Source organism: Enterococcus sp. DIV2402 (assembly GCF_017426705.2).
GTDB lineage: Bacteria > Bacillota > Bacilli > Lactobacillales > Enterococcaceae > Enterococcus_F > Enterococcus_F lowellii.
The window spans coordinates 57,672-115,342 of record NZ_CP147251.1 but is presented as its reverse complement, the minus strand read 5'-3'; the positions used below and the strand labels follow the sequence as shown (position 1 = coordinate 115,342).

Annotated in this window: 55 protein-coding genes, 1 pseudogene, 1 riboswitch and 2 other annotated features (2 of these 59 cut by a window edge); of the genes and pseudogenes, 34 read left to right on the top strand and 22 right to left on the bottom strand. The window is 35.8% G+C overall.

Annotated elements, in window-relative coordinates:
- Both DOK78_RS00565 and DOK78_RS00560 read left to right on the top strand, forming a co-directional pair.
- Nucleotides 1-2,616: the 3' portion of a YhgE/Pip domain-containing protein gene (locus tag DOK78_RS00565; RefSeq protein WP_339076308.1), read on the top strand. The gene continues 114 nt to the left of window position 1, outside the view; only the last 2,616 of its 2,730 coding nucleotides appear in the window; its start codon lies beyond the left edge, outside the window; its stop codon occupies nucleotides 2,614-2,616.
- Between the two features lie 255 nt (nucleotides 2,617-2,871).
- Complete coding sequence (locus tag DOK78_RS00560; protein WP_207871714.1) at nucleotides 2,872-4,695, top strand: amino acid permease; 1,824 nt, start codon at nucleotides 2,872-2,874, stop codon at nucleotides 4,693-4,695.
- A 62-nt stretch (nucleotides 4,696-4,757) separates the two neighbouring features.
- Here the strand turns inward: DOK78_RS00560 and DOK78_RS00555 are convergent, their stop codons facing one another.
- The 5 genes from DOK78_RS00555 to DOK78_RS00535 form a co-directional block, all read right to left on the bottom strand.
- Entirely contained in the window at nucleotides 4,758-4,958 is a 201-nt protein-coding gene (locus DOK78_RS00555; protein ID WP_207871713.1) for a hypothetical protein, read from the bottom strand.
- A gap of 188 nt (nucleotides 4,959-5,146) precedes the next feature.
- Complete coding sequence (locus tag DOK78_RS00550; protein WP_207871712.1) at nucleotides 5,147-5,815, bottom strand: ABC transporter permease; 669 nt, start codon at nucleotides 5,813-5,815, stop codon at nucleotides 5,147-5,149.
- Complete coding sequence (locus DOK78_RS00545) at nucleotides 5,812-6,735, bottom strand: osmoprotectant ABC transporter substrate-binding protein (protein WP_207871711.1); 924 nt, start codon at nucleotides 6,733-6,735, stop codon at nucleotides 5,812-5,814. Before DOK78_RS00545 ends, DOK78_RS00550 begins: the two co-directional genes overlap by 4 nt.
- Nucleotides 6,735-7,373, bottom strand: a complete 639-nt coding sequence (locus tag DOK78_RS00540) for an ABC transporter permease (RefSeq protein WP_207871710.1) — start codon at nucleotides 7,371-7,373, stop codon at nucleotides 6,735-6,737. The genes DOK78_RS00545 and DOK78_RS00540 overlap by 1 nt, the downstream gene beginning before the upstream one ends.
- 4 nt (nucleotides 7,374-7,377) lie before the next feature.
- Complete coding sequence (locus DOK78_RS00535) at nucleotides 7,378-8,553, bottom strand: betaine/proline/choline family ABC transporter ATP-binding protein (protein ID WP_207871709.1); 1,176 nt, start codon at nucleotides 8,551-8,553, stop codon at nucleotides 7,378-7,380.
- A 284-nt stretch (nucleotides 8,554-8,837) separates the two neighbouring features.
- Here DOK78_RS00535 and queA point away from each other — a divergent pair, with 284 nt between their 5' ends.
- On the top strand, nucleotides 8,838-9,869 hold the full coding sequence (gene queA / locus DOK78_RS00530) for a tRNA preQ1(34) S-adenosylmethionine ribosyltransferase-isomerase QueA (protein WP_207871708.1): 1,032 nt from the start codon (nucleotides 8,838-8,840) through the stop codon (nucleotides 9,867-9,869).
- A 539-nt stretch (nucleotides 9,870-10,408) separates the two neighbouring features.
- Complete coding sequence (locus DOK78_RS00525) at nucleotides 10,409-13,039, top strand: cation-translocating P-type ATPase (RefSeq protein ID WP_207871707.1); 2,631 nt, start codon at nucleotides 10,409-10,411, stop codon at nucleotides 13,037-13,039.
- 53 nt (nucleotides 13,040-13,092) lie between these two features.
- On the opposite strand, the gene DOK78_RS00520 is transcribed toward DOK78_RS00525, so the two are convergent.
- The gene (locus tag DOK78_RS00520) at nucleotides 13,093-13,791 is read right to left on the bottom strand and encodes a DUF975 family protein (protein ID WP_207871706.1); all 699 of its coding nucleotides are present in this window, start codon (nucleotides 13,789-13,791) and stop codon (nucleotides 13,093-13,095) included.
- A 172-nt stretch (nucleotides 13,792-13,963) separates the two neighbouring features.
- On the opposite strand from DOK78_RS00520, the gene tgt reads away from it, so the two are divergent.
- Both tgt and yajC read left to right on the top strand, forming a co-directional pair.
- Nucleotides 13,964-15,109: a tRNA guanosine(34) transglycosylase Tgt gene (gene tgt, locus DOK78_RS00515; protein WP_207871705.1), complete on the top strand. Its 1,146-nt coding sequence runs from the start codon at nucleotides 13,964-13,966 to the stop codon at nucleotides 15,107-15,109.
- A gap of 69 nt (nucleotides 15,110-15,178) precedes the next feature.
- Nucleotides 15,179-15,475, top strand: a complete 297-nt coding sequence (gene yajC, locus DOK78_RS00510) for a preprotein translocase subunit YajC (protein ID WP_207871704.1) — start codon at nucleotides 15,179-15,181, stop codon at nucleotides 15,473-15,475.
- A 41-nt stretch (nucleotides 15,476-15,516) separates the two neighbouring features.
- On the opposite strand, the gene DOK78_RS00505 is transcribed toward yajC, so the two are convergent.
- The gene (locus tag DOK78_RS00505) at nucleotides 15,517-15,708 is read right to left on the bottom strand and encodes a hypothetical protein (RefSeq protein WP_207871703.1); all 192 of its coding nucleotides are present in this window, start codon (nucleotides 15,706-15,708) and stop codon (nucleotides 15,517-15,519) included.
- Between the two features lie 231 nt (nucleotides 15,709-15,939).
- On the opposite strand from DOK78_RS00505, the gene adhE reads away from it, so the two are divergent.
- Nucleotides 15,940-18,534: a bifunctional acetaldehyde-CoA/alcohol dehydrogenase gene (gene adhE, locus DOK78_RS00500; RefSeq protein ID WP_207871702.1), complete on the top strand. Its 2,595-nt coding sequence runs from the start codon at nucleotides 15,940-15,942 to the stop codon at nucleotides 18,532-18,534.
- Nucleotides 18,535-18,850: 316 nt separating this feature from the next.
- Here the strand turns inward: adhE and DOK78_RS00495 are convergent, their stop codons facing one another.
- Entirely contained in the window at nucleotides 18,851-19,216 is a 366-nt protein-coding gene (locus DOK78_RS00495; RefSeq protein WP_207871701.1) for a helix-turn-helix domain-containing protein, read from the bottom strand.
- A gap of 432 nt (nucleotides 19,217-19,648) precedes the next feature.
- Between DOK78_RS00495 and DOK78_RS00490 the strand changes: the two genes are divergently transcribed.
- Nucleotides 19,649-21,043 (top strand): helix-turn-helix domain-containing protein, encoded by a 1,395-nt coding sequence (locus tag DOK78_RS00490; RefSeq protein WP_207871700.1) that lies wholly within the window; start codon nucleotides 19,649-19,651, stop codon nucleotides 21,041-21,043.
- Nucleotides 21,044-21,143: 100 nt separating this feature from the next.
- On the top strand, nucleotides 21,144-21,626 hold the full coding sequence (locus DOK78_RS00485) for a hypothetical protein (protein WP_207871699.1): 483 nt from the start codon (nucleotides 21,144-21,146) through the stop codon (nucleotides 21,624-21,626).
- A gap of 39 nt (nucleotides 21,627-21,665) precedes the next feature.
- On the opposite strand, the gene fni is transcribed toward DOK78_RS00485, so the two are convergent.
- Genes fni through mvk form a run of 4 tightly spaced genes read right to left on the bottom strand, consistent with a single transcriptional unit; the run spans nucleotide 21,666 to nucleotide 25,711 of the window.
- The gene (fni, locus tag DOK78_RS00480) at nucleotides 21,666-22,706 is read right to left on the bottom strand and encodes a type 2 isopentenyl-diphosphate Delta-isomerase (RefSeq protein WP_207871698.1); all 1,041 of its coding nucleotides are present in this window, start codon (nucleotides 22,704-22,706) and stop codon (nucleotides 21,666-21,668) included.
- The gene (locus DOK78_RS00475; protein ID WP_207871697.1) at nucleotides 22,703-23,794 is read right to left on the bottom strand and encodes a phosphomevalonate kinase; all 1,092 of its coding nucleotides are present in this window, start codon (nucleotides 23,792-23,794) and stop codon (nucleotides 22,703-22,705) included. Before DOK78_RS00475 ends, fni begins: the two co-directional genes overlap by 4 nt.
- Entirely contained in the window at nucleotides 23,791-24,783 is a 993-nt protein-coding gene (mvaD, locus tag DOK78_RS00470; RefSeq protein ID WP_207871696.1) for a diphosphomevalonate decarboxylase, read from the bottom strand. Before mvaD ends, DOK78_RS00475 begins: the two co-directional genes overlap by 4 nt.
- Nucleotides 24,776-25,711 carry a mevalonate kinase gene (gene mvk / locus DOK78_RS00465; RefSeq protein ID WP_207871695.1) on the bottom strand — a complete coding sequence of 312 codons (936 nt, stop codon included), beginning with the start codon at nucleotides 25,709-25,711 and terminating at the stop codon, nucleotides 24,776-24,778. Before mvk ends, mvaD begins: the two co-directional genes overlap by 8 nt.
- A gap of 235 nt (nucleotides 25,712-25,946) precedes the next feature.
- Between mvk and DOK78_RS00460 the strand changes: the two genes are divergently transcribed.
- Nucleotides 25,947-26,597: a deoxynucleoside kinase gene (locus DOK78_RS00460; RefSeq protein WP_243430369.1), complete on the top strand. Its 651-nt coding sequence runs from the start codon at nucleotides 25,947-25,949 to the stop codon at nucleotides 26,595-26,597.
- 380 nt (nucleotides 26,598-26,977) lie between these two features.
- On the opposite strand, the gene DOK78_RS00450 is transcribed toward DOK78_RS00460, so the two are convergent.
- Nucleotides 26,978-27,349, bottom strand: coding sequence for a hypothetical protein (locus DOK78_RS00450; protein ID WP_207871693.1), 372 nt, complete (start codon nucleotides 27,347-27,349; stop codon nucleotides 26,978-26,980).
- 497 nt (nucleotides 27,350-27,846) lie between these two features.
- Between DOK78_RS00450 and DOK78_RS00445 the strand changes: the two genes are divergently transcribed.
- Together DOK78_RS00445 and DOK78_RS00440 are read left to right on the top strand one after the other, a co-directional pair.
- Nucleotides 27,847-28,476, top strand: coding sequence for a helix-turn-helix domain-containing protein (locus DOK78_RS00445; protein WP_207871692.1), 630 nt, complete (start codon nucleotides 27,847-27,849; stop codon nucleotides 28,474-28,476).
- A 243-nt stretch (nucleotides 28,477-28,719) separates the two neighbouring features.
- Nucleotides 28,720-29,469: a helix-turn-helix domain-containing protein gene (locus tag DOK78_RS00440; protein WP_207871691.1), complete on the top strand. Its 750-nt coding sequence runs from the start codon at nucleotides 28,720-28,722 to the stop codon at nucleotides 29,467-29,469.
- A 47-nt stretch (nucleotides 29,470-29,516) separates the two neighbouring features.
- Here DOK78_RS00440 and DOK78_RS00435 read toward each other — a convergent pair whose 3' ends face one another.
- The gene (locus DOK78_RS00435; RefSeq protein WP_207871690.1) at nucleotides 29,517-30,008 is read right to left on the bottom strand and encodes a hypothetical protein; all 492 of its coding nucleotides are present in this window, start codon (nucleotides 30,006-30,008) and stop codon (nucleotides 29,517-29,519) included.
- A 240-nt stretch (nucleotides 30,009-30,248) separates the two neighbouring features.
- Here DOK78_RS00435 and DOK78_RS00430 point away from each other — a divergent pair, with 240 nt between their 5' ends.
- Both DOK78_RS00430 and DOK78_RS00425 read left to right on the top strand, forming a co-directional pair.
- Entirely contained in the window at nucleotides 30,249-30,728 is a 480-nt protein-coding gene (locus tag DOK78_RS00430; RefSeq protein WP_207871689.1) for a DNA-binding protein, read from the top strand.
- 165 nt (nucleotides 30,729-30,893) lie between these two features.
- Nucleotides 30,894-31,180 (top strand): annotated as a pseudogene (locus tag DOK78_RS00425) (transposase); the annotation flags it as partial.
- A gap of 117 nt (nucleotides 31,181-31,297) precedes the next feature.
- Here the strand turns inward: DOK78_RS00425 and DOK78_RS00420 are convergent.
- Together DOK78_RS00420 and DOK78_RS00415 are read right to left on the bottom strand one after the other, a co-directional pair.
- Complete coding sequence (locus DOK78_RS00420) at nucleotides 31,298-33,364, bottom strand: heavy metal translocating P-type ATPase (protein ID WP_243430368.1); 2,067 nt, start codon at nucleotides 33,362-33,364, stop codon at nucleotides 31,298-31,300.
- Between the two features lie 159 nt (nucleotides 33,365-33,523).
- Nucleotides 33,524-33,889: a helix-turn-helix domain-containing protein gene (locus DOK78_RS00415; RefSeq protein ID WP_207871688.1), complete on the bottom strand. Its 366-nt coding sequence runs from the start codon at nucleotides 33,887-33,889 to the stop codon at nucleotides 33,524-33,526.
- Between the two features lie 148 nt (nucleotides 33,890-34,037).
- Here DOK78_RS00415 and DOK78_RS00410 point away from each other — a divergent pair, with 148 nt between their 5' ends.
- From DOK78_RS00410 to DOK78_RS00400, 3 genes are all read left to right on the top strand, one after another.
- Complete coding sequence (locus tag DOK78_RS00410) at nucleotides 34,038-34,295, top strand: XRE family transcriptional regulator (RefSeq protein WP_207871687.1); 258 nt, start codon at nucleotides 34,038-34,040, stop codon at nucleotides 34,293-34,295.
- 222 nt (nucleotides 34,296-34,517) lie between these two features.
- A complete protein-coding gene (locus DOK78_RS00405; protein ID WP_339076306.1) occupies nucleotides 34,518-35,087 on the top strand; it encodes a PAS domain-containing protein in 570 nt (189 codons plus the stop codon).
- Nucleotides 35,088-35,101: 14 nt separating this feature from the next.
- On the top strand, nucleotides 35,102-35,425 hold the full coding sequence (locus DOK78_RS00400; protein WP_339076305.1) for a methyl-accepting chemotaxis protein: 324 nt from the start codon (nucleotides 35,102-35,104) through the stop codon (nucleotides 35,423-35,425).
- A gap of 382 nt (nucleotides 35,426-35,807) precedes the next feature.
- Here DOK78_RS00400 and brnQ read toward each other — a convergent pair whose 3' ends face one another.
- The 4 genes from brnQ to DOK78_RS00380 form a co-directional block, all read right to left on the bottom strand.
- Nucleotides 35,808-37,148, bottom strand: coding sequence for a branched-chain amino acid transport system II carrier protein (gene brnQ, locus DOK78_RS00395; protein WP_207871685.1), 1,341 nt, complete (start codon nucleotides 37,146-37,148; stop codon nucleotides 35,808-35,810).
- 211 nt (nucleotides 37,149-37,359) lie between these two features.
- Nucleotides 37,360-38,097, bottom strand: coding sequence for an amino acid ABC transporter ATP-binding protein (locus DOK78_RS00390; RefSeq protein ID WP_207871684.1), 738 nt, complete (start codon nucleotides 38,095-38,097; stop codon nucleotides 37,360-37,362).
- Nucleotides 38,098-38,109: 12 nt separating this feature from the next.
- A complete protein-coding gene (locus tag DOK78_RS00385) occupies nucleotides 38,110-39,687 on the bottom strand; it encodes an ABC transporter permease subunit (protein WP_207871683.1) in 1,578 nt (525 codons plus the stop codon).
- Between the two features lie 107 nt (nucleotides 39,688-39,794).
- Nucleotides 39,795-39,965: riboswitch (Lysine riboswitch) on the bottom strand.
- A 71-nt stretch (nucleotides 39,966-40,036) separates the two neighbouring features.
- Nucleotides 40,037-40,333 carry a hypothetical protein gene (locus DOK78_RS00380; protein ID WP_207871682.1) on the bottom strand — a complete coding sequence of 99 codons (297 nt, stop codon included), beginning with the start codon at nucleotides 40,331-40,333 and terminating at the stop codon, nucleotides 40,037-40,039.
- 232 nt (nucleotides 40,334-40,565) lie between these two features.
- On the opposite strand from DOK78_RS00380, the gene DOK78_RS00375 reads away from it, so the two are divergent.
- The 15 genes from DOK78_RS00375 to DOK78_RS00305 all read left to right on the top strand — a co-directional run bounded on the left by DOK78_RS00375 (nucleotide 40,566) and on the right by DOK78_RS00305 (nucleotide 53,849).
- Nucleotides 40,566-41,267 (top strand): NAD-dependent protein deacylase, encoded by a 702-nt coding sequence (locus DOK78_RS00375; protein WP_207871681.1) that lies wholly within the window; start codon nucleotides 40,566-40,568, stop codon nucleotides 41,265-41,267.
- Between the two features lie 17 nt (nucleotides 41,268-41,284).
- Nucleotides 41,285-42,127, top strand: a complete 843-nt coding sequence (locus DOK78_RS00370) for a chorismate mutase (protein ID WP_207871680.1) — start codon at nucleotides 41,285-41,287, stop codon at nucleotides 42,125-42,127.
- A 2-nt stretch (nucleotides 42,128-42,129) separates the two neighbouring features.
- Nucleotides 42,130-42,642: a transcription repressor NadR gene (locus DOK78_RS00365; RefSeq protein WP_207871679.1), complete on the top strand. Its 513-nt coding sequence runs from the start codon at nucleotides 42,130-42,132 to the stop codon at nucleotides 42,640-42,642.
- Between the two features lie 71 nt (nucleotides 42,643-42,713).
- Nucleotides 42,714-42,948: a binding site (T-box leader), on the top strand.
- Between the two features lie 34 nt (nucleotides 42,949-42,982).
- Nucleotides 42,983-43,228: a binding site (T-box leader), on the top strand.
- 89 nt (nucleotides 43,229-43,317) lie between these two features.
- Nucleotides 43,318-44,385, top strand: a complete 1,068-nt coding sequence (locus DOK78_RS00360; RefSeq protein ID WP_207871678.1) for a methionine ABC transporter ATP-binding protein — start codon at nucleotides 43,318-43,320, stop codon at nucleotides 44,383-44,385.
- Nucleotide 44,386: 1 nt separating this feature from the next.
- Entirely contained in the window at nucleotides 44,387-45,067 is a 681-nt protein-coding gene (locus tag DOK78_RS00355) for a methionine ABC transporter permease (RefSeq protein WP_207871677.1), read from the top strand.
- 22 nt (nucleotides 45,068-45,089) lie between these two features.
- A complete protein-coding gene (locus tag DOK78_RS00350; RefSeq protein WP_207871676.1) occupies nucleotides 45,090-45,950 on the top strand; it encodes a MetQ/NlpA family ABC transporter substrate-binding protein in 861 nt (286 codons plus the stop codon).
- A 33-nt stretch (nucleotides 45,951-45,983) separates the two neighbouring features.
- The gene (locus tag DOK78_RS00345) at nucleotides 45,984-47,192 is read left to right on the top strand and encodes a M20 family metallopeptidase (RefSeq protein ID WP_207871675.1); all 1,209 of its coding nucleotides are present in this window, start codon (nucleotides 45,984-45,986) and stop codon (nucleotides 47,190-47,192) included.
- Nucleotides 47,193-47,349: 157 nt separating this feature from the next.
- The gene (locus tag DOK78_RS00340; RefSeq protein WP_207871674.1) at nucleotides 47,350-48,150 is read left to right on the top strand and encodes an SDR family oxidoreductase; all 801 of its coding nucleotides are present in this window, start codon (nucleotides 47,350-47,352) and stop codon (nucleotides 48,148-48,150) included.
- A 15-nt stretch (nucleotides 48,151-48,165) separates the two neighbouring features.
- Nucleotides 48,166-50,028, top strand: coding sequence for a BglG family transcription antiterminator (locus DOK78_RS00335; RefSeq protein ID WP_207871673.1), 1,863 nt, complete (start codon nucleotides 48,166-48,168; stop codon nucleotides 50,026-50,028).
- On the top strand, nucleotides 50,025-50,510 hold the full coding sequence (locus DOK78_RS00330) for a transcriptional regulator GutM (RefSeq protein ID WP_207871672.1): 486 nt from the start codon (nucleotides 50,025-50,027) through the stop codon (nucleotides 50,508-50,510). The genes DOK78_RS00335 and DOK78_RS00330 overlap by 4 nt, the downstream gene beginning before the upstream one ends.
- Complete coding sequence (gene srlA / locus DOK78_RS00325) at nucleotides 50,510-51,064, top strand: PTS glucitol/sorbitol transporter subunit IIC (protein WP_207871671.1); 555 nt, start codon at nucleotides 50,510-50,512, stop codon at nucleotides 51,062-51,064. The genes DOK78_RS00330 and srlA overlap by 1 nt, the downstream gene beginning before the upstream one ends.
- A gap of 15 nt (nucleotides 51,065-51,079) precedes the next feature.
- Nucleotides 51,080-52,078: a PTS glucitol/sorbitol transporter subunit IIB gene (srlE, locus tag DOK78_RS00320; RefSeq protein WP_207871670.1), complete on the top strand. Its 999-nt coding sequence runs from the start codon at nucleotides 51,080-51,082 to the stop codon at nucleotides 52,076-52,078.
- 24 nt (nucleotides 52,079-52,102) lie between these two features.
- On the top strand, nucleotides 52,103-52,459 hold the full coding sequence (locus tag DOK78_RS00315) for a PTS glucitol/sorbitol transporter subunit IIA (protein ID WP_207871669.1): 357 nt from the start codon (nucleotides 52,103-52,105) through the stop codon (nucleotides 52,457-52,459).
- A gap of 53 nt (nucleotides 52,460-52,512) precedes the next feature.
- A complete protein-coding gene (locus DOK78_RS00310; RefSeq protein WP_207871668.1) occupies nucleotides 52,513-53,193 on the top strand; it encodes a fructose-6-phosphate aldolase in 681 nt (226 codons plus the stop codon).
- Nucleotides 53,190-53,849: an HAD family hydrolase gene (locus DOK78_RS00305; RefSeq protein ID WP_207871667.1), complete on the top strand. Its 660-nt coding sequence runs from the start codon at nucleotides 53,190-53,192 to the stop codon at nucleotides 53,847-53,849. Before DOK78_RS00310 ends, DOK78_RS00305 begins: the two co-directional genes overlap by 4 nt.
- A gap of 102 nt (nucleotides 53,850-53,951) precedes the next feature.
- Here the strand turns inward: DOK78_RS00305 and DOK78_RS00300 are convergent, their stop codons facing one another.
- Together DOK78_RS00300 and DOK78_RS00295 are read right to left on the bottom strand one after the other, a co-directional pair.
- The gene (locus DOK78_RS00300) at nucleotides 53,952-54,707 is read right to left on the bottom strand and encodes a response regulator transcription factor (RefSeq protein WP_207871666.1); all 756 of its coding nucleotides are present in this window, start codon (nucleotides 54,705-54,707) and stop codon (nucleotides 53,952-53,954) included.
- Nucleotides 54,700-56,349 carry a sensor histidine kinase gene (locus DOK78_RS00295; protein ID WP_207871665.1) on the bottom strand — a complete coding sequence of 550 codons (1,650 nt, stop codon included), beginning with the start codon at nucleotides 56,347-56,349 and terminating at the stop codon, nucleotides 54,700-54,702. Before DOK78_RS00295 ends, DOK78_RS00300 begins: the two co-directional genes overlap by 8 nt.
- Before the next feature lie 175 nt (nucleotides 56,350-56,524).
- Here DOK78_RS00295 and DOK78_RS00290 point away from each other — a divergent pair, with 175 nt between their 5' ends.
- Together DOK78_RS00290 and DOK78_RS00285 are read left to right on the top strand one after the other, a co-directional pair.
- On the top strand, nucleotides 56,525-57,556 hold the full coding sequence (locus DOK78_RS00290) for an ABC transporter substrate-binding protein (RefSeq protein ID WP_207871664.1): 1,032 nt from the start codon (nucleotides 56,525-56,527) through the stop codon (nucleotides 57,554-57,556).
- Nucleotides 57,557-57,569: 13 nt separating this feature from the next.
- Nucleotides 57,570-57,671, top strand: the beginning of a protein-coding gene (locus DOK78_RS00285; RefSeq protein ID WP_207871663.1) for an ABC transporter ATP-binding protein. 981 nt of this gene lie beyond the right edge of the window; the window shows 102 of its 1,083 coding nt (coding positions 1-102); it begins with the start codon at nucleotides 57,570-57,572; its stop codon lies off the right edge, out of view.

Below are 57,671 nucleotides of genomic sequence, written 5' to 3'. Positions count from 1 at the left end.
ATGGCGTTGCCGTCTTTGTATGCGTGGTTTAACATTAAAGCATTGTGGGATCCTTACGGTAATACCAATGAACTACCGATTGCTATTTATAGCGACGATGAAGGATCAAAATTGAAAGACAAAGAAATCGCGATAGGCAATCAAGTCATTGAGACATTGCATGACAACGATCAATTAGGCTGGCGGTTCGTTGACTCAAAAAAAGAAGTGACAGAAGGCGTGAAATCTGGGAAATATTATGCTGGGATTTATATTCCTAAAAATTTCTCTAGTGATTTATTAAGCTTTACAACGGGCGAAATTAAAAAGCCGGAAATTGATTATTATTTTAATGAAAAAATCAATGCGATTGCCCCAAAAATTACAGCTAAAGGTGCTAGCAGTCTGCAAGAACAAATTACGCAAAATTTCATTCACACTGCAAGCGAAACATTATTAAAAGCGTTAAATGAACTTGGTTATAATGTAGAATCAAATTTAGTTTCAATTAATAAAATTAAAAATTTGATTTTGGAAGTAGATGCGAATGCCGATAAAATTGATGGTTACACGAAGGATGTACTTGCATTCCAAGCAAAATTCCCTGAACTAAAAGAAAAATTAGGAAAAGCCGATGAATTTGTTGCACACATTCCTGAAATTGATGCCATGGGCGAAAAATTAGTGGCTATGAATAATAAAATGCCTCAAATCGAAGAACAAGCTAAAATTATTTTGACTTTACAAGAAAAAATTCCAGAAATTCAAAATGCAGGTCGCCAAATTTCAATGATTGATGAAGACTTTGACAATATTTCAGCAACATTAACTGAAGGAATTGGCGAAGCAAAGCAAGGATTACAAATTATTCAAGATGTTCAAGCCCTATTACCTAAAATTCATCAATTAAGTGATGATGCGCGCTTTTTTGCGGATAAAACGATTGAAGCAGCGTATAAATTAGATGATAATTTAGATGCGATTACTCAAGCTGTCCAAACGAATTTTGAAATGATTACCGGCTTAGCAACGACCGTCAATAATTGGGCAAATACCTTGAATACGATTGTGACTAATGCGGAAGAATTAACACCTGAAGAACGTGAGGCACTCAAACAAACGTTAAATGACATCGCGACAAGTTTAGAAAAGCAACAACAAATCGTAACAGATTTAATAGATTGGTTAAGTCAATTACAATCACAATTAGATGGTGACTTTAGTGGACCTATTGCCCGCTTAACTCAAGTTCGCGATTTAATGTCTTCAGCACAAAAGACAGCAACGAACTTAGCTGCGGGTGTTGGAACGATTAGCAAAGAAGAAATCCAACAATTTTTACAACAATTAGAAAGCTTATCTGGGAACTTAGCTGCTTTAAGTAATGATGTTAATGTGGATGAGATTAGCCAAAATGTGCGAGCATTATTAGAAAATAAATTGATTCCAGGCTTAACTAACGCCCAAGATTTATTAGCAGATGCCAATAAAATTGATTTAGATGGACTATTGAGTTCTACTGCTCAAACAGTTACAAATGCGATTGACATGTTAGAAAAATACGAAAAAGAAATGCCGGCTTTAGGACAAGAAATTCATGATGCAAACGTCATGTTAAACGGTCATATGGATGAAATTGTTGATGGTATTAATAAAGGGGTAGACTTATACCAAAATGAACTTCCTGAATTAACAGTCAAACTCAATAAAGCTGCAGATTTTGTTGTCAATGATTGGCCAACATTGAAAAATGAAGTGACTTCTACATTAGATACTGTTCATGAAAAATTACCGACAGTTGAATCGGCATTGGATATGGCAGCAGGTCTGATTGAAGATGAATGGCCTTCTCTGAAAAATGGAGTGCATAAAGCTGCAACGGCTATCCATAAAGGAGAAGAAATTGCGGATTTAGGAGATATCATTAAACTGCTAAAAAATGATGCACAAGCTGAAAGTGACTTCTTTACAACACCCGTTGAGTTAAAAACAACCACAATGTATCCAATTGAAAATAATGGTTCTGCAAGTACACCATTCTATACGGCTTTATGTTTATGGGTAGGTGCTTTGTTGTTATCAAGTGTAGCAGGAACAGCCTTCCACTTAGAAGGTGAAGATAAAAAACGATTTAGTAAACGTGAAATGTTCGTAGCACGTATGATGACTTTCTTAACTTTTGCAATTGGGCAAGCCTTGATTGTTACTTTAGGAAATTACTTTGCTTTAGGAGTAGATGTTCGTGAGCCAGTTTATAGTATCTTATTTGGTTTACTTGTGGCACTAGCCTTTATGATGATGATTTATGTTTTTGTGGGTCTTTTTGGGAATGTTGGTAAAGGGATTGGGATTATTTTATTAGTTCTCTCAATTTCTGGTGGTGGTGGGAACTATCCAATTCAAGTTTCCGGACCATTCTTCCAATTTATTCATCCATTATTACCCTTCACCTATGCAGTTAATCTATTGCGTGAGTCCGCAGGAGGGATTTATTGGCCTAATGCCACTCTCGACTTATGGGTTTTAGGTGGAATTTTTGTGGTATTTGGGATTATTGGGACAGTGCTTTGTCCGTTTATGGTGAAACCAATGGCACGTGTCGAAGAATTAGCGCATAAGAGTCATTTTTTCCATTAAAAGTGAAAGGAAACTGTTTGAATTGATGGAGTTATTCCGTTAATTTAAACAGTTTCTTTGTGTTTTTGTTAACCTTAGAAAATGTAATGAAAAAATGAAAATACCTAAAAAAATATGATGAAAAACAACACAGAAGCTCGTTGACTTTTACCATAGCGAGGAGTAATATACAGTCTTGTTCCAGAGAAAATCGGCAAAAGATAAAAAATGTAAAATAACAAAATAAAAAATATTTTTTCAAGGAGAGCGAAAGAAGTGAATGCGTTAAAACGTTTGTTGGTAGGCAAACCGTTAAAATCTGCAGAGAACGATGATCAGAAATTAACTCGTTTTGCGGCCTTAGCTTTATTATCATCTGATGCCTTATCATCAATTGCATACGGTACAGAGCAGATTGTGGTCGTTTTAATCACTTTATCTGCGGCAGCGATTTGGTATTCCTTACCAATTGCAGCATTTGTCATTATTTTATTAGTATCATTAACCTTATCGTATCGACAAATTATTCATGCGTATCCTCATGGTGGTGGGGCGTATGTAGTAAGTAGTGAAAACTTAGGGGAAAAAGCCGGTTTGATTGCGGGTGGTTCATTGCTTATTGATTATATGCTGACCGTTGCTGTGTCTGTTTCAGCAGGTGCTGAAGCCATTACTTCGGCTGTTCCAGCTCTTTATGGTCATCAAGTGGCTATTTCTGTCATTATTGTGTTGCTCATCATGATGATGAACTTACGTGGTTTGCGAGAATCAGCAACATTTTTAATGGTACCAGTTTACACCTTTATTGCGGTTATTAGTTTATTAATTGTCATAGGTTTATTTAAAATTGTTACAGGAGCAGCACCTTTACATGCAACAGCTTTACCAGGAACGATGGTACCGGGAATTTCTATTGCCTTATTATTACGTGCCTTTTCTTCTGGTTCTTCTTCATTAACTGGGGTTGAAGCGATTAGTAATGCGGTTCCTTTCTTTAAAAAACCACGTGCTAAAAATGCAGCGGCAACTTTAACCTTAATGGCAGCTATTTTAGGATTCTTCTTCGTAGGGATTACCTTTATCAACTATTGGTATGGGATTGTACCTGAAAAAGAAGTAACAGTCCTTTCTCAAGTGGGACAAGCTGTTTTTGGTCATGGCGTCTTGTTTTATGTCTTACAATTTGCGACAGCATTAATTTTAGCGGTAGCCGCAAATACTGGATTTTCAGCATTTCCTGTACTGGCGTATAATTTAGCTAAAGATAAATTTATGCCGCATTTATATCAAGATCGTGGCGATCGTCTGGGGTATTCCAATGGGATTATCACATTAGCAGCCGGTTCGATTGTTTTACTCTTTATTTTCCAAGGGTCCACTGAACGTTTAATCCCACTCTATTCGATTGGTGTATTTATTCCTTTTGCGTTATCCCAAACAGGAATGGTCATTAAATGGCGCAAAGAAGGCAAAGGCTGGTTAAAAAAATCGATTGCGAATATTATTGGTGCGTTCATTTCTTACGCGATTATTGCGATTTTATTTGCCTATCGTTTAGATGATATTTGGCCGTTCTTTATTATCATGCCAATTTTATTGTTTATTTTCTATAAAATACATGATCATTATAAAAAAGTAGCAGAACAATTACGTTTAGAAGAAGATGTGAAGTTGCATACGTATGATGGCAATACAGTCATTGTTTTAGTTGGGAATGTCACTCGTGTAAACATTGGTGCGTTGAATTATGCGCGTTCGATAGGCGATTATGTGGTAGCCATGCACGTATCGTTAGATGAAGATGTTCAAAAGGAAAAAGAAATTGAAGCAGAATTTAAAGCAAAATTCCCTGATGTTCGTTTTTCGATTGTTCATTCCTTGTATCGTTCGATTGAAAATCCAGTTATTCGGTACGTGGATATTGTCAGCAAAAAAGCGCGACAAAATAATTACACCACGACGGTCATTATCCCGCAGTTTGTACCAAAACGTCGTTGGCAAAATATCTTGCATAACCAAACAAGCTTGCGTTTACGCTTCCGTCTGTCATGGCGTGAACATATTATTGTTAGCACCTATAGTTATCATTTGAAGAAATAAGAAAGACGTCTTAAAAATTTCGTTTCATTCGACGGAATTTTTAAGACTTTTTGTGAGGGAGCTTATTTAATTGAGACGGATTGTTCCAGCAATGTATCTTCGCTAGTTACGATATTGATAGCATTTTGCGGATTTTCTTTGATTTGTTTTAAGCGGTTTGCATTATCCGTTATGACTAAGATCCCAATTTTGTTCTCACGTATTTTTTCATACGGGATAAACTGTATCTGTTTTTTGTCATCAGAGTGTTTTAAGCGTAGCATTAATTCAGGTGCTTTTTTGTTATATAAAATTAATTTAAAGTAATATGAATCATCTATCGTTGATTTCCTAACTAGGTACAAATAAAACATGATAAATTAGTAAGTTTAAACCTTACTAGATTTATCATGTTTTTATTTTTATAAAAAGTTTAATGTATTCTACTAATAAGCAAGAAAATCATTCATCTTTATTTACTAGTACGGCTTGCTGGATCTAGGCGTCTTTCAATTAAACCTAAGAACCAATCGGTAAAAATTGACATGACAGCGGTTGGTAACGCACCTGCTAGGATAATCGCGGCACCATCTGTCGCGTTTGTACCACGGACAATAATATCCCCGAGACCACCTGCACCTACGAAGGTACCGATAGCGGTGATTCCGATTGCGACTACTAGCGCGTTACGAATTCCTGCCATAATGACTGAAACGGATAAAGGTAACTCAATCATATACAGACGTTGCCAAGCAGTCATCCCCATGCCTTTACCAACATCTAAGGCATTACGGTCTACTTGAATCATGCCGGTATAAGTATTTTTGATAATTGGTAAGAGTGAGTATAAGAAGACGGTCACAATAACCACATTTACACCCAAACCAAAACCAAACATCAAGATCGAAACCATCGCCAAAGCGGGAATAGTTTGAATGATATTCGCGATTCGAATAACCCAATCCGCTAATTTCCTACGTCTAGAAATAGCAATCCCAATCGGAATTCCTACAATTGCGGCAAAAAGGACACCATAAATCGAAATCAAGAAGTGGCGCAAAAATTGAGCAAAAACGTAACTGCCGTTTTCTTGAAAATAATAGAAAAATTGTTGCAGTAAATTCATTTCATTCATGTTCATTGCGCATCCTCCTCAAAGTAATGATGGTCTTCTAAAAAGCGTTCTGCGACAATTGATGGTTCCACCAAATTATTATCAGATTCATAGTTTAGTTGTTGCATCGTTTCTGTATCAATTTTTCCTGCTAAACGAAGTAAGGCATTTTCTAATTCAGGGACTTCATCCAGTAATTCTTGATTGACAACGGGCGAAGCATCATAAGGTGGGAAGAATTGCTTATCATCTTCAAGCATGACTAGATCATAACTAGCAATTCGTCCATCTGTAGAGTAACCTAACACGACGTCCATTCGGTGGGCGTCCACTGCATCATATACTAATCCAATTTGCATCGGTAAAATTGATCCAAATTTAAACCCATATGTTTCAGTAAAGCCATCATACCCGTCTCCTTCACGTGTCATCCACGCACGATCGGCACCAACTACTAATTCATCCGCAACGGCTCCTAAATCGCTGACAGTTTTTAAATTATATTTTTCAGCAGTGTCTTTTCTTACAAGAAAGACATAGGTGTTATCAAAGCCATACGATGGAAACCATACTTGATCGTAGCGTTCTTTAAATTCTTTTTGCACGACTTCTAAAGCTTTGTCAGGATCCATCACAGGCTCAAGCAAGAGAGTTGAAGCAATATCAGTCCCTGTATAACGAGTCGACGAGATACCGGCATCGCCATTGAGCATGGCTTGGTGATTGATGTTGGTTGTCCCTAAGTTATTGATAATGGTTGTTTGTTTATCTGTATAATGTTCGACCATACCAGCAACGATACTTCCCAAAATTTGTGATTCAGTTGTAATACCACCTGTAATCGCGATAGTATCTTCATCTGTATTGGTCGCTAGTCCTGGAAATGAACAACCTGCAAAAAGAAATAGTCCTCCAAAAAGTACGAGTAATCGTTTCAATTTATTCATTATTCATTCTCCTCCTTTAAAGCGGATGGAGTCAATTTATCTTCTAGTTTTCCTAAAAGATAGTCCGAAATCAGAGCTAATAAAATAACCGGAATTGTTCCCGCGAAGATAAGTGGCGGTTGATAGTTATCTAAACCACTGAAAATCAAGACCCCTAGACCGCCCGCACCAATATAAGAGGCAAGTGTTGCCCAAGCGATAACATAGACTGCTGCTAAACGAACGCCAGCCATAATTGTTGGTAATGCAATAGGCACTTCTACGCTGATAATTGATTGAAGATTGGTCATACCCATACCTTTGGATACATCCAGATAGTTAGGATCAACATTTTTCATACCAATATACGTATTACGTAAAATCGGCAACAGTGAATAGATAAACAATGCGACAATTGCTGGAGCAACACCGACACCAAGAAAAGGAATCATTAGTGTTAATAGCGCCAGAGATGGAATTGTTTGTAACGCACTGGTAATCCCAATCACGATGCTAGCAATTTTAGGTGCACGTGTTAAAAGAATCCCTAAAGGAATAGCGACTAATGCGCCTAAAAAGAGCGCTGAAAAAGAAATTAAAATATGTTGCCAAATATTTGAAATTAATTGAGAACCATATTCTGAAAAGAAAGCTTGCATCAGACTAGACCTCCTTTATTTCTTCAGGATTGAATGCCTCAACTGCTTCTATAATAGATTGCTCTTCTCCCCAAAGAACGTCATATACGATGTCTACTAAAGAGGCACGCGTTAAAATACCAACGACGCGTTGTTTTTCATCCACAACAGGTACATATTTTAACCCACGTGTTAAAATACGTCGTAAGGTATTGCGTAACAAGGCAGTTTCTTTAACGAAAAAGACATCAGTTTTTAAAATATCGCCGACACTACTTGAGTTACCACGACGAAGATTGATTGACTCAATGTCAATATAACCTTTTAAAATGTTTTGATTATCTGTAACTAACAAAGTATCAACACGTTTTTCACGCATTAATTTAATTGCTTCTTGTAATGATTTTTCCGGAGTAATAGTGACAGCTGTTTTCAGCATTACTTCACTTACTGGGGTAGTATCAGGTTTGGCCTGTAAAAGACGGTCTTCACCAATTAACTCTTCAACAAAGGTAGTCGCTGGATTTTTCAAGATATTGGAAGGCGTATCAAATTGAATAACCTTACCTTCACTCATAATCGCAATGCGACTGGCTAGTTTTAGAGCCTCGTCCATATCGTGGGTGACAAAGACAATGGTTTTACCTAAACGTTCTTGCAAATCTTTAACTAAATCTTGCAAAGAATCGCGCGTAATCGGGTCAAGCGCTCCAAACGGCTCATCCATTAAAATAATATCTTGGTCGGCAGCTAATGCACGTACGACACCAATTCGTTGTTGTTGCCCACCGGATAATTCATGGGGGTAACGATCAAGCATCTCGCGAGGGAGTTCCACTAAATCAATCATTCGTTCGGCAATGGTATTCCGTTCTTCTTGAGAAACTTTGAGTAATTTAGGAACTAGCGTGATGTTTTCGCGAATAGTCATATGGGGCATTAGGCCAATATTTTGAATGACGTAACCGATTTTACGACGTAATTCGACTGGGTTCATCTTTTGAATGTCTTCTCCATCAATCAGAATTTTCCCTTTTGTTGGCTCCGTCATTCGATTAATCATACGCATAGAAGTGGTTTTTCCACTCCCACTGGTTCCAATAAAACAAATAAATTCACCTTTATCAAATGACAAATTGATATCCTCGACAGCAACTTTTCCACCTTTATAAATTTTTGAAACGTGTTGAAACTCAATCATTGATTTCACCTCAAATTATTTATTTTTAGTGTACCTGTTAGTAATAGTATGAACAACATTCGTAAAAAATACAAACGATAAAACACTGTTAGCGTTATCAAAAGGGCGGAAAACGAACGGAAATCAAGATGTTTCACAAAAAAGAACGATTGCACAACCCCTTGTACCTGTAAGAGTTCACAGACTTTTCTCATAAAACAAAAAAGAGAAATTCATTTTTTTGAAACAATTTGAAAAAAAGTGCTAAAATGGGTAGGCAGATTGAGAAAGAAAGAGTGAAGAATATGTTAACAACAGAAGATTTTGATTTTGAATTACCAGAAGAATTGATTGCACAAACGCCTTTAACAGATCGTACAAGTTCACGTTTGCTTGTCTTAGATTCAAAAACGGGAAAAATGGAAGATAAACATTTTTATGATATTATCGACGAATTAAACGAAGGTGATGCGTTAGTTATGAATGACACGCGTGTATTACCTGCACGTTTATACGGTGAAAAGGTAGAGACAGGTGCGCATTTAGAAATTTTATTGTTAAACAATACAGAAGGCGATACGTGGGAAACGTTGATTAAACCGGCTAAACGCGCCAAAATAGGTACAGAAATTTCATTTGGTGACGGTCGTTTAAAAGCGACTGTGAAAGAGGAATTAACGCATGGTGGTCGAATCATTGAATTTAGTTATGACGGTATCTTTTTGGAAATTTTAGAATCACTAGGTGAAATGCCATTACCACCATATATTAAAGAGCGTTTAGAAGATCCTGACCGTTACCAAACCGTTTATGCAAAAGAAAATGGTTCAGCAGCGGCACCAACTGCGGGTCTCCATTTTACAGAAGAATTACTAGAAAAAATTCAAGCCAAAGGAATCGAGTTAGTCTTTTTAACGCTACACGTAGGATTGGGAACCTTCCGTCCAGTTAGTGTAGACAAGATTGATGAACATGAAATGCACAGTGAATTTTATCGTTTGACCGAAGATGCTGCTGACAAGTTGAATCATGTTAAAGCCAATGGTGGTCGCATTGTTGCAGTTGGAACAACGTCGATTCGCACTTTAGAAACAATTGGGACTAAATTTGATGGAAAAATTCAAGCTGATAGTGGTTGGACAAGTATCTTTATTACACCTGGCTATGAATTTAAAGTAGTAGATGCTTTTTCAACGAATTTCCATTTACCAAAATCAACCTTAGTTATGCTTGTTAGTGCGTTTGCAGGCAGAGAACAAACTTTAGCTGCGTACCAACATGCAGTAACAGAACGCTACCGTTTCTTTAGCTTTGGCGATGCTATGTTCGTTAAATAGTACAAAAAAACGGTTGCCACAAATTTCGTGGCAACCGTCTTTTACTTTGGAAGGCTTTGTTGAGTTGTCGTGCGTGTTACTGTGGTACATGGAACAAAAAATTTTGTCTTGGAATACAAACTCGACACTAATTTTTTAGCAAGTTTTGTTACAATGGGGTTCATGTTTTTCTTTTAAAGAAGGTGTAGCTTTGAAACATTCATTACATTTACTTTTAAAATACTAGGTGAAACTTGTAGCTGTGACAACTTTTTGCTTTGCTGTTATTTATAGTGAACTAACTCAACAAATGTTGCTCCTTCCTTACACCCAAAGCATACCATAAAATGATAGCGTTTGCAAAACAAAAGCATTCTAACACGAAAATAAGAAGAAATTGTGAAGATGATATAGATAAAAATCAAAAAAATAACAAAACTCTATTTATTTTTTATGCTGAATTTGAAAAAATATTTAATAGTTTCGGATAACCTAAGTTGAATGTTGCATGATATGAAAAGTTCGTGGTACAGTAGAAGTATACGTAAAGGAGGGGTTTAATGGAAGCATACAAAAAAACTACAGAAGAGGTTCGTCAAGAATTGCAAGCGACAAATACAGGTGGTTTAACACAACAAGAAGCATCTGAACGCTTGGAACGAGACGGACGCAACCGTTTTGAAGAAGCGCCAAAAGAGTCAATGGTGAAGAAAATTTTACATAGTCTGTCTGATTTTACGACAATTGTTTTATTAGTCGCAGCAGCCATTTCATTTTACACTGCCGTAGCAACGGATCACGGTGATTTATTTGAAGGAATTTTAATTATTGCCATTGTTATTATTAATTCAGTTTTGGCGATTGTTCAAGAAGGAAATGCTGAAAAAGCATTAGCAGCTTTGCAAGATATGAATAAGCAAACTGCTTCAGTTATTCGAGATGGCCAGTTACTAGAAATTGATGCAGAAGAAGTGGTCGTTGGGGATACATTAGTTATTGAAAATGGATCAATGATTGTTGCTGATGCAAGAATCATCAAAGGGTCACAATTACGTGTGGAAGAATCTGCATTGACCGGTGAAAGTGAACCTGTCGAAAAAGAAGTTGATTTTGTAGCTACCGGAGACGAAAGCTTAGGAGATCAAATCAACATGTTGTTTAAAGGTTGTACAGTCGTAAATGGCCGTGGACAAGCGATTGTGACAGCAACTGGAATGCAAACAGAGATGGGTAAAATTGCTGGTTTATTAAATGAAAGTCAAGCCCAAGAAACACCGTTACAAGCACGTTTAAATAATCTAGGTAAGCGTATCAGCTTAATTGCCTTAGTCGCAGCTGCCATTGTTTTTGCTTTAGGGTATATGCAAGGCGAACCAGTGTTGGATATTTTTATGACAGCTGTCTCACTAGCGGTTGCTGCGGTGCCAGAAACATTAATGGTTATCGTAACATTAGCATTGGCTTTTGGCGTCCAAAAAATGGCAAAGAAAAATGCCATTATTCGCCGTTTGCCAGCCGTAGAGACATTGGGTTCAGCAAGTGTGATTTGCTCAGATAAAACAGGAACATTGACACAAAATAAAATGACTGTTCGCCGAGTTTGGGCGCACGGTGATGAAGTCGTCGATACACAAGATGCCATGACTGAAGAAGCGATGGAAGTCTTAAAAATTGCTGCTTTATGTACCGATGTGGTTGTTGAAAAAGAAAAAGATGAATTTAACTATATTGGGAACCCAACTGAAATTGCAATTGTACGCTCAATTCAAGAAAATTATCACTCACAAAAAGAATTACGTGAAGAATTTCCTAGAATTGGAGAAATTCCATTTGATTCAACTCGTAAAATGATGACAACTGTCCACAAACGTGGGAAAAAATACATTTCCGTTACTAAAGGAGCCTTTGATGTCTTATTACCACTGTTCCGTTTTGGCGATTTGGATCAAGCAACTGTGGTTAATGACCGCTTTGGTAAAAAAGCGTTACGAGTTATTGCAGTCGGCTACCGTGTTTATGATGAAGAACCAACAGAAATGACTTCAGAATTTTTAGAGCGTGATTTGAAATTAGTTGGTTTAATTGGAATGATTGATCCACCACGCCCAGAAAGTAAAGCAGCGATTGCTCGCGCAAAAAAAGCTGGTATTAAAACAGTTATGATTACTGGTGACCATGTTGTGACAGCAAGTGCAATTGCCAAAGAATTAGGCATCTTGCAAAAAGGAGATAAAGCTTTAACGGGTGCGCAATTACGTGACATGTCAGAAGAAGAGCTAGATAGCACGGTCAAAGAATATTCTGTATATGCTCGTGTGACACCCGAAGATAAAATTCGTATTGTTCAATCATGGCAACGAACTGGCGCAACAGTCGCAATGACTGGGGATGGTGTTAATGATGCGCCTGCCTTAAAAGCTAGTGATGTTGGTTGTGCTATGGGAATTACTGGAACCGATGTTGCTAAAGGTGCCGCAGATATGGTATTGACTGATGACAACTTTGCAACAATTGTTGATGCCGTAGAACAAGGGCGTACGGTATATCAAAATATTCGTAAAACAGTTAATTTCTTATTGAGTTGTAATATCTCTGAAATTTTTATTGTGTTAATTGCCATGTTAGTAGGCTGGGGTGCACCATTTACAGCAGTACAACTTCTGTTTGTTAACGTAGTAGCAGATGGGCTACCCGGTTTTGCCTTAGGGAAAGAACCAGCGATGAATGGTATTATGGATGAAACACCGATTTCACCAAAAGAAAGTATTTTTTCACGTGGTTTATGGCAAAAAATTGGTATTAATGCATCTATATTTACAGTCGTGACACTATTTGGTTTTTATCTAGGCGCATTCGTTGATGGTGTAAGCCCTTGGGTTAGTGCAAGTCATGAAGTCGGACAAACAGTAGCCTTCTTAATCTTAGCTTATTCATCAATTATTCATGTGTTTAATGTGCGTAGTGAAAAATCAATCTTCCAAGTCAAATTATCTTCAAATAAATCATTATTTGAGATGGCTGTCTTGGCAATTATCATCACTACTGTTATTGCTTTAGTACCATTTACACAAGAACTATTTAACTTAGTGCCAGTTGGACTGAATCATTGGATGTTAGCAATTGTTTTATCAATTGTTCCAGTATTCGTTAATGAAATGATTAAATTCCATAAGTTACCAGAAGAAGAATAAGATAAAAAGACGGATAGCTCCTAGTTACAGGAGTATCCGTCTTTTGTTAAAAATTATTTCGGTAAATTATCATAAAAAGCTGCTTTTGTTGCTTCGATATAAGGGGTTAACCATAAATAACCAATACCTAATGTCGCAATGGCTAAAAGATGCCAACCAATAAAGCTTAAGTCTAATAGGAATAGTTGTCCTTTATGACCATCCATTAAACGACGGCTGGCAGTGATAGTATCTAAATAACCTGGTCGCTCACCCGTTGCTTCGACAGTATCATAATAAATCATGTAAGCTTGTGAGTAAGAATATGCTTTGATGATTCCTGGAATTACAAATAATAGAGACCACAAAGTTGTGAAAAGTGTTGTTAAGAAATACAATACAAAAATTGCTAGTGCATAAGGTGAACGGAATCCACGAAAAATATCTCTAAAAGATTCAATCACGACTTTGCGTCCACGGAGGACATCTAAAAACGTCCAACCGATTGCTACAGTGAAATAGGTACCTAGTAAACTGCTAACAAAACTACCACCAGAACCGCTGCCACCTCCATCACTAGAAACGCCCATTGAGCCATCCACATAAGTTGGTAAGTCTCTCAGCATAATAAATAATGGAATTAACAAGATAAGTGCAATAGCAATGGCTAAAATACCTAATAAGGTTGGGACTAGACAAAGCAAAATACTTTCTTTCCAACGTCCTTGTAGCATTTGTTTTGCTTCCATTTTTAATTCAGCATTTGATTTCATACTATCGACTCCTTTCATAATTAATTAGTACGTTTATTAGTGTAACAAAAAAATAACATTAAGAGAAAAGAAACGATAAAAAAGAAACTTTTTTCCTCCAGAGTTGCAAAAAGACCACCTACGATTTATGATGGAGAGAGGTATATATTAACTAAAGAAAGTAGGGAAATGAATGTCGGAACCTGCCATTCGTTATCGATTAATAAAAAAAGAAAAGCATACAGGAGCGCGTTTAGGAGAGATAATCACTCCACACGGAACGTTCCCCACACCAATGTTTATGCCAGTTGGAACACTAGCAACAGTTAAAACAATTGCTCCCGAAGAATTAAAAGCCATGGGCGCAGGCGTTATTTTAAGCAATACGTATCACTTGTGGTTGCGTCCAGGAGAAGATATCGTAGCTGAAGCAGGCGGCTTACACAAATTTATGAACTGGGATCAGCCAATCTTAACTGATTCAGGTGGTTTCCAAGTTTTCTCATTAGCTGATATGCGTAATATCGTTGAAGAAGGTGTGCATTTTAAAAATCATTTGAATGGTTCACCATTGTTCTTGTCACCAGAAAAAGCAATTGATATTCAAAATAAATTAGGCTCAGATATTATGATGAGCTTTGATGAATGTCCACCATTTGATGAAAGTTATGATTATGTAAAAAAATCAGTGGAAAGAACATCACGTTGGGCAGAACGCGGCTTAAAAGCGCATGCCAATCCTGACCGCCAAGGATTATTTGGTATCATCCAAGGAGCAGGCTTTGAAGATTTACGTCGTCAAAGTGCCCATGATTTAATTGGCATGGATTTTCCAGGGTATTCTATCGGAGGACTCTCCGTTGGTGAACCAAAAGCTGAAATGAATCGTGTATTAGAATTCACTACCCCATTAATTCCCGAAAATAAACCGCGCTATTTAATGGGCGTTGGGACACCAGATTCATTAATCGATGGTGTCATTCGTGGAATTGATATGTTTGATTGCGTATTGCCAACTCGTATTGCGCGTAATGGGACGTGTATGACATCAAAAGGGCGCTTAGTTGTTAAGAACGCTCAATTTGCTCGTGATTACCGACCAATTGATGAAAACTGTGATTGCTACACTTGTCGTAATTACTCAAGAGCTTATATTCGTCATTTAATTAAATGTGATGAAACGTTTGGTATTCGATTGACTTCCTATCATAATTTGCATTTCTTATTGAATATGATGAAACAAGTACGTCAAGCAATTATGGATGATAACTTATTAGAATTCCGCCAAAACTTCTTTGAAGAATATGGATTTAATAAGGAAAACGCAAAGAATTTCTAAAAAAGCTAGTGAATTCTAAGCGTATCTGCTAAAGTAAAAGAGGAAGCTTAAAATATTGAGGTGAAAAAAATGGAAATGCTTATTATGATTATTCCGATTGCTGCCATGTTGTTTTTCATGCAACGTTCTCAAAAGAAACAACAGCAACAACGTCAAAACTTATTAGATAGTATGCAAGTCGGAAGTCGCGTCGTAACAATTGGTGGTTTACATGGTGTTATTTCAGCTATTAATGAAACAAAAAACACCGTAGAAATCGATTGTGATGGAATTTATTTAGAATTCGATCGTACGTCAATTCGTACTGTGAACGCTCCAACTGTTTCTGAAGAAGTAACAGTAATTGAAGAAACGAAAGAAGATTAAAAAATACCGTAAGAGAATGTTCCACACATTCTCTTACGGTATTATTTTTTCTTGCGCAAGGCGATATATAAGACGAAGCCTTCAACGACAAACAAGAAAAGATAAAGAAATAATTGAAAGGCATCTTGCATAATTGAAGCAGGGGGACGACGTAAATGTCGTGTGAAAGCAAATAAGGTGCAAAAGATAATAAAAGCTAAAATCCCAAGCGCTATTTGACGTTTTTTATACACTATAACAAACCTCTTTCCAACACGTTTTCTTAAATGAAATATTTCGCTGTTATTAGTATAACGTGAGATTTCAAAAGTGGGTAGTAAAGTGATAAAAATGTTCAAAAAAAATTTAAAAAAATAATTGTGAAAAATATCACTAAAACACTTTACAAATAAAAAATAATCGTGTATCATTCTATATGTGAAATACTTAACAATAAAAAGTAGATAATCTTTAGGAGGATTACCATGGCTAAGACAGTAGAAAAAGAAGTTGGAACTATTGATGTATCAGTGATGATTGACGATTTGGCAGTGAAAGCAAATGTCGCTTTAAAAGAAATGGAAAACTTTGATCAAGAAAAAATCGACAACATTGTGCATGAAATGGCAATGGCTGCGTTAAATCAACATATGCCTTTAGCAAAAATGGCTGTTGAAGAAACGGGTCGCGGAATTTATGAAGATAAAGCAATTAAAAATATGTATGCTTCTGAATATATTTGGAACAATATCAAACATGATAAAACAGTCGGAATTATTAACGAAGACAAACAAAAAGGAATTATCGAAATTGCAGAACCAGTCGGCGTTGTTTGTGGAGTAACTCCAACAACTAATCCAACATCAACGACCATTTTTAAAGCAATGATTGCATTAAAAACACGTAATCCAATTGTTTTTGCCTTCCATCCAAGTGCACAAAAATGTTCAGCTGAAGCAGCTCGTGTTGTACGTGATGCGGCAATTGCAGCTGGTGCACCAGAAAATTGTGTTCAATGGATTGAGCATCCATCTATTGAAGCGACACAAGGGTTAATGAATCACCCTGGTATTGCGATTGTATTAGCAACTGGTGGTGCTGGAATGGTGAAATCAGCGTATTCAACAGGAAAACCAGCTTTAGGTGTAGGACCTGGTAACGTACCAGCGTATATTGAAAAAACAGCTAAAATTAAACGTGCAGTGAACGATTTAATCGTTTCAAAAACATTTGATAATGGAATGATTTGTGCTTCTGAACAAGCAGTGATTGTTGACCGTGAAATCTATGCAGCCGTAAAAGCTGAATTCCAAGCGCATCAAGTATACTTTGTAAAACCAAATGAATTACAAAAATTAGAAGATGCCGTAATGAATGAAGGTAAATATGCAGTAAATCCAGCAATCGTTGGCCATTCAGCTATTGAAATTGCACAATTAGCAGGCATTACCGTTCCAGAAGGCACAAAAATGTTAATCGCTGAATTAGAAGGCGTTGGTGAAGATTATCCATTGTCACGTGAAAAATTATCTCCAGTATTAGCGATGATTAAAGCAAAAAATACAGAACACGGATTAGATTTATGTGAAGCGATGTTGAACTTAGGCGGCTTAGGTCATACAGCAGTTATTCATTCAGAAGATGAAAACTTACAAGTGCGTTTTGGTTTACGCATGAAAGCTTGCCGTATTTTAGTGAATACGCCATCAGCAGAAGGTGGTATTGGTAACATTTATAATGAAATGATTCCATCACTAACATTAGGTTGCGGTTCTTACGGTAAAAACTCTGTATCTCGTAACGTATCAGCTGTGAACTTAATCAATGTGAAAACTTTGGCGAAACGGAGAAATAACATGCAATGGTTTAAACTACCATCAAAAATCTATTTTGAAAAAAATTCTCTTTTATATTTAGAAAAAATGGAAAACGTTGAACGAGTGATGATCGTTTGTGACCCAGGAATGGTTCAATTCGGATATGCAGATACGGTTCGTGAAGTATTAGCTCGTCGTAAAAATCCAGTACAAATTGAAATCTTCTCTGATGTTGAACCAAACCCTTCAACAAATACAGTTTACAAAGGAACTGAAATGATGGTTGATTTCAAACCTGATACCGTAATTGCTCTAGGCGGTGGTTCAGCAATGGACGCGGCAAAAGGCATGTGGATGTTCTATGAACACCCAGATACATCATTCTTTGGTGCAAAACAAAAATTCTTAGATATTCGCAAACGTACGTACAAAATTGACAAACCAGAAAAAACACAGTTTGTATGTATTCCAACAACTTCTGGTACCGGATCAGAAGTAACACCATTTGCGGTAATTACAGATAGCGAAACACATGTGAAATACCCATTAGCTGACTATGCGTTAACACCAGATGTTGCAATCATCGACCCACAATTTGTCTTATCTGTACCAGCTTCAGTAACTGCTGACACAGGAATGGACGTCTTAACTCATGCGATTGAATCATATGTTTCAGTCATGGCGTCTGATTATACACGTGGTTTAAGTTTACAAGCAATCAAATTAGTCTTTGAAAACTTAGAAAAATCAACAAAAACACCAGATATGGAATCTCGTGAAAAAATGCATAACGCTTCAACAATGGCAGGGATGGCCTTTGCAAATGCCTTCTTAGGAATTTGTCACTCAGTTGCGCATAAAATTGGTGGAGAATACGGCATTCCACACGGTCGTACGAACGCAATCTTATTGCCACATGTTATTCGTTACAATGCGAAAGATCCACAAAAACATGCGATGTTCCCTAAATATGATTATTTCCGTGCAGATCAAGATTACGCAGACATTGCCAAATTCTTAGGTCTGAAAGGTGAAACAACAGCGGAATTAGTTGAAGCCCTTGCCACAGCAGTCGCTGATTTAGGAACAAGCTTAGGAATCGATATGAACTTGAAAGCACAAGGTGTCACACAAGAAACGCTAGATACAACGGTTGATCGTATGGCAGAATTAGCATACGAAGATCAATGTACAACGGCCAATCCAAAAGAACCATTGATTTCTGAGTTAAAACAAATCATTATTGATGCATATAACGCATAAGATAAATCAAAACCTTAAAACGCATGAGAAATTCTAAACAGGATTTCTCATGCGTTTTTTGAGTGATTGGATAAGCAGTGAAGGAAAAGCTAGAGCTAATAATAACAGAGGCATTTAATGTGATAAGTTTGAAAGAACAAACGAGAAAACTCAGAGCAATATCGTGATAGTTAAACCAATCCTCTAGAACTTCACGAACCAATCTACATGTTTATCTCAATGACTCAAGCTATTGTGATAATTTTTAAGTATATAGTAAAACTAAGAGTTACACTAAATCATCAATGGAGGAAGAGGATTCTTTTGGTAACTGACATTACGTATTGTTTTTTAAACAATAATGACCAGAGATAACGGTTTTAAAAAATGCTTTTTCTTCTTCAGAGACAATAAATTCATTTGTGTAACATAGTTGTAAATTCGAATTAAGTAAATGTGCTAAATCATACTGGATACTAGTAGTTGGGCAGGAGTTATTTTGAAGACCAAGCAAATAATCCGAACTACTATCAAAGATTTCAGCTAATCGAATCAATTCATCGGTAGTAATTTTTCGAGAGCCATTTTCTATTTTACTCATGGTTGATTTACTAATTCCTAATTTTTTAGCTAGAGTGGTTTGAGACCAGTCATTTTTCTTTCGTAAGTCGATAATTTTTTTGCAAATGCTACTATTAGTCACCGAAATTCTTCCTCTTTTCTGCAAATTTTTAACATTGCGTATCATTGAGTTTCGAAAAAAGATACAAAATGTTTATTGGTTTAAATGTAAAGCATTGACGATACTTAAAAATAAAGCTTATAATAAAAAGTGTATCTTAAATAGAAACTTTTTGGAGAAGAGCGTTTTTTTGAAAATACGTTTATTTTAAGAGGAAACCCCCTATAATAAACGAATGGTTTTCAGAGTGTTTTATTTCTAGGAATAAAACACTCTGAAAAATTAATTAAAAACGTTCCTTTTAGTTTCGAAAAAAGAAACATATGTTGATAATCTTTTAAAATAACAAAGTCTAATAGGGAAAGCAATTAAAAGCATAGACTATTTTCAAAATTTAATATGCATTTAATGTTGTGACGCGAAATAATAGCCAAAAAGCAGGGAGGAATAGTCATGTTTGGATTTTCTAAAGAAGTGTTGTTAAAGAGAGAATTATTATTGTTTTTAGATCAACAAGAAGAGTGTGTCACTAGTGAAATGCTGGCAATCAAAATGAAAACAGTCACCAGTCAAACCATTCGAAAGGTGCTAAAAGACCTCTCAGCTTTAATTGCTTCACTCTATAATCAAGAACAGTTAAATTTACATATTAGTACCAAGTATGGGGTGAAATTAACTCGAAAGGGTGCTAATTTTACCCCTGTTTTTGAAAAACTCTACTCCGAAGATTTGGTATATGGTATTTTTCGAGAGCTGATGTTGTCTCGCTTTTTTTCTACAGAAGATTTTTGTCAGCAACAACAAATAAGTGTCTCCAAAGCGCGACGAGTGATTCGTCAAATCAATGAGTTCTTGATACCGTATGAATGCGTCCTCAAAGTAGGCAGGAAAGTCTCTATTACTGGAAAAGAAAGTCAAATTCGGCTCCTTTTTTTTATGTTTTTCTATTATGTTCATCGTAAAATCAGTCAAGTTAAATGGATTGAAAAAGAAACTTACTTGATGTTAAGTCGCAGTGTTTGTCAGGCGTTTTATTTAATACCTGCCAAGCAAAATATAGAGGTTTTGGCATTGTGGCTGTTTATTAATTTACATTCACAATCTTTAGGAAAAGAATTAGAAATAACGTTTGACAAGCAAGCGTATATGCTAGAATTGCCCCAGAGTGATTGCTCACAATCAGATTGGACGTATCTTTTATTTGTTATGTATTCGCTAGATTTTATTAATTTTGAACCTCAATTAACTTTTGAGATTTTACACCAAAAGGACATAGAAGAAGTAATCAATGAATGGATTACTCTTTTTGAGCAGCATGTACGTGTGTTGAATAAAAATGAAAAAAAACAGCTATATATTAAGCGATATAAACGCTTGTTGTTAGAAAAAATGATTCCTTTAAAAGATATTTATACGATTTTCAAGTTGTCTAGTCAAGTAAGATCAGAGACAAATAATCCCTATGCTGCCAGTGTATTTAATCAATTGTGGCGTTTGTTCATTCAGAAATTCCCACACTTATCTACTGAGTTAAATAGACGTTATTTTTTGGATACTTGTTTTTATTTTGGTTCTTCTGAAAGTTTGGTTGCACCTGTTTATTGTCGTTGGCATTCTAGCTTATCTGTAGAACGACTACAGCAAATGGAAAAAATTATTCAACATGATTTAATGAAATTAGCAAAGGTCACTTTCGTGGAGTCACACGATTCAGCGGTGGTTATTTCTACAGAGTCCCCGCAAGCAGGTATCTTAATCGATCCTATGCTATCTAAAAGAGATTTAACTTTTTTGAGAGAAGAGATAAAAAAACGCATTCAAATAACTCATATCGTCTCTTCCAGCTAAGTATTTTCATTTTATCTAAATAAATCGTATTTTTCTCTTGACGAATTTTTGCTTTGGAGTAGACTGTATCTATTAACAATTTAGGAGTGTGCAAAACAAAATGGCGATAGAAGAACAATTAAGACAGCTTGCTGAATCACAAGTGAGTTTGGTGGCGTTACAACAGCGTTTATGCCAAAATCGTTCATTGATGAATCGTGAAGTGACACAAACATTTATTTTTGAATTACGTGATTATGCAGATAGCTTGTCGATTGTGACAGACTTTGTCGAAGGGGCAACAGCAAAAGAAGTTGGACCAACTGAAATCTCAACTGTATTAAGTGAGCAAAATCAATTAGTTCATACATTGGTTGAAGAGTTGGCGCAGTTGATTGAAGAAAATGGCGAACTGTTTGGGCAAAAAGAAGGGGAACTTCGTCGCACATGGACTAGTTTGCAAGGGGTATTAGAACTAAATAGTTTGATGCTGCAAGATAATTTGGGATTTCAACGAATGCTAAATGACCAATTGGTAGATTTGGATGAAGTTCCGGCTGTATGTAAACAAGGTTTTTTCCAACGATTACTAAGTAAAAGATAATAATAAACCGCGAACATCTAAACTATGTTCGCGGTTTTTTTAGCGTGAGCTATATTTTTTATAATCAATATTGCGAATTTCGCACCATTCTTTGGCATGGCCAGTTAAGATAAGCGGCACTTTTTTGAGTTTGGCTGTTTCAGTGGTTCCTGTCAAGGCGTAGAGGGTATGCAGTTCTTGTTGCCATTGATGGACAAGCTCGATGGTTTGCTCTAAGCCGTGTGTTAATAGGTGATTTAAAATAGTACCAGAAACGCCGACTGTTTGAGCTCCAAAGCATAAAGCCTTAAAAATATCATAGGCATTACGAATCCCACCAGATGCAATCAGTTCAAAAGGAACCGGTACATCTTTGGCTTCCAATAAAGTTGCCACATTGGAAAGACCGAAATTATCTAAATAAGCAAATTCTCGTTGTTTGCGGCGAGCGTTTTCGATTTGAGTGAAACTGGTACCACCGCTACCAGCGACATCAATAATCGTCACGCCAACAGCTAGTAGTTGTTGAATCGTTTCACGTGTCATCCCGAAACCAACTTCCTTTACAATGACCGGTACGTCCAAATGAGTCGCGATTTCTTCAATCGTTTGCAACCAATTAGTAAAATCACGATCTCCTTCAGGCATTACGAGCTCTTGAGGCGCATTTAGATGAATTTGTAAAGCATTTGCTTCAAATAAATCTACGGCGCGTTGAGCGTTCTCTAATGACGTACCAGCACCGACGTTGGCTAATAAACAACCATTAGGATATTCCTTGCGCACAATTTGATAAGAATCTGCAACAGAAGGGTCTTTTAAGGCTGCTGAAACGGAACCTGTCGCCATCATTAAATCTGTTTCTCGGGCTAGGATCGCTAATTGCTGGTTGTATTGTTTCGTTTTTTCACTGCCACCAGTCATTGCATTAATAAAAAATGGACTGCTCAATGGGCGTTCAAAAAGTTCTGTCGCAATCGAAACATCTGTTAAACGAACACTTGGAAATGAGCGATGAAGCAAGGCCACATCATCAAAGTCATTTCGTTTGGTTTTATGAAAAGCTTTGGCTAAAGAGACGTGTTCATCTTTGCGGTTCATTTAATTCCTCCTCGATAGTGATAGACGTGTAAAGGTAGTGGGGTGATTTCTGCTTTTTCCCATCGACTCATTAAAGGTAAAATCCCTGTTTTTTGATCTGCAATGACAATTCCACAGTCGCCACCGCCAGCACCGGATGATTTCGCTGCACCTCCACAGGCTTCGGCCAAATCACACAGCTGTTTTAAGGCGGGAGTTTCAATCCGCACGCCAGTAATACAAGATAAGTCTGCTAATAATTGGCGATTTTTACTAATCATCTGTTTAATTTTAGTAACATTATTGTCTAAAAAGCCATCGATTAAGTCTTCAACGCATTCTTTGCTTTTATCTAAAAATTCTTGATAGGCTTGTTGCTTTTCCGTTTGACTTTGTGTCGATTGATTGACTTGGTCGACTAAATCAGAAGTGGAGGCTGGACTACCCGTCCAACCAATTAATAAGCGTAAATTTTTAGGAACAGTCAATGGTTTAATAGATAGTTGTGGCCAGTCACTCGTTAATAGCTGTGACATTGACCAGATTTTTTGTTTTTCCTTGACCCAATCGTGATCGAATGTTGAAAAGGCAATCCACCCACCATAACAGCTTGCGGCAATATCACCACAAGAACCATTTCCTTGAACGGCTAAGTGCGCTAAAGCAGCAATTTTAAACTGTGTTAACTGATCCATTTTTAAATCGTAGAAAAGATTTAAGGCTTTAACAGTTGCGACTGTGACCGCACCACTAGAACCTAAGCCGTATTTTCGGCCACTTGAGTTATCTAATTCACTCGTAACTTTTAAATCATAAAAAGTGAGCAGGGTTCCTTTTTCCAATGCATATTTCTCTGTTAAACGAATCGCTGCTAAAATATAATGAAACGGATTTTCGCGATGATCTAACACTAGTTCACCATTGCGACGTGTCCAACGAATCGGTAATTCACTGTATTGTTGTGATTGAATGCTCCCATTTTTAATGGCACTATCAATCGTTACAGTAATAAATTGGTCAACGGCAACAATAATGGCTGGATGTCCTGGTTCAACCACTGCATATTCGCCAGCAATATATAATTTTCCCGGAGTAGAGACTTCGATCATTTCGACACTTCCATTTCTAAAGATTTTAATCCTTGACCAGCATAGGCGCAGGTTAATTGTTCTTCTGTAAACTCTTCTTGCAAGGCTGTTAAAATTGAAGCAACATCTTTTTTCTGACACAAGACTTTAACATTAGGACCAGCATCCATGGTAAAGTAACACGCTAGCCCATTTTGACGAATTTGACGAACCTTGTTCATCGCTTTTAAGCTATCAGGTGACCAATAAGTAAATGGCGGAGTGGCTGCCAAAGTGGTCGCATGCATTTTTAATCCATTGGCTTCGGTGACTTCACCTAAAGCTTGGAAATCTTTGTTTGCAATTGCTTGTTTGGCTGTTTGAATATCACGAGCTACGGCATCGAGCCAACCATCATAAAAGTCAGAAGTTGCGACGGTCCGCTCCATCCCGTCACGACTAGATACATCTTTTTGTTGGTCGTTAATCAAAATAAAAATCATAGCTAGTTCATCTTCCCAATGATTGGATGGGACCACCTGTGCATAAGAGGTGGTATCAGAATATCCTTTTTCCCATTCAACGAAACCACCAAAAATACTACGACAAGCAGAACCAGAGCCACGACGTGCAAGCTGGGAAAGTTCTTTATCAGAAAGTCCTAATTGCAAAGCCTCATTACAAGCACCAGCTAAAGCAGCTAATCCGCTAGCAGAAGAAGCCAAACCGGCAGCAGTGGGAACAAAGTTTTGGCTTTCGACATGTGCAAAATACGGAAGCCCAGCTTTCTTACGAGCAAGGTCTAAGAAATGACTGATTTTAGCTGTCGCTTTTTCATCTTGCAAGACACCATCTAAGCTAAACGTATCTTCGGTATAGGCTTTTGAGAAAGAGACGCTGGTTTCTGTGTAAAACGCATCTAATGTTAATGATAAACTATTATTCATTGGTAAAATCAGTTCTTTGTCTTTTTTGCCCCAATATTTGATTAAGGCAATATTGGTATATGCGCGTGCTTTTCCATTATACATGTTGGTAAACTCCTAATCCTTGAAGCCAAATATCTTTTGCTCCATGTGCTTTTAATTTCTTAGCGATTGCTTCGGCTTTTAATTTCGTATCACAAAGGGCAAGAAAACAACCGCCTCGACCGCCTCCAGTTAATTTTGCACCGAGTGCGCCTTCTGCTAAGGCAAGTTTGATGCACGAATCTAAAGTGTCGTTGCTGACGGTTAATTGCTGTAAATAATGTTGTGCTTGGGTCATCGCGAGTCCAAGCTTCTCAGGTTGATTGCGGATAATCGCTTCTTTGGCTGTTTTAGCTAATAATCCTAATTGATGAATATCCAAACTAGTTTGGTCAGGTTCTTTTTCAAATAGTTTAGCCACAGAACGAACCGCTGCTCGTGTTTGTCCTTTGATACCGGTATCGGCAACAAGCAAATAAGCATCGATGTTTAATGGAAAAGGTAAAAACTCTTTTCCGCGTTCAAAATAAATTGGGTTACAACCACTTGTTGCAGCAGCATCTATTCCGCTTGGATTTCCATGCGCAATACTTTCTGAAAAGTTAACGTATTTCAACAAGGTTGTTTGCGATAGCTTTTCTTCTTGCCAATCAAAAAAAGCACGGGTCACAGCGACAGCGACAGCAGCGCTTGATCCCATTCCTCGTTCAGAAGGGATGGTGCTTTGAATCATCAAATGAAAATTTGGCGTGTGTAGATGTTGTTGTAACTTGGCTGTTAATTGTTGAATATTGGTTAAGCCTTGTGGTGCGTCAGCTAAAGCACCTTCATGATAGGTGGAGCATAATGATGGTACACTACTTTCTTTCACTGTAGCAATCACTTGTGTACCGCTAAATGGAAAAGCAATTGCTGGTTCGCCGTAAACGACAGAATGTTCTCCCATCAAAATAATTTTTCCAGTGGCTTTTCCTATCCCCTCTGCTAACATGACGTACCTCTTTCTTTTTCATAATAGAATCCCTTAGCTATTTTACTAGATTAATGCCGTCTCGTTAAGCCCTCAATGTTGATTCTAAGAAAAAATCCTAAATCTTAAGACTTTTTTTGAGAATTTTCTTACGTAATCCTCAGCCAACTTTCGCTTGACCATACTATATATAGTGTTGTACATTAGTTTAGTTGAGAAAATAATACAATATTTAGTGATGAGTGAGTTGGAGGAAATGAGTGTGATTGTATTAGCAGGAACGATTGGTGCCGGTAAGTCAAGTTTAACTGCATTATTAGCAAATCGTTTAGGAAGTGAAGCTTTTTATGAATCAGTGGATGATAATGAAGTTTTGCCGCTTTTTTATGAAGATCCAAATAAGTATGCGTTTTTATTACAGATTTATTTTTTGAATAAACGTTTCGATAGTATCAAACAAGCATTGAAAAATGAGAATAACGTTTTAGACCGTTCTATTTATGAAGATTCTTTATTGTTTCACTTAAATGCTGACCTTGGTCGTGCGACTGAAACAGAAGTGCGGGTTTATGATGAATTATTAGCCAACATGTTGGAAGAATTACCTTATGCAGCCAAAAAGAAACACCCTGACTTATTGGTTCATATTCGCGTGTCATTTCCAACGATGTTAGAACGAATTAAAAAACGTGGAAGAGAATTCGAACAAATTGAACATGATCCAAGTTTGTATGATTATTATGAGGAATTAAACTTGCGTTACGATCAATGGTTTGACGAATACGATGCCAGTCCTAAAATTCAAATTGATGGCGATCAAATGAATTTTGTAGAAGATACGCATGCAGCCGAAGAAGTGCTAAATTTGATTGAAGAAAAATTACAAGAAGTGCGCCAAGAAGCATAGAGTGAAAATGAATCTAAAAAAAGCCTAGGAAATTTATTTTCCTAGGCTCAGACTATAGACAAATAGTCTAAAAGAAGAGCTATGTATATACGCAATTCGAGGTATATATTATACTCTGTGTATACAATTAAAGGGTGAATAAAATGAAAATACACGGAAAAGTTATGTTAGACTAAATCACAACAATTGATTATGAGGCTAGAAATTGTAAATTTCTAGAATACACTTCTGAAAGCTTAATAGAAGAATTGCTAACAAAAATTCGAGCTGTGTTTCAAAAGTATAAATCAAAAAAGGAAGTAAATAATATCTTTAATAAATGAATAATCGTACTAAAAAAACCAATTTTATTACATTGGCTTTTTAGTACGATTATTCGTTTATTTTTTTATAGTCCCAGAAATACTCCCGGCTACAACATTGTTATTTCCAGGTGCAACTCTCAAGTAAAATGAAATATCTGTATAACTCACTGAGATAGTACCTGTTTTTGTTGTATTACCTGATAAAGAACCAGTAGCATAGTTAAAAACTAAATCTTTCCATTGATAGCTAAGTGGAGTGCTACCAGTATTCTTTAATTCAAATTTATATTTTTTTAGACCAGTATAGTTATAGTTACTATACAAAGTTCCATAATTGTTAAAACTGCCAGAAAGTGCCGGTGGATTTCCTTTTGAAGCAAGATTCCACTCTGACCAGGGAATTGAAGGTCCTTGAGGAGAAACACCATTTTCTTGAACTTCTTTCATTACATCAGTTTCATCTGCAAGAGGTTCTAAATCATCCCAATTATTTTCTATCTTCCACTGCTCCAAAATTCATTAGGAATGGTATTCGTAACAATTTCAACTTCAGTAGTTATTTTTGAATAATCAATAGAAACTTGCTCTTCAGCACTAACCATTTGAGAACCTATACTTAACAATACTAACAAACTGTCCAACCATACTAATTTTTTTATTATAATTCCTCCTTGAATTTTAATAAATGTTTACAAATAAAAAATATCATAAGTTATCAATGTTTTAAATTAAAATTTTTGATAATAAGACTAAAACCTTGATATATCAACATGACAGTATTTGTGTCATTTATAATAGAGCTAGTTTTTGAATTAAAATATAAAAAAATGCTATTGTGAGTGTTAAGCTGACAAACATAAAACTCTTATAAACAAAAATGGGCGATAATCTGTCTAGGATATAAAATGAAAAAATGATATTAATAGTTACGAGGGGGATGGTTTATGAAAACTATTGGCGAAAAAATAAAAAAATTAAGAAGCAAACACAAATGGACTCAAAAAGAACTAGCAGAAAAATTGAATATTTCTAGATCTGCTATTACAAATTGGGAAAATGGAAGAAATTATCCGGATATTCAGTTAATCATCAATATTTCAGAATTATTCAATATATCCCTCGATGAATTGTTGAAAGGAGATAAAGTTGTGGTGGAAAAAATTACTAATGATACAAAAAATAGAAAAAAACAAACAACACAATTACGAGTCTTTTATTTTTTAGGTACAGTATTAGTATTATTATGTTTATGCTTTGGCATACCCGCATTTATACATGCTAATGTTTTTTCTATGAGCCAAATTAAATCTGTAGAAGTCACTGAAAACAATTTAGTAATAGAAACAGATTTACCATTTTATAGAGAATATACAGGGTATATGCTATCTGGTTCTTTAGCGAATCCATGGAATATGGAACTACAACTAGGAACAACAATCAGTTTTTCAAAAAATAAAGACAATATAATTGTGATACCATTAGACGATTCACAATTGTTTGGAGAAATGCACGGTATAGAATTTGTTAATTCATTCGGTAATAGGTACAATGTTGTTAGAATTGACAATAGATAAAATTCGATAATTAAGTTGAAAAGAGTAGCATATATGCTGCTCTTTTTTTATGAAAACCAATGCTATAATTGAATATACAAACAAATTATTTTAAACAGTACACATTTCGGTATACTAAAGCATGTTTTTTGTATGGCAAAATAGTTAAAAATTAACGATACAATTTGCCACATATATTTTTGTGACAAAACATAACTTTTTTATATATTTTAGATGAGCTAAAGTAACGTTGAGGAGGATATTATGATTAAGGATATGATTAAATCTAAGAGAAAAGAATTAAATATGACACAAGAAATACTAGCAGAAAAATTAAATGTATCTCGTACAACAGTGTCTAGTTGGGAAACTGGCCGTACATATCCAGACCTTGATATGGTTGTGAAGTTATCAGAAGAATTTAAAGTTAGTTTAGACTACTTATTGTTAGGAGATGAGGTAATCGTGAATAAAATATCAAAAGATACTAGAAAAGGAAGAATTCTAAAAAAAATAATTTGGATTGTAATATTTTTATTCTTATTGTTAACGATATATTCTTTAATATGGAAAGTTAAAACAGATAATTTATACAGAAATTTGGATAGGGAGGAATGGAAAGAGACTGAATACGGTTTTTATAAAAAAGAAGATTCAATTGGGTACAGTGTTAATAAAATAAAAACATATAAAATATGGGAAATACCCAGTCAATTGGATCTTATTGCAGATGCAAACTCTACACATGGGGACGAATCATTTATAAATGGTGTATCAATTATCTATAGTGGAACAAAAGAAAAGTTTTTAGTTTCCTGGTTATCAAGGAATCTATCAGGTCAGCAATTATATATGGACTCTTCATTCACTTACAAAGAAACGTTACAACCTTTGGAAATACCAACTATTTCATATGAGTTTCAAAAAATTTTTGATAAAGAATTGGATATTGAACGGCCATATCTTTTACAATTTTTAAATAAAATAGATTCTGAATGGAAAAAAATAAATTAAAAACTAAGGCATGAATTATTTTAAGATAATTCATGCCTTAGTTCATGTCACCAAACTCGATATTCTATAATGTGATCCATAAGTTGGATTCTTTGGCCACTGGCATCTCTAGTTATACTAATTTGTATTCCATATCTACCACTCTCTTCATAGCCATTTCTGACATTTAATGTTTTGTATCTATAGTTTGCATATCTAATATGCTGTAGAGATGGATAGTAACGATATTGATAAAATGCAGAAACAACGTCAACAAACATTGCTTGTGGTCCAATCTCAATTGAATTAAGAAGATTTTGTTTTGCCAGATTTTGCTTATCTGTTAAATCGTAAATTTTTAAATTAGGATTAGCTAAATCATAGCCGAGATCAGAAATTTGTTGTTTAGCATTTTCACTCAACTCATCTACAGTAACAAGTTGTTCATCTTTTATAGGATGAACAGGATATAATTCCGATGCAACTACAGCTTTTTCTCCAACACTTAGACCAATACCAACCAATAAACTTGTAAACAGTAACAAACAGATTTTTTTCATTAAAATTCACTCCTTATTATTTTTTACAAGCTTATTATTTGACTAGTTTAGTAATAAAGTAAAGACACAGTTTGTAGCATTTAGATGATACAAATGAGTTTTTAAATACTAATATTATTTCAAATATATATATTTCCATATACAAATGTATATTTTGGTAGTACAACGATATACAATAAAAATATCTTTGGTATAGTTAAATTATACAAATTTTTCATATTAAAGGAGGAACTTTATCAAATGGAAATGACAATTAAGCAATTAGCTGATGAACTGGGTGTAAATAAAAGAAAAATAATTTATAGAGTAAAAAAATTACCTCATAACTTATACACTAAAAGAAATAATGTCGTTTATATAACTGAAGAAGGAATCAAAAAAATTACAGATGAGATATCAAAAAATATGAGTTCAACACAAAAATCTGATAATGATACTGAAAAGAAAAATGATTATGAAAAAAGTTTAATTGAGCAACTAGAAATTAAAGATCAACAAATTAGGATACTTCAAAATGCATTAGAGACACAACAAAAATTACTAGATCAACAACAACAATTAAGTGCTGAAGATAAGATAGTAATAAAAGAGCTGCAATCTCAAATAGCATTAAATGAACCAATGAAAGAGTATTATTCTATTCATGAAAATAATAATGACAAAAAAAACAAAGAAATTAGAAAATGGTATCAATTTTGGATTCATAAAACAAATAACTAAAAATTTTGTAAACGTAAATAAATTCAACGGCGGTGAAGTTAACCTAGCATCAGAACACAACTTTTTCTTTTTTTGTTTATCTATCAATTAAACTCTTATGGTTTCGTTCCTACATCAGACTAGTTTTCTTATTTTGATTGTTCCTCTCAAAATAAAAACATTGACATATGCCAGAACTGTCTCTTACATTCTCAATGTACTATGAGTAAACCATGTTAAAAAATGGTCACTCGGCATATTTGGCAAGAGTATCTTAAACAAGTAGAAGAATTGTGTCACACAGAATTGAATCGTCGGATTTATAAATGATGGAAAGAAACAATTGAACGTGTCTTTGCAGATGCGAAAGAAAAGCATGGGTTACGGTAGACGAACTATCGCTCCTTAGAAAAAGTTGCCGTACACACAATGCTTACGTTTGTTGCCATGAATTAAAAAAATTAGCCACTTGGTTAAAAAAGGCAGAAAGCCTTTTTTTTGAGTAAAAACAAAAATAGAATGTATAATCGCTATGTTTTAGGATTATACATTCTATTTGTCTACAGTCTGAGCCTAGGAAATTTATTTTCCTAAGCTTTTTTTAGTTTTAAGGTCATGGCATTTAAGGCGACAACAATAGTACTAATTGACATCAAAATCGCTCCGAGAGCTGGACTTAATAAAATACCCATAGGAGCTAAAACTCCGGCAGCTAAGGGAATCGCAAGGATGTTGTAACCTGCGCCCCACCAAAGATTTTGAATCATTTTTTTTCGGGTTTCTTTGGCTAAATCTAAGAAATGTAAAATATCTTCAGGATTGCTATTGGTCAACACGACATCAGCAGAGTCAATTGCGACATCAGTCCCTGCACCAATCGCTACGCCAATGGTGGCACGTGCGAGACTAGGTGCATCATTAATTCCATCACCTACCATCATTACGCGGTTGCTCTTGTTCACCCATTCTGATACAATTCGCTCTTTGTCATCTGGGAGCAAACCTGCGTAATAATTTTTTATTCCTAAATAATTCGTCACATTTTTGGCAGCTTCTTCATTATCGCCTGTTAGCATGACTGGTTCGATGCCACGGCTTTGTAGATGAGCGATAAATTGTTTTGCCTCAGGTTTGATTTGATCACCTAATGCAATAAAAGCAATCAATTCATTTTCTATAACAAGGAAACTTAAGGTATTTCCTTGTTCTTGATAAGGTCGAATCAGGGAGGCAGTCACTGTTTTATCCATTCGTTGCAATTCTTTTTGATTAATAATTTTGATTGCTTTGCCTTCGACGGTGCCTGATAATCCCACACCGGAAATATTTTGTTCGTCTTGTGCAGTGTAAGGTTGAATTTCTTTTGTTTTTAAATAGTTCATAATTCCAGTTGCGATGGGGTGATTTGCAGAAGCCTCTAAGGCACCAATATATTTCAGAGCCGCTTCTTTAGAATAATTGCTATCGATCACTTCAACGCCAGTGACGGAAAATGTTCCTTGGGTTAACGTTCCTGTTTTATCCAAGAAAATCGTATCAATATCGTGAGCATTTTCAAGTGCATTCCGATTTTTTAACAATAAACCATTTTTTGCAGCAATCGAAGTAGAGCGAGCAACCACCAAAGGAATAGCTAAACCTAACGCATGCGGACAAGCAATAATCAAGACCGTCACCATGCGTTCTAACGCCATAGGTAAATCTGTAAGAGTCAACCAAATCACAAAGGCAAGCACGCCAACTGTCACAGCAATATAAAATAACCACTTAGCAACTTTATCCGATAGCGCTTCTAGCTGTGATTTTTCAGATTGGGCTTTTCTAACCATTTCCATGACTTGGGCTAAATAGCCATTCTCACCTGTTCCCGTTACTTGAATATGAATGGTTCCATCACCGTTTACAGAACCACCAATCACCCGATCACCGATTGTTTTTTTTACGCCTTTTGATTCACCCGTTACGGCGGATTCATCGACGATAGTTTGTCCTTTTAAGATACGTCCATCGGTAGGCATCTTATCTCCAGCACGAACAACTAAGGTATCGCCTTCGTGAATAGCTTGTAACGAAAGCCGTTCTTCTTGTCCATCTGTATGCAGTTTGGTCACTTCATCTGGTAAAAGCTCGGCTAATTTTTGTAAGGCATTACTAGCATTGGAAACGGCATTCATTTCAATCCAATGACCTAATAACATAATGACAATCAAACTTGCTAGTTCCCAGAAGAAATCCATAACATGTTGATGGAAAAAATTCGTAGCAATAAACGAGTAGAGACTATAGACATAAGAAACTGTAATCCCTAAGGAAATCAGTGTCATCATGGCAGGATTTTTTTGTTTGATTTCCATTTTAGCGCCACTTAAAAATGGTTGTCCACCATAGAAAAATAAAATGGTTGCTAAAACTAAGACGACCCATTCTGAACCAGGAAAGCTAAATTGAAACGGCAATTCCATACCCATCATTGGCGATAAAATAATAATCGGAATAGCTAAGATGAAGGAGAGCCAAAACTTTTGTTTAAAATTTCCCATATGCATAGAATGATCCATCTCATGCATATGTTGATGATCCATGTTTTCCATATTTTCCATATGACTTTTTTCATGGTGTGAATGATCCATGTGTTGGTGGTGCTTTTCATCGTGCATTAGAAACACTCCTTTATATTGTTTACTTTTGTAATCATTTGTAACTTCATTGTAGACTTGTAATTTTTTTGTGTCAAATAAAAGCCATCTAGGTTTTTTCCATAAAAACAACGGATGGAAAGCAATCATCAATGATGCGTTTCCATCCGTTATTTTTAGTTATTTATCGTCTTCTTTATGCGAAAAGTAGACTGCTAGTAAGTCATTAATGTACGATCTATCCGTTTTAGAAAGAAAACCTTGATCGTTGTAGAGAATTTGTACGTTTGAATCTAATAAATCATGAATATCAAATGGTGCTAATTGTGCAGAAGATACAGGTGGGGTGATACCTAATAAATAGTCTGTTGAAACACCGAAAATTTCTGCTAATAGTTTTAGTTCATCTGTGGTAATTTTTCGATAACCAGATTCAATTTTACTCATTGTAGACTTGCTTAAACCCATTTTTTCAGCGAGCTGTGTTTGTGTCCAATTTTTACTTTCTCTTAAATCAATGATGCGTTTCGAAAGCTCATTTGTCATGGTAAACATACGCTCCTTTCTCGGCTTAATTATGGCTTCATTTTAGCACCGTTGCGAAAAAAGCTACGGAATATTTATTAAAAAGAAACTAACTCTATTGACGTTTCTAAATGCGAAATATATAGTAAAAAAGAGAGGTGTTAGAAAAATGGAGGATGAGAAGGGTTATGTTGTTAATCTAGAGTTAATTAGGAAAACTCGCATTGAAAAAGGGTATTCATTGCAAAAAATGGTTAATTTAATCGAAATATTAGATAAAACAAAATACTACCGGCGCGAAAAAGGCTTGGTTAGCTTTAAGCCAGAAGAAATCCCGTTGATTGCATGTATTTTAGAAATACCGTTAGAGCAAATGTTTGTCAAAGTTTCTAAAAAGAAAAAAACGTTCACGAGGCTAAGAAATTAATTCATAAGAAAAATATTAAAAATAAATTTTGGATAGTGCGCAAGATTTAACAAATAAAATCTAATGTACTATCTTTTCGTATGCAAAAATTAGATGAAGCGAAGAATTATTTATAGAACGTTTATTAGAAAATGATTAATTTTAGATGTGTATACGGTTAAATTAAATGAGGTTATAACCGATAAAGATAGAGAATAATTAATAAAGAGAGGCGTGTTTGTGATGAATTTTAATTTAGACTCCCAACAAAAAGAGCTATTTTTTAATGCAATGTTCAAAGAATTAGCAGTTATCATTTTTAATATAGATAAAGAAGTCGTTTTTTCAAATGAAAAAATGGCAGGTGCCCTAGGATATACACCAGAGGAATTAATCAATGTTCGCCATCAAAATTTCTGTTTTGATGAGTATGTTGCTAGTAATGATTACCAAAATTTTTGGAATTCATTATTAATAGCTAAAAAAAGTTTTCAAGATAAGATTTTTCGTAAAAAGAAAAACGGTGAGTTAATTATTTTAGAAAGTGTTTATTTTCCAGTATTGGATGACCGTAAAAAAGTAATTAATGTGATCAAAATTGCCTTTGATATTACCAAAAGAGAAAGTCTGTTAACAACGACCATCAAAAAAGTGCAAGATAGTTCAGAAGCATTAACCGAAATTTCTATAGATGGTAATGAAAAGATTAGTATTTTAACCGATAATTTAAAAGAGGTGGATTCCTTATCAACCAATAATCAACTAGCTACCAAGATTTTGGAAGAAGATATAAAAAAATATCCGCTATTTTAACAGCGATTAATTCTGTGGCGCAACAAACTAAACTGCTGTCATTCAACGCTTCTTTAGAGGCAGCGCGTGTCGGCAGCAAAGCATCAGGTTTTAGTATTGTAGCGAGTGAGATGCAAAAGTTAGCCAATCAAACCAAGCAACTTACGCAAGACATCCACAACAATATCGAATCAATTAATGAACAATCCAGTAAAGTTTTGGAAAGTTCTACGTCAACCAATAATAAAATTAATGATTCTAAAGAGAACTTAGAAAGTCTTCTAGAATCATATAAAAAATTGCTTGAAACAGCCAATAGTCTAAATAATGAAGCCATCGCTTTACAAGATGTTAATTAGCGATTAATTCCACAAAAAAAGAGCGTTCACTGATTTTTAAAAGTGAACGCTCTTTTGCTTAAAATAAAAAAGTGCCCGTCAGTGGGGGCTGACGGGCAAGGAGTAAAAATGAAAAAGTGTTTTAGGGTTGTTTGTTGGTATGCTTATACTATAAAGAAGAGATGTGAAAAAAGTGTGATGAAAATATTTCGTTTTAGTTAAATTACTAAAACAACAAAAAAAGTAAAAAAAAGAGCCTGCCAGTGGGTAGCTGGCAGGCAAGGAGTTAAAAATGAAAAAGTGTTAGTTAGGGTTGTTTGTTGGTATACATATACTATAAATAATAAATGTGAATTATTTGTGATAAAAGTGTTTTAAAGTTATTAAAAATCCGCGAAAATAACTATTTTCGACCAACCAAGTACCAAATCATCCCAATGACAAAACCAATGAAAGCAGGTAAGACCCATCCCATGCCAATGGCGAACAAAGGAAGATATTCTTCGCCTAAATGGATCATCCATTGGGCAAAACTCGTGTTAGCTAAAAATTTTGGACTAGCATTTAAGCCATCGATAATTGAAGCGATTAACGTAAAATAAGTGGTCATTTGATAGACACGTGAATCATGCTTAAATAGTGGGCCGATAATTGCTAATAAAATTAACGTCATCGCTAATGGATATAAAAACATCAAGACTGGTGTAGAAAATTCAATGATTTTTGTTAAACCAATATTTGCAAATAAACAGGCCATTAAACTGACGCTAGTAGCAAAAAAGAGATAGTTTTGTTTGGGAAACAGTTCAATAAAAGTTTCTGAGAAGGCCGAGATGAGGCCAATCGCTGTTTTTAAGCAAGCAATAATAACAATTAAAGCTAATACAATGCTACCAAACGTTCCTAAATAATGTTGAGCAATTTGTGCGAGCGCAATACCGCCATTTTGACTTAGTTCAAAGGTCCCTAAACTCATTGTTCCCATATAAGACAAAAGACTATAAATAACACCCATTAATACAATGCTGATAGCACCCGATTTAATCGTATCAATTGCAATGGTTGCAGGTCGAGTGATTCCACGATGACGAATGGTAGTGACAATAATAATTCCAAATGCTAAAGAGGCTAAGGCGTCAAGCGTATTGTAACCTTCCACAAAGCCTTTAAAGAATGCGTTTGATTCATAAGCTACTTGAACTGGTGCACTATTAATCGCCCCCATTGGCTTAATAAAGGCCATCAATAATAAAATTCCTAATAAAAGTAAGAACAATGGATTTAAAAATTTTCCAATATAGTCCAATAATTTTGACGGTTTACGCGCAAACCACCACGCAGTAAAGAAAAACAATAGACTGAATAAAGCTAACACCATTGTTATTTGCTTTTCAGGTATAAAAGGAGCTAGCCCGATTTCAAAAGAAGTGGTGGCTAAACGAGGAAGCGCGAAAAAGGGACCGATAACTAAATAAAGTAAAATGGTAAAAATAAAGGCATATTTCTTATTAATTTTTGATGCTAAATCAAATAATCCATTGCTTTGGGAACTCCCAATAGCAATCACACCTAAAAAAGGTAAGCCAATTCCTGTTACTAAAAATCCTAAATTTGCAGCAAAAACATTTGCCCCTGCTTCTTGTCCCATATGAACAGGAAAAATTAAGTTACCTGCTCCAAAAAATAATCCAAATAACATGGAACCAATATAAAGATAATCTTTGAATATTAATTTTTTTTCCATAACAAACTCACTTTCTAAAAATACTAAAAAATTGCTGTCCTCAAAGTAACAAACTATATCCGAAATAGCAATTCATATTATTATTTTTTCAGTAAATACTCATGAAAAGAAGAAAGTATCTTCTACATAAAAACAAGACAAAAAATTCAAGCTATCAGTAGAGAATCTGTAATAGCTTGAATTTTTCTATAATGCTTTACAATAGACGGGGTTAATCGTTTAATACACGATGTAAAAACTCCTTGGTACGTACTTCTTTTGGATGAACAAAAATATCTTCAGGAGTACCTTCTTCGGCAATCACTCCTTTGTCCATGAAAATAACACGGTCAGAAACTTCTTTGGCAAAGCCCATTTCGTGGGTAACGATAACCATTGTTAACCCAGTTTCTGCTAAATCTTTCATGGTTTTTAATACTTCACCGACCATTTCTGGGTCAAGTGCAGACGTTGGTTCATCAAAAAGCATGACATCGGGGTTCATTGATAAGGCACGAGCGATGGCAACGCGTTGTTTTTGTCCACCAGATAGTTGGGCAGGTTTAGCTGAAACAAAACGGTCCATGCCGACTTTTTTTAAGTTTTCTAAAGCAATTTGTTTTGCTTCTTCACGATTACGTTTTAAGACAGTTACTTGTCCTGTTACACAATTTTCTAAAACATCCATATTATTAAATAAATTGAATGACTGGAAAACCATCCCTAAATGTGTTCGGTATTTTGATAAACTGTAGCCTTTTGCTAAGACATTTTCACCTTTATATAAAATTTCACCACTTGTTGGTTTTTCTAATAAGTTGATGCAACGCAATAATGTTGATTTTCCTGATCCAGAAGAACCAATGATGGTTAACACTTCGCCTTTATTGACAGTTGCATTAATATCTTTTAATACTTCATTTGAGCCAAAGCTTTTCTTTAAATGATTAATTTCGATAATTGCTGACATATTGGTTCCTCCTTATTGTTTGCTTTCTTCAGTTTCTTCTAAACGAACATACGCAGAAGGACCGTCCATTCTCTTCTCCATTAAGCGCAGTAGACGAGTGGCAGTAATGGTTAAGACAAGGTAAATGGCACCGATAATGGTAAATGTTTGGAAGAACAATAAATTAGTTCCGGCAGCAGCAGATCCTTGATAGAACAAATCCCCTACACTGATAACACTTAAAACAGCGGTATCTTTAATGTTAATGACTGTTTCATTTCCGATAGCAGGTAAAATGTTACGGATAACTTGTGGCAATACAACTTTGGTCATGGTTTGACGATGTGTCATCCCAATTGCTTGTGCAGCTTCGAATTGTCCTTTATCAACAGCGAAAATTCCGCCACGCACGATTTCAGACATGTATGCTCCTGTATTAATAGAAACAATTAGTAAGGCAGCAATCGTACGATTTAAGTCAATTTGAAAAGCCAGTGCTAAACCATAGAAGATAACCATTGCTTGCACCATCATTGGTGTGCCACGGAAAACTTCAATATAGATTGTTAAAATCCAGTTGATAATTTTTTGGCAGAAACGTGCAACAGGATTATCTGATTCAGGTAACGTACGGAAAACACCGACTAATAAACCAATTAAAGTACCGGCAATGGTTGAGAAAATCGCAATAAAGACGGTGACTCCTGCACCACGCAAGAATAATCCACCATATTGCGTAATAATATTTTTAAAAACTTGAACAAGACCTAACTCTTCTTCATCTGAGGCGGAAGGTTGATTTGCTACCGCATCATCCATGATTTTATTGCGCTCGTCTTGAGAAATCGTTGCTAAGACTTCATTGACTTTAGCAATCATTTCATCATTTTTGCGCATCCCCACCGCTACTTGAACATCTTCTGGATTTGTTTGGAATCCTTGCTCTTCAGAAAACTCAAGCATTTTAAAGTTTTTATTTACGTTAGCTGCAGTGACACCTTCTGGACGTTCACTGACATAACCATCAATGACTCCGGAAGACAACGCCACACGCATAGCTGAAAAGTTTTGTTGGGCTTGTTGTTTTTCAACGCCAGGAATTTGGTCAATTACACTATAATGAAAAGTATTTAATTGTGCAGTTACTTTGGCGCCTTCTAAATCAGTTAAACTTTGCGCATCGGCATATTTGCCATCTTTTTGAACCACCACAACTAAATGTGATTCATAATAGGGATCGGTAAAAGAAATTTCTTTACGACGTTCCTCGGTAGGTGACATCCCTGCCACGATGGCATCAATTTTATTGGAGTTTAATGCAGGTACGAGACCATCCCATTGAATAGCCACAACTTCTAATTTTTTTCCTAATCCGTCAGCAATTCGTTTGGCAATTTCAACGTCGTACCCACCGACGTATGTATTTTTTTCGCCACTTTTAGGTACAGCACCGTGTGCATCTGTTGTTTGCGTCCAGTTAAATGGCGCATACGCTGCTTCCATTCCAACACGGAAAGTATCTTCGTCATCGGCAAAACTTGTTGGTGTTATTCCCAAAAATAACGTTGCTATAAATGAAAATAAGACAAGTAAGGTTGCTTTCTTTTTCATAATAAATCCTCTTTTCTTTTTTACGAGCACGCCAACGAAAAATAAAAAACAGCCGCACTCCATTATTGGAAAACGGCTGTTGGACTATTTTGTCAACAAACTTCTCACAAAAACATAGCGCATCTTAGCTGTTGCTAAGACAGTTCGCAAATTATTCACTTGCGACCCAACAGTTCTTTTAAGCAAAAAAAGACTGTTTCGGCGATGTTCCCTAGTTCTGTTTCTATGTGTTGCTTCACTCCACAGAGTTAATGAACCTCGCGACCTCTACCTCGTTGAAGGTATCTCGTATTCAATTTTGATTCTTGGAAAATTCTAGAAGAAATCACACGATTTGTCAACTAAAAGCTTAAGCCGCTTTTAGTTTTGGTTCCCGTCCAAGAACTGCTTGAATTACAGTTAAGCCAAGCAAAACAGCTAAAACTAAATAAATTAAACTTGAGTATTGAGTCACGCCAAAGCCCCATGTACGATAAATCACTAATGAAACTGCTTGAATAATCGCCACAACTACATTAAAGAATGCAAACGCCCATAGGTTTCCATTTTCTTTGCGAGATAGGTAAAAAATTGAAAACCATACACTTAAAATAGCCCAAGCAATACAAACAAAAATAATCGCCCAATAAATAATAGATGCTAACATGTCATTTTCACCTCACTTTTTCTTTATACAATCACGTTTTATTTTAGCACGTTTTTACAAGAGTGTCATGAAAAAATCGCAAATAATTGTGGAATTTGTGAAAAAATGTGAAAAATAAATCCTAACTAAAAATTCAGTAGCAGGATACTTTTTCGAAAAAAAGCACTAGAATTAACTGAAAAAGTTTTTTTATACGCATAATACACGTATAATATGTTACGAGGTGATAAACGTGAATTATTGCAGCCGTCAAGAAGCAAAAAAACAAATTCTAGATGCTCGCTCACTGACTTTTTTAACAGGTGCGGGTATTTCAACACCCTCAGGTATTCCTGACTATCGTTCGTTGAAAGGTGTTTATCAAGGAATGGACGCACCAGAGTATTTACTAAGTCGTGAATGTCTGGAAAATGAACCACAAAAATTTTACGATTTTGTTATGCAGTTGTATCATCCGACTGCTAAACCGAATATCATTCACCAGAAGATTGCGATGCTATCTAACGAAAAAGACGTACATGTGGTAACGCAAAATATCGACGGTCTTCACGAAAAGGCGGGGACGCCACACTGTACGAATTTTCATGGCACGTTATATGCTTGTACTTGTCATAAATGTGGAGAAGCAGTGGCTTGGCAGTCGTATATTCAATCAGATTGTCATGCAGTGTGTGGCGGTCAAATTCGTCCAAATGTTGTATTGTACGGTGAGGGGTTTCAAGAAACGATAGTGCAAAAGGCGATGCAAGCTGTCGCTCAAGCAGATTTATTGGTGATTGTAGGGACGTCTTTTCAGGTGCACCCATTTTGCGATTTGATTCATTATAAAAAAGCTTCGGCTGATTGTTTAGTCATTAATCAAACGGAGATTTATTTACCGATTTCGCATCATTTATTACAAGAAGATGCGAGTCACGTTTTTGCTGAACTTTAATTATAGGAGGAACTAGAATGACGTTTCGTAGTGAAAAAGAAAAAATGATTGCCGGAGAATTGTATTTTTCAGGTGATCCAGAATTAGCAGCTGATCGCAAATTTGCAAGAGAACAAATGCGCTTGATTAATCAAGAAGTGGATTCAGAAATTCGCGGACAATTGTTAAAAGAAACATTTGGTCACGTCGCTAATCGTGCATACGTAGAACCCAATTTACGTTTTGATTATGGATATAATATTTTTGTTGGGAAAAACTTCTATGCCAATTATGATTGTGTGATGTTAGATATTTGTCCGATTCGAATTGGTGATAACTGTATGTTTGCACCAAATGTACAATTATATACAGCTTCACATCCCTTACATCCTGTGAAGCGCAACAGTGGATTAGAAGATGGTTCACCGATTACGATTGGTGACAATGTTTGGATTGGTGGAAGTTCGGTTATTATTCCAGGAGTAACATTAGGTGATAATGTCGTGGTTGGTGCGGGGAGTGTTGTGACCAAATCATTTCCAGATAATGTCGTCATTGCAGGAAATCCAGCACGTGTGATTAAAGAAATTGAATTAGAACCAAACACGCTGACACCTTTAGCAAAAGAACGTCAAAAAATTGATCGCATTGATAAACAAATCGCGCAATTATTAGAAGAGCGCATGAATGTTGTCGCAGAAATTGCCCATATTAAAAAAGAAACAAAAACATCTGTATTGGACAATTCACGTGAAGAACGGGTGTTAGAACAAGTGCGCGAGTATGTAGAGAATCAAGATTACGCAGATACGATTGTTGAGACGTTTAAAGATGTCATGAAACATTCGCGAACATATCAAAATCGTCAATTGGAGGAATAGAGATGGAAGGAACGAAACGCCGTCAGCTTATTCTAGAACAATTGGCGCAAAGCACCCAACCAATCAGTGCGAGTCGTTTCGCTAAAGAATTCGGTGTGAGTCGTCAAATTATCGTAGGAGATATTGCGTTATTACGCGCAGCGGGTGAAGAAATTATTGCTACTGCTCGTGGATATAAAAGAGAGAAAATAAATCACGCGAAAGAAAGCAAGATTGCGGTACAGCATAATGAAGAACAGACACAAGAAGAGCTAGAAACGATTGTGGCGCTTGGTGGCGAAGTTCTAGATGTGATTGTCGAACATGAATTATATGGAGAACTAGTCGGACAGTTACAAATTAGCAGCCAACAAGATGTCGAAATATTCATGAAAAATTATAAAAAAACAAATGCTAGTTTGCTTTCAAAATTAACGAGTGGGATTCATTTGCATACAATTCGTTATAAAAATGAAGAAATGTTCGAAGATATCAAAAAGGCACTTGCTGAAAAAGGAATCTTGTATCAACAGTAAAAAAATGAATCACGGCTGTTGACATTTGCTTTTGGATACTGTAAATTAATCACATCAAGTAATAAATATAAACATTTCTTATGAGAAGGAAAGTAAACTTGGATGCTTTGTAGAGAGACTCTGGTTGGTGAAAAGAGTCAAGTTCAGAAGAGTTGAAAATGGCCTTGGAGGAAAGAATATCGATAGGTAGGTATTCTCGGAGCGTTCTACCGTTAAAAGGAACACCAATTTTTCTAAATAGAAATGTTGGATTGAGGGAAGGCAACTTCCGAACAAAGGTGGTAACACGATTTATTCGTCCTTTTGCTAGTTTAACTAGTAAAAGGACTTTTTTTATACACTTTATACAAAGACATGGTAAGTAAAAAAGCAGATAACTTTAATCAGAGAGCTTCGGTAGCTGAAAAGAAGCAAAGAGATCATTTTTGAAAATGGCCATCGAGTATTCAATGTCGAGCAAATAACCGTTTGTAAGGAATTGACGGAGCAACCGTTACATTGCACGAGTATAGTCATGCTATACTTACAGAGAAGCTGAGTATTCAGCTAAAACTGAGGTGGTACCACGCAAAAAAGCGTCCTCAAGAAAATAAACAATAGCGTTATTTTCTTGAGGATGCTTTTTTTATATCAGAGGCGACCATCAAGAAATCGAGGAAAATAGGAGGAAAAATAATGATTGATTTAAAAGATATTTCTGTAACCTTTACGCAAGGAAATCGTGAAATTCATGCAGTTAAAAATGTTAATTTACATGTAGATAAAGGGGATGTTTACGGCATAGTTGGTTATTCTGGTGCCGGCAAAAGTACATTAGTACGTGTTATTAATTTACTGCAACGTCCAACAAGTGGACTAGTGGAAATTAATGGGACGGAATTTACTAAATTAACAGCCAAAGAATTGCGTGCAAAAAGAAAATCAATTGGTATGATTTTCCAGCACTTTAACCTAATGAAAAGCCGCTCCATTTTTGACAACGTTGATTTCTCTTTGAAGTATTCAGGAAAAACGAAACAGGAACGTCGTCAAAAAGTAACGGAACTACTTGAATTAGTCGGCTTGTCAGATAAAGTGGATGCTTACCCAAGTCAATTATCTGGGGGACAAAAACAACGGGTGGCGATTGCCAGAGCGTTAGCCAATGATCCAGAAATTTTACTTTGTGATGAAGCAACTAGTGCTTTGGATCCAAAAACAACCTTACAAATTTTAGCTTTGTTACGAGAATTAAATAAAAAATTAGGGTTAACTATTGTCTTAATTACCCATGAAATGCAAGTGGTAAAAGAAATTTGTAATAAAGTTGCTGTCATGGAAGACGGTGAAGTAATTGAGCAAGGCGATAGTGTTCAAATTTTCAGCAGTCCACAAAAACCACTGACGAAGGACTTTATTCGTACAGCAACACATATCGATCAAGCGTTAGAAACCATTTTAAGTAGTGAAAGTTTCTCTCACTTAGAAGAAAATGAATGGTTAGTTGAACTATCTTATGTAGGAGACTCAACTAGTGAACCATTAATTGCGAAATTATTCCGTGATTATCAATTGACTACAAATATTCTATATGGAAATGTTGAAATTATTCAAGATGTGCCACTTGGAAGCTTAGTTGTCACGTTAGCTGGTGATTTAGAACAACGATACAAAGCGTTTGATTTCTTAATTTCAGAGGGCGTAACAGTTAATATTTTGAAAAAAGCAGAAGAACATACAGCAACTGTAAGGGGAGGTATCTAGGATGCAAGCTTTATTAGAAAAATATTTACCAAATGTGATTCAAATTCCTAATGAATTTGTCCAAGCAACAATTGATACGTTATACATGTCATTTTTTACTTCAATCGTTTCAGGTGTACTAGGTATTTTCTTTGGGGTTATTTTAGTGGTGACGCGTCAAGGGGGAATTTTAGAAAATCTATTTATCTTTAATGTTTTAGATAAAATTGTCAATATTGTTCGTTCAATTCCATTTATCATTTTGCTCTCTTTATTAGTAGGAGTAACTCGCTTGATTGTGGGAACATCCATTGGCGCAACTGCCGCATTAGTACCATTGATTGTCGGAGTCGTACCATTTTTTGCTCGTCAAGTGGAGATTGCTTTATTAGAAGTTGATCCTGGGGTCATTGAGGCAGCAGAAGCGATGGGGACGAGTCCAATAGGTATTATCTTCCGAGTTTATTTATTGGAAGGTCTACCAGGAATTATTCGTGTATCAGCATTAACAATTATCAACGTAATTGGTTTAACAGCGATGGCCGGAGCGGTTGGAGCTGGTGGTCTAGGAAGCTTAGCCGTTACGCGTGGATACAATCGTTTTCAAACAGATGTTACCTGGGTTGCGATGATTATCATCTTAATTCTAGTGTTCATCAGCCAAGCAGTAAGTAATTGGATTATTAAAAAAATTAGTCATTAATTGATAAAATGGGGGAATTCAAATGAAGAAATGGTTGAAATTAACAACAGCAGCTTTAGCAGTATTAGCATTTGCAGCAGGATGTAGTAGTCCAGCAAGTACCGAAGAAAGTGCGAGCAGTGAAAGTACTAAACAAGAAGAAGTGACAGTTAAATTAGGTTTAATCGGCGCGGATACTGATGTTTGGGATAGCGTGAAAGATCGTTTGAAAGATGAAGGAATTAATTTAGAGTATGTTCAATTTACGGAATATAGTCAACCAAATACGGCATTAGCCAATGGTGATATTGATTTGAACTCTTTCCAACATCAATATTTCTTAGATAATTTCAATGCAGAACATGGAACAAACTTAGTTTCAATTGGAAATACAGTGAATGCACCATTGGGTATTTACTCTGAAAAAATTGAAGATATTACTGAATTAAAAGATGGTGCGAAAGTTGCGATTCCAAATGATGTAACGAATGGTGGACGTGCATTGTTATTACTACAAACAGCAGGTTTAATCAAAGTGGATGAAGCAGCCAAACAAGCTCCAACAGTTTCCGACATTACTGAAAATTCGAAAAACTTAGATATTACTGAATTAGAAGCGTCACAAACAGCACGAGCATTACAAGATGTTGATATTTCAGTAATCAATAGCGGAATGGCCGTAGACGCTGGTTTCATTCCATCCGAAGATGCGATCTACTTAGAGCCAGTAGATGACACGTCACGTCCATACGTAAATATCATTGCGACACGTGAAGAAGATGCTGACAATGACGTGTACAAAAAAGTGGTTGCAGCTTATCAAACCGAAGAAACAGCCAAAGTTATTGAAGAAACATCAAAAGGTTCAAGCATTCCAGCTTGGGAAACATTTGGTACAAAATAAAAAAGGAACTAGTCTACTTAGGAGGATTACTATATGACAGCAAGAGAAGAAAAATATGCGACAATCAAAGCGTTTATTCAAGAACGTTTGCCTGAATATAAAGATGTAGCGGTGGATATTCATGAACATCCAGAAGTAAGTAACTATGAAGTTTATTCATCCGATGCATTGATTGCTCAATTGAAAAAAGAAGGTTTTGAGGTTAAAAAAGATGTTGCTGGACATCACACTGGTTTTGATGCCCGTTATAAAGCAGAAAAAGCTGGGCCAACATTGGCATTTCTCGCAGAATATGATGCACTACCAGGTATTGGTCATGCGTGTGGCCACAACTTATTTGGTACGTATTCGGTATTAGCTGCAAGTGCATTAAAACAAGTTGTAGATGAAGTTGGTGGCGAAATTCGTGTCTATGGAACACCTGGTGAAGAAGGCGGCGAAAATGGTTCGGCGAAAGGCAGTTTTGTTCGTGAAGGTTTCTTTGAAGATGTGGATGCAGCATTATGTGTGCATCCTGCGCATCGCTATTCAAAAACAACTCATGGTTTAGCAAACGATCCAGTAGACATTAAATTCTACGGTGTAGCCTCACATGCTGCTGGCGCACCTGAAAAAGGAATTAGTGCGTTAGAGGCATTGTTACAAGTCTTCAATGGCATTAACGGCTTGCGTTTGTACTTGCCAAAAGATGTGAATATTCATGGAATTATTACGGATGGTGGCGTGGCTGCTAACGTTATTCCAGAATATGCAGCTGGACGTTTTTATTTACGTGCTGCCAATCGTGCCACATTAAATGATGTGTATGCAAAAGTCGAAAATATCGTAAAAGCAGCGGCTTTATCAACAGGAGCTACCTATGAATTTGGTTTATTCCAAAATTCGGTAGATGATATTGTCATTACACCATCATTTGATGATATTTTCTTTAGTCATGCACAAGTAGCGGGTGTCCCGGCAGATGAAATTGATGACGCTGTCCGTGCAAGTTTTGGTTCATCAGATGTTGGGAATGTGAGTCAAGTCATTCCTACCATTCAACCAACTGTTTCAATTTCTGACGACTACATTGCTGGTCATTCAATTGAATTTAAAGCAGCGTCTCGTAGTGAAAAAGGCTTGAATTCAATTGCAATCGCAGCAGAATTATTAGCCAAAACAGCATTAGATTTGATTGAAGAACCTGAATTGTTAGAAAAAATCAAAGTCGATCATCAAGCAAGTTTAGCTAAAGGAAACTAATGAAATTTCTCTTAAGAGTCTTCCATTTGGAAGACTCTTATTTTTTTTGTTATTGAATTAGTACAGATTTTTTTTCAACACCTAAAAAAAGTCTGTCTTAATTTTTTCACAAATCCTACTATACTGAAAGCGTAAACAACAGATAGGAGTGAAACACATGACAGATTGGTTAAACATTAGCGGAAAAACAGTCATTGTAACAGGAGGATCTTCAGGTATTGGGAAAAGCATTGTTGAAAGCTTATTGGCACAAAATGTCAATGTTGCAAACTTTGACATTGCAGATTCGGATTTAAACAATGAGCAACTATTATTTGTGAAAGTTGATGTGACTTCTCGTGAAGCAGTTGAAGCAGGTGTTGCAAAAGTATTGGAACGTTTTGGCACGATTGATGGCTTGGTCAACAATGCGGGGATTAATATTCCTCGTTTGTTAGTAGATAAAAAAGTAGCGCATGGACAATATGAATTATCAGACGCTGTGTTTGATAAAATTATTGCGATTAATCAAAAAGGATTATATTTGATGAGTCAAGCAGTCGGTCGTGTCTTAGTAGAAAAACAAGCAGGTGTTATTATAAACATGTCTTCTGAATCTGGTTTAGAAGGTTCTGAGGGACAAAGCGCGTATGCTGCTACAAAAGCGGCGGTTAATAGTTATACTCGTTCCTGGGCAAAAGAATTAGGCAAATCAAACGTACGTGTCGTAGGAATTGCGCCTGGAATCATGGAAGAGACCGGTTTACGAACATTGGCGTATGAAGAGGCATTAGCCTACACTCGCGGAATTACGGTAGACGAGTTACGTGCAGGATATGCTAAAACAAGTACGATTCCATTGGGACGTAGCGGTAAATTACATGAGGTTGCTGATCTAGTATGTTATTATTTATCCGACCGAGCAAGCTATATTACAGGTGTCACTACCAATGTAGCTGGAGGTAAAACTAGAGGATAGAAGTGGGGGGGACCAATGACACTAGTAAATCGATGGTATCAAATTTTACAATTGCTAGTAACCCACAAAGAAATGAGTCTAACAGAATTACAGAAACAGCTGGCAATGAGTCCACAAACAGTACGAAAAAGTATTGAAACGCTGAACGAAGAATTATTAGATATTGCGATGATTGTACAAAAAAATAATGAATTTCATATTGAAATTCAACACTATGACCAATTTGACGTTATCATGGCGGGCAGTTTGAAAAAGCAAAGCGATTTTAATTCATCCAGTAAGCGTGTGGCTTTTATTATTCAACGTTTAATTGAAGCCGATGATTTTGTTTTGATGGATGATTTATCAGAAGAACTTGGTGTGAGTCGAGGAACAGTTGTGAAAGACATTCGTAGTATGAAACGTCGTATTGAATCCTTTGCAGTGACAGTCAACGGGACACCCAATCGAGGCATGCAAATTGTCGGTGACGAATTCGAATTACGGTTGTTGCATATCTATTATGTTCAAGAATATTTTGCAGAAACGTTCTTAACAGAAGAAACCAAAAAGTTACTTCAAGAAATGACCCAAACTTCAGGAATGATTAAGAGTCATGGTCAGTTATTGCAAAAAGTCGTTTCGATTGTTTTACAACGTGTGTTGAGTGGCAACTTACTAGCCACTTTACCTGAATCGTACACTAATGATGTCCAACATCATGAACGGATTGAGCAGCTAATCTATCATTTAGAAGTAACATATAACGTCACGCTAAGTCAATTAGAGCAAGCTTTTATTGCCTTTCCGTTTAATATGAGTGCCACTGATTTGCGAGAAAAAAACGTAGCCAATGAGGAGCAATTAAAAAATTATTTTTGCCTCATGCTTCAAAAAATTCATCAGGTATTAGTAGTGGATATTGAAGAAGATCGACTTTTTTATGAAATGAAAGAACATCTGATGTATATGATTAATCGTTTAGTCTTTCGGGTGGAATTACAAGATTTGTTTTATGGGGAAATTGAGAAACAGTATCCGTTTGCTTATGAGTTAGCGAAAGTCGGATTACAAGCATTAGGCGAATCCTTGCATCGAGAAGTACCAGCTGTGGAGTGTAGTTATTTAACTTTTTATTTTGAACTAGCATTACGTCGACAACCTAACGATAAAAATAAAAAAGAAATTGCCGTTGTTTGCAGTAGCGGCAAAGGAACGGCTTTAATTATCCGTCGTCAATTAGAGCGCGTTTTAGGTCCAGAAGTGCGTATTACCCATTTTTCAGAAGAAATGTATGAGAAAAGTGATTTGAACCAATATTTTGCAATCTTTACAACCATTCCATTAAAAAATGTGGATGTCCATACACCAGTTATCCAATTAACGAACTTATTCAATGATACCTGGTTACGAAAAGAATGGCAGCGGGCAGAAAAAGTTCGCGCAGCAAGCATCCAACAACTCCATCTGCGGTTTCAATTATTATCGATGAATCATTCCTATGAAACGAATTTATCAAAAATGATTGATCCACTGAAAAAGGATGAATTGGTGGATGAAGCATTTTCACAGCGGATTTTTGAACGAGAAGCGCAGCATTCAACGGTATTTGAGTCAGGCATTGCGTTTCCACACACGATAAACCAAGCGTCTTCACAAATTATTTTATCAGTGGGCGTCTTTCCTGAGACATTCGAAACGACCTCAGGAAATGTTGATATCGTTTTGTTACTGGGGATTCCAGAGCAATTAACGATGAGTAAAGAAAGAGAATTATTGCAATTATATGATCAATTGTTTGCTGTGGCGGGCGATGCCACGTTGCGTCAGGAGCTTTGCCAACAAAGAGATTTACCATCCTTGCAAAATTGGATGAGAAGAAAGGGGATTATTGCATGAGTTTTATCTATATATTTGGTACATTCGTAATCGGTGCGTATTTATTACAAGTAGTGCTAGGCATGAAACAAATCAAACATTTTAATCAAACGTATCAAGAGTTACGACGAAAAGGAAAAGTTGCGATTGGTCGACGAGCTGGCAAAGTTAAGGCAGGAACAATTGTCCTTTTTGCAGTCAATAAAAAGGGTGAAATTTTAGATGCGCGTAAAATGCAAGGGGTGACTGTATTAGCAAAATTTCATGAGTTATCTGCATATATCGGTGAAGACATTCATTATATGGATAAATACCATCCTCTGGTTCGTCAAGAAAATAAACTTATTCAGCAAGCGATGGAGAATGCCCGTGAAATTTATTTACGAGTTGAAATGGGGAATTATCAAGAGGAACAACCGTTATCACCATTAGCTGGAACAAAAATCCAGTTACAATTATGGAAAAATCAAATTCAATCAAAAATGAAAAGGAGTGTTGAGTAATGGAGTATATTACTAAATTTGCGGAAGGGTTTATGAGTCTGTTTCAAACAGGGGCGGAGACATTTATTTCATGGATGACAGGCATTGTACCTGTTGTTTTAATGTTAATGGTAGCAATGAACACCTTAATTGCCTTTTTAGGAGAAGAACGTGTGACAAAGGTTGCCAAACTTTCAGCCAAAAATCCATTCACGCGTTATCTTGTTTTACCATTTTTATCTGCATTTATGTTAGGAAATCCGATGTCATTTACGATGGCACGCTTTTTACCAGAGTACTATAAACCAAGTTATTATGCCGCACAAGCTCAATTCTGTCATACGAGTAATGGTGTTTTCCCGCATATCAATCCTGGAGAATTATTTGTTTGGTTAGGGATTGCACAAGGTATTACGACCTTAGGCTTAAATTCGATGGAATTAGCAATCCGTTATATGTTTGTTGGGATTGTAATGAACTTTATCGGTGGTTGGGTAACTGACTTTACCACAGCTTATGTATGCAAACAGCAAGGAATTACGCTTAGCAAAACAGTAAAAGCGACATTAGACTAGAAAGGGGTAAGGAAAATGGCTTATAATAGTATTCGAGTAGTAAAAGGTAATGGAGGATACGGTGGTCCTTTGGTAATTACACCGACAGAAGCAAAACATAAATTTATTTATATCACTGGTGGTGGTGAAAAACCAGCTATTGTGGATAAAATTGTTGAATTAACTGGAATGGAAGCTGTTAATGGATTCAAAACTTCTATTCCTGATGATGAAATCGCTTTAGCCATTATTGATTGTGGAGGTACATTACGTTGTGGGATTTATCCTAAAAAAGGAATTCCAACGATTAATATTGTGCCAACTGGAAAGAGTGGTCCTTTAGCACAATATATCAATGAAGATATTTATGTATCAGCGGTTAGTAATGCGCAAATTTCATTAGCAACAGAAGAACAAACACAGACTGTATCAGCGACTGAAACAGAGCCAAAACGTGAATTTAAATATGATACAAGTAAAAAAATTACTGAACAAAAAGCTGAACAACAAAACTTCATTGCTAAAATAGGGATGGGTGCAGGGAAAGTTGTTGCAACCTTTAATCAATCAGCCCGCGAAGGTGTTCAGACCATGATTCACACGGTTATTCCATTTATGGCCTTTGTATCACTATTGATTGGAGTAATTCAAGGCTCAGGAATTGGGAACTTCTTTGCTAATATTATGGCACCATTAGCTGGCAATGTGCTTGGATTGATTATTATTGGTTTTGTGTGTTCCTTGCCATTTTTATCCCCTTTATTAGGCCCTGGAGCAGTTATCAGCCAAGTTATCGGAACCTTAATTGGTGTGGAAATCGGTAAAGGCAATATTCCACCACAGCTAGCTTTACCTGCATTGTTTGCGATTAATACTCAAAATGCTTGTGACTTTATCCCTGTTGGTTTGGGATTAGAAGAAGCTGAAGCAGAAACAGTTGAAGTTGGTGTGCCAGCTGTTTTATACTCTCGTTTCTTAAACGGAGTACCACGTGTTGTCGTTGCATGGTTAGCAAGTTTTGGTTTGTACAGTTAATTTCGTTTTTTAGGAGGAGAAGTAATGTCAGTATTTACTACCACGGTTCTTTCCATTGGACCAGAAGCAGAATTATTTAAAGAAGAGAAAATGGTGATTTTATTTGGTAAAGATGCCCCAGAGACATTAGCCGATTATTGCTATAATATTGAGGTTAATCCAGTCGAGGGTGCTATTACTACTACACAAGAATTGGTGATTGATCAGCAACACTATCAAATTACTTCGGTGGGCGATGTTGTTTTATCAAATTTAGAAAGTTTAGGACACATTACCATTAAATTTGATGGCTCCACAACCCCAGAATTACCAGGAACATTGTATGTTGAAGATAAACCAATGCCAGAAATTAGCATTAGCAGTACAATTCGTATTCAATAAAAAATTAGTCTGGGTAGAACTCTATCCAGACTTTCGAATGGAGGAGACGAAAAATGGAATTTATGTTAGACACTGTAGATTTAGAACAAATTCGTTATTATCAAGCTATTCTACCGTTAGCAGGAGTAACCTCTAATCCTACAATTCTTAAACAAGCAGGTAAAATTGATTTTTACGCACACTTAAAAGAGATTCAAGATATCATTGGTTCAGCTAGTTTACACGTGCAAGTAGTAGGTGAATCGGCGGAAGAAATTATCAGTGACGCTAATGAAATTATCGAACATTTGGGGAAAGAAGTTTATATTAAAATCCCAGTAAATGAAGCGGGTTTAACAGCGATAAAGCAATTAAAACAACAAGGAATGCGAATTACTGCAACAGCGATTTATACTGAATTTCAAGGTTATTTAGCAATTGCGGCTGGTGCTGATTATTTAGCGCCGTATTATAATCGCATGGAAAATTTGAATATTGATGCAGCAGATTTGATTGGCGCATTAGTTGAAGAAATTGCACGAACAAAAGCAACAAGTAAGGTTTTAGCAGCTAGCTTCAAAAATATTGCTCAAGTTAACCAAGCTTGTCGTCGAGGGGCACAGGCTATAACTGCAGGTCCGGATATTTTTGCTCAAGCATTTAAAATGCCTGCAATTCAACAAGCTGTAACGGATTTCCATAATGATTGGCGTGAAAACTTTACCGTTGAAACGATTAAGGAGCTATCTAAATGATTACGACTATTATTTTTGATATGGATGGTGTGCTAGTTGATTCAGAATATACTTTTTTGCGCTCAAAAACAGAAATGTTGCATGCGGAAGGTCATTTGAAGGAAGAATCCTATCAATATCAGTTTATGGGAACAACTGCGGATTTTATGTGGCAAACCATGAAAGAAGAATTACAATTGCCACGCTCTGTCGATGAGTATATTGAAGAAATGAATCATCGTCGTGAAGAAATGATGCAACAAGATGGTGTTCGAGCGATTGCTCATGTCCAAGAATTTGTCAAAAAATTGGCTGCAGCTGGCTTTGAATTGGGCGTAGCTTCGTCATCTCGCAAATCAGAAATCGAACATAATTTAACAGAACTTGGATTGAAATCGTATTTTTCACAACTCGTTAGTAGTGAAGAAGTAGTCCATTCTAAACCAGCACCAGATGTCTTTTTAAGAACCGCAGAATTATTAGGAGCTGCCCCTGAAAACTGTTTGGTTTTTGAAGACACACGCAATGGTAGCAAAGCTGCTAAAGCTGCAGGGATGTATTGTATTGGCTTTGCAAATCCTGAATACCCTGTCCAAGATTTAGTAGCCGATGAAATTATTCAAGATTTTCGCGAAATAAACATCGCTGATCTAAGAAATAAACGTGAACATTTCTAAGATTTGAATATATCTGAGCCGATAGTAATCAAAAAAAGTGATAGAATCCTTGAAACGACAGGATTCTATCACTTTTTTGATTTGGAAAATGCAAGTATTTGACTATGGATTCAGTCGTGTATCTTTAAATTCAGTGATCGTCATGCCCATATATTTTTTGAACACCTTGTTAAAGTAATTGTAATCAGAGAAGCCAACTTTTTCGGCGAGTTCATAAACTCTAATGGAGTGCTCTTTTTGAATCAGATAGATGGCTATTTTAATACGATAGCGACTAAGGTAGTCATTAATGGTGATTCCTAAATGTTCTTTCATACATTTATAAATATAGCTCTCACTATAGCCTAAATCATAAGCTAATTCAGCAATGGTAAAACGTTCAGCGTAGTGTTGATGAATCCATTGCACGATTTCTTGTTCTACACTATTTTTGGTAATAACTTTAGGTAAAAGTTGACGATCATCATAGAAAGAATCGTCATTTGAGGATTCTTCCATTTCAGAAATAAGCGTGACCAATGTGTCATAAAGTTCTTCTTCTACAATTGGTTTGGTAATAAAATTACGAACCCCATATTGCAAGGCTTTTTTTGCATTAAGGAAGTCATTGTATCCAGATAGAATAATTTTTTGATAAGAGATATCTTTGGTATTTTCAAACATGGTAAAGGCATCATATACAGGCATATTGATATCAGTCAGTACAATATCTGGTTTTAGTTGGCGAATCATTTCTTCGCCAATTTTTCCATTTTCAGCTTCACCTATAATAACCAAACCTAAACTTTGATAATCGACAGTATACGTTAACCATTTACGAATTAAATGTTCATCTTCGACAATTAATACTTTATACATTGCGGTCCTCCTCAATAATGAATTGAATAATAGTTTGCTCATTTTTCCGTGTAATATCTAGTTTTACTGTATGAAAAAACATTTCTAATCGACGATAACTGTTGATTAAACCATGATGCGTATGTTTTTTTTGAATTTGTTTTTGAATGTTTTTCAATGCTTCTTGTTCAAATCCCACACCGTTATCTGTAATTTCAAAAATTTGTTTACCGCTTATTTGATAACAATTCACGTGAATGAACAAATCATTTCGTACTTTCATTCCGTACTTGAGTGAATTTTCAATTAAGGGTAATAAACAAAGACGTGGTATTTTTAATGAATCAAGAGTGGGGTCACACGTGATTTGGTAAGTTAGTTTTTCAAAACGGATACTATTTACTTCTAGAAAATCTTCTAAAATAGACAAATCTTGTTTCAATGTGGTTTCTTGATTGATTTCGCTAATACTATACTTTAGGACCCGATTTAACGCATGAATTAATTGAATAGATGTTTTGGGCATCATAGGGATTGTTATGCGAATAGTTTCTAATGTGTTATATAAAAAGTGTGGATTAAATTGGGCTTCTAACATTTTGCGTTCAAATTGTACCGATTGTTTTTCTAAAGTTAACATTTTTTCATATAAGTGATTCAACTCGTTCAGCATATGATTGATTTGGTTGGCTAAATAACCAAATTCGTCATCTGTTTTAACAGAAATCTGCGTTTTATATCCATGGGTGATTAAGTTGGTCTCTCGTACTAATTGATCGATAGACGTAGAATTACGTTCAGCGATTTTTTTGGCTAAACGGAAAGATTGGCTAAATAATACTGTTGTTAAAATAAAAGTGGATAGCAACATCAACATAAGTAAGAGTTGAATTGGGACAAAAGGAATATACGTATACAAGGTAATCGTTTCTGTTAAGACTGTTTGGTTAGTTAAGAAAATTTGTTTATCTAATAATAGAATATTTGCTGCGGTCAAAGCTTGGGTGTCAATTTTCTCTAATGAACTTTGGATAAACTGATTGGAACTACGCGAAAAGACATTGTTGTATTGATCGGCAATCACATATTGTGTCCCGTTTGATATATTTTGTTGCATAAAATCATTGCCATTTAGAAAAAGAATACTGTAACCTTCGACCTGATTTTCATGCTCTATTTTTTGAAATAAGATGAGATAATGATTTTTATTACTATCTGTCGTGATGCGAGTCATTTTATCTAAAGAAGGATTAGAATAGATCACGGTTTTTAGATAGTTTTGAGCTACCATGGAGGAGGTCCAACTTTCATTGGTAGTAAATTGCACCTCTCCTAAATTATCGGTAATCAGCAACTCACCTCGTTGTTCATTTTGAGCAATTTGGCTGTAATATTCACTAAATAGTTCCCGCTCTGTTCGATTTCCATGCAAAAAAGAAGGAATAAGTTGTTTGTTTAGCGATTGCAATACTTGAAAATTTTCACGTTCTATTTCTTTATATTTTTGAGAAATGCTATTGGTTTCGGTTGTTAATTGATAATTTTGTACGAAAAAAATCAAAGAAGCAAATAAAACCATTAAGATACCGGAAACGATAATAGATAAGATGCCAAAACGGATAGTAATATCACGTTGCAGCTCTTTTTTAAATGATGATTTCATAAAATTCTCCTTTTTAGAATTAAATTCAATGTTATAGTATAACCTAAAATAGCCGATTTAGGAAGCGGTTGCAAAAAGAGTAGAATATTCTTCATTATAAAGAGAATAGACCTGTTTTGAAACCGCTTTATTTAAGTTATGATATGAAAAAGCTAATTAATAGGGGGATTATCAAATGAAAAAATGGTACAAATTGATTGTAAGTAGCATGGTACTTTTGAGTTTAGCAGCTTGTGGGAAGGGCAATTCAGAAAATGGGACAAATGGAGAAAGTGATACCTTAGTTATTTATTCTCCAAATTCAGAAGGATTGATTAATGCTACGGTTCCTGCATTTGAAGAGAAATATGGTGTGAAAGTCGAATTGATTCAAGCCGGTACAGGTGAATTGTTCAAAAAATTAGAGAGTGAGAAAAATGCTCCTGTCGCAGATATTATTTTTGGTGGTTCGCATACACAATATGCCCAACATGGCGAGTTATTTGAAGAATATGTTTCGCCAGAAGATGAGAATGCTATTGAAGAATATCGTAATACTACCGGATATTCTACACCCTATACCTTAGATGGTAGTGTTTTAATCATCAATCCTAATTTAACAGAAGGAATGAAAATTGAAGGCTATAGTGATTTATTGAATGATGAATTGAAAGGGAAAATTGCTACAGCAGATCCAGCGAATTCTTCTAGCGCATTTTCTCAATTAACGAACATCTTACTTGCACAAGGTGGTTATGATAACGATCAAGCTTGGCAATACGTTGAAGATTTATTTACTTTAATCGATGGGAAAATTACGTCTAGTTCATCAAATGTATACAAATCAGTCGCAGATGGCGAGATGGCAGTAGGCTTATCTTATGAAGATCCAACAGTGAAACTATTGAATGATGGGGCAAATGTCGAGATTGTTTATCCAAAAGAAGGAACAGTTTTCTTACCAGCAAGTGTCGCAGTCATCAAAAATGCTGAAAATATGGACAATGCAAAAAAATTCGTTGATTTCGTGATTTCTCAAGAAATTCAAGATGTTTTAGGAACAACAACTACTAACCGTCCAGTACGACAAGATGCACAAACTAGTGACAATATGAAACCAATTGATGATATTGTACGTTTAACAGAAGATTATGACTATGTAGTGGAACATAAAGATGAAATAGTTAAACGTTACAATGACATTTTTATTAAGACACAATCAAGATAACGGGGTGACATGAATGAGTGAGATTAGAATCGAGCATGCGAAGAAAATATATAATGATATCACAGTGATTGACAATTTAAATGTTTACATTCCAGAAGGGTCATTATTTACACTA

Bases quoted from the DNA above. Each gene is read 5' to 3' on its own strand.
- DOK78_RS00450 (WP_207871693.1), bottom strand. From the start codon at position 27,349: ATGAAAGAAGTTCAAGAAAATGGTGTTTCTCCTCAAGGACCTTCAATT.
- DOK78_RS00295 (WP_207871665.1), bottom strand. From the start codon at position 56,349: ATGAAATCATCATTTAAAAAAGAGCTGCAACGTGATATTACTATCCGT.
- DOK78_RS00315 (WP_207871669.1), top strand. From the start codon at position 52,103: ATGTCAGTATTTACTACCACGGTTCTTTCCATTGGACCAGAAGCAGAA.
- brnQ (WP_207871685.1), bottom strand. From the start codon at position 37,148: ATGGAAAAAAAATTAATATTCAAAGATTATCTTTATATTGGTTCCATG.
- DOK78_RS00330 (WP_207871672.1), top strand. From the start codon at position 50,025: ATGAGTTTTATCTATATATTTGGTACATTCGTAATCGGTGCGTATTTA.
- adhE (WP_207871702.1), top strand. From the start codon at position 15,940: ATGGCTAAGACAGTAGAAAAAGAAGTTGGAACTATTGATGTATCAGTG.
- DOK78_RS00410 (WP_207871687.1), top strand. From the start codon at position 34,038: ATGGAGGATGAGAAGGGTTATGTTGTTAATCTAGAGTTAATTAGGAAA.
- srlE (WP_207871670.1), top strand. From the start codon at position 51,080: ATGGCTTATAATAGTATTCGAGTAGTAAAAGGTAATGGAGGATACGGT.
- DOK78_RS00475 (WP_207871697.1), bottom strand. From the start codon at position 23,794: ATGATCGAAGTCTCTACTCCGGGAAAATTATATATTGCTGGCGAATAT.
- yajC (WP_207871704.1), top strand. From the start codon at position 15,179: ATGGAAATGCTTATTATGATTATTCCGATTGCTGCCATGTTGTTTTTC.
- DOK78_RS00520 (WP_207871706.1), bottom strand. From the start codon at position 13,791: ATGAAATCAAATGCTGAATTAAAAATGGAAGCAAAACAAATGCTACAA.
- DOK78_RS00300 (WP_207871666.1), bottom strand. From the start codon at position 54,707: ATGTATAAAGTATTAATTGTCGAAGATGAACATTTAATTCGTAAATGG.
- DOK78_RS00365 (WP_207871679.1), top strand. From the start codon at position 42,130: ATGGAAGGAACGAAACGCCGTCAGCTTATTCTAGAACAATTGGCGCAA.
- DOK78_RS00305 (WP_207871667.1), top strand. From the start codon at position 53,190: ATGATTACGACTATTATTTTTGATATGGATGGTGTGCTAGTTGATTCA.
- DOK78_RS00545 (WP_207871711.1), bottom strand. From the start codon at position 6,735: ATGAATAAATTGAAACGATTACTCGTACTTTTTGGAGGACTATTTCTT.
- DOK78_RS00535 (WP_207871709.1), bottom strand. From the start codon at position 8,553: ATGATTGAGTTTCAACACGTTTCAAAAATTTATAAAGGTGGAAAAGTT.
- DOK78_RS00355 (WP_207871677.1), top strand. From the start codon at position 44,387: ATGCAAGCTTTATTAGAAAAATATTTACCAAATGTGATTCAAATTCCT.
- DOK78_RS00490 (WP_207871700.1), top strand. From the start codon at position 19,649: ATGTTTGGATTTTCTAAAGAAGTGTTGTTAAAGAGAGAATTATTATTG.
- DOK78_RS00430 (WP_207871689.1), top strand. From the start codon at position 30,249: ATGGAAATGACAATTAAGCAATTAGCTGATGAACTGGGTGTAAATAAA.
- DOK78_RS00370 (WP_207871680.1), top strand. From the start codon at position 41,285: ATGACGTTTCGTAGTGAAAAAGAAAAAATGATTGCCGGAGAATTGTAT.
- srlA (WP_207871671.1), top strand. From the start codon at position 50,510: ATGGAGTATATTACTAAATTTGCGGAAGGGTTTATGAGTCTGTTTCAA.
- DOK78_RS00445 (WP_207871692.1), top strand. From the start codon at position 27,847: ATGAAAACTATTGGCGAAAAAATAAAAAAATTAAGAAGCAAACACAAA.
- DOK78_RS00435 (WP_207871690.1), bottom strand. From the start codon at position 30,008: ATGAAAAAAATCTGTTTGTTACTGTTTACAAGTTTATTGGTTGGTATT.
- DOK78_RS00310 (WP_207871668.1), top strand. From the start codon at position 52,513: ATGGAATTTATGTTAGACACTGTAGATTTAGAACAAATTCGTTATTAT.
- DOK78_RS00380 (WP_207871682.1), bottom strand. From the start codon at position 40,333: ATGTTAGCATCTATTATTTATTGGGCGATTATTTTTGTTTGTATTGCT.
- tgt (WP_207871705.1), top strand. From the start codon at position 13,964: ATGTCGGAACCTGCCATTCGTTATCGATTAATAAAAAAAGAAAAGCAT.
- DOK78_RS00335 (WP_207871673.1), top strand. From the start codon at position 48,166: ATGACACTAGTAAATCGATGGTATCAAATTTTACAATTGCTAGTAACC.
- fni (WP_207871698.1), bottom strand. From the start codon at position 22,706: ATGAACCGCAAAGATGAACACGTCTCTTTAGCCAAAGCTTTTCATAAA.
- DOK78_RS00390 (WP_207871684.1), bottom strand. From the start codon at position 38,097: ATGTCAGCAATTATCGAAATTAATCATTTAAAGAAAAGCTTTGGCTCA.
- DOK78_RS00460 (WP_243430369.1), top strand. From the start codon at position 25,947: ATGAGTGTGATTGTATTAGCAGGAACGATTGGTGCCGGTAAGTCAAGT.
- DOK78_RS00420 (WP_243430368.1), bottom strand. From the start codon at position 33,364: ATGCACGATGAAAAGCACCACCAACACATGGATCATTCACACCATGAA.
- DOK78_RS00340 (WP_207871674.1), top strand. From the start codon at position 47,350: ATGACAGATTGGTTAAACATTAGCGGAAAAACAGTCATTGTAACAGGA.
- DOK78_RS00360 (WP_207871678.1), top strand. From the start codon at position 43,318: ATGATTGATTTAAAAGATATTTCTGTAACCTTTACGCAAGGAAATCGT.
- queA (WP_207871708.1), top strand. From the start codon at position 8,838: ATGTTAACAACAGAAGATTTTGATTTTGAATTACCAGAAGAATTGATT.
- DOK78_RS00525 (WP_207871707.1), top strand. From the start codon at position 10,409: ATGGAAGCATACAAAAAAACTACAGAAGAGGTTCGTCAAGAATTGCAA.
- DOK78_RS00555 (WP_207871713.1), bottom strand. From the start codon at position 4,958: ATGCTACGCTTAAAACACTCTGATGACAAAAAACAGATACAGTTTATC.
- DOK78_RS00415 (WP_207871688.1), bottom strand. From the start codon at position 33,889: ATGACAAATGAGCTTTCGAAACGCATCATTGATTTAAGAGAAAGTAAA.
- DOK78_RS00405 (WP_339076306.1), top strand. From the start codon at position 34,518: ATGAATTTTAATTTAGACTCCCAACAAAAAGAGCTATTTTTTAATGCA.
- DOK78_RS00385 (WP_207871683.1), bottom strand. From the start codon at position 39,687: ATGAAAAAGAAAGCAACCTTACTTGTCTTATTTTCATTTATAGCAACG.
- DOK78_RS00550 (WP_207871712.1), bottom strand. From the start codon at position 5,815: ATGAACATGAATGAAATGAATTTACTGCAACAATTTTTCTATTATTTT.
- DOK78_RS00440 (WP_207871691.1), top strand. From the start codon at position 28,720: ATGATTAAGGATATGATTAAATCTAAGAGAAAAGAATTAAATATGACA.
- mvaD (WP_207871696.1), bottom strand. From the start codon at position 24,783: ATGTATAATGGAAAAGCACGCGCATATACCAATATTGCCTTAATCAAA.
- DOK78_RS00290 (WP_207871664.1), top strand. From the start codon at position 56,525: ATGAAAAAATGGTACAAATTGATTGTAAGTAGCATGGTACTTTTGAGT.
- DOK78_RS00485 (WP_207871699.1), top strand. From the start codon at position 21,144: ATGGCGATAGAAGAACAATTAAGACAGCTTGCTGAATCACAAGTGAGT.
- mvk (WP_207871695.1), bottom strand. From the start codon at position 25,711: ATGTTAGCAGAGGGGATAGGAAAAGCCACTGGAAAAATTATTTTGATG.
- DOK78_RS00345 (WP_207871675.1), top strand. From the start codon at position 45,984: ATGACAGCAAGAGAAGAAAAATATGCGACAATCAAAGCGTTTATTCAA.
- DOK78_RS00540 (WP_207871710.1), bottom strand. From the start codon at position 7,373: ATGCAAGCTTTCTTTTCAGAATATGGTTCTCAATTAATTTCAAATATT.
- DOK78_RS00350 (WP_207871676.1), top strand. From the start codon at position 45,090: ATGAAGAAATGGTTGAAATTAACAACAGCAGCTTTAGCAGTATTAGCA.